The following is a 57,671-nucleotide window of genomic DNA, read 5'->3' on the forward strand; positions in this document are numbered from 1 at the left end:
TATACAAGGAAGCAATGTCTTTTGAAGAGGCTATCGATATCATCAAGCAGGAATCAGGGACTCATTTTGATCCAAAGTGTGTAGAAGTATTTGCAGAGGCAGAGGAAGAGATTAGGTTAGTACTTAGAAGATATCAAGAGGACTGACATAAGAGGGACTAAAGGGGGATTCATATGATGAACAAAAAGTTTGCTAAATATATCGGGGCATTAACGCTGGCCATGGGACTAACCATGGGCAGCTTTGTTGCTTTTGCTGATGACACCCCTGAGACTGTGGAGGTGGCACGAGATGGAGGCGGATATGCGGCATCTAAGCAAATATTTGGGGAAGGTTATACAGCACAGCTATATGATGCAAACAATGGAATGCCTACATCAGATGCCAGCTGCATTTTGGCAGATAAAGATGGCTATATTTGGATAGGAAGTTATAGCGGAATTATCAGATATGATGGAACCAATTTCGTTAGAATGGATTCTTCAAAGGGTCTAACCAGTGGCAAGATTCTTTTTGAAGATAAGTCAGGTAAAATTTGGGTTGGAACAAATGATAACGGTGTGGTTGTAATAGATGGGGAAGATACTAAACGTTACACCTATAAAGAGGGACTTCCTTCATCTTCAATTCGTGGTTTTGCAGAGGATAAAAATGGGACCATATATATAGCAACAACTGGCGGAATCTGCTACCTACAAGAGGATGGCACTCTCAATGTGATGGAGGATGAAGCCTTTAAGAATTGCTATATCAATAGAATTTACTGCACTAGACAAGGCCAGATTGTTGGAGCTACAAAAAACGGAGAGCTGTTCTTAATTAGAGATAAAAAACTGGTCGCATTTAAAGATGGAGAAAGTCTTGGAGTAGGAAAGGTTACCTCTGTCTATGCGGATGATAATGCTGAGGATTTTATATACGTAGGTAACGACCAGGGAAAAGTATATGCTGGCGATTTCAGCACAGATGGAACTATTTTTGATATTAACACAGAGCTGGATGTTTCACCTGCTCTTAATGTAAGTTGGATTTCTAGAGAATGTGAGACTATTTGGGCAATTGCTGATGACAAGGTAGGGTATTTTGATCCAAGAGGCAAGTACAGATTAGTGGAACATTTGCCAATAGACAGTTCCATTGAGATGGTGGAGTCTGACTATCAGGGCAATCTTTGGCTAGTATCCACAAGGCAGGGTGTGGCTAAGATTGTAACAAACAATTTCCAAGACATAACTGATATGGCAGGCTTTGAACCGGAGGTTGTTAACGCCACATGCTTATACAGGGATAACCTATATGTTGGCACAGACAAGGGACTTCGAATAATTGATATCAAACGAATGGAGCCAGTGGAAAATGAGCTGACTGAGTATATTGGAGATACAAGAATTCGCTGTATTTTAAGAGATTATTGGGATGACCTTTGGATTTGTTGCTATAACAATGCAAAGGGACTAGTTCATTATTCCAAAGATGGAGTCATTACAAATTTCAATGAAGAAAATGGCTTTATTAGTGATGGAGTTCGATGTGGAACTCTGGCGGCTGACGGGCGAGTTATAGTTGGCACCAACAAGGGTGTTGCAATTATGAGAATGGGTCAGCTGGAGAAGACCATAACAGAGGAAAACGGTATGGACAATATCGTTATTCTCACAGTTGAAGAGGGATTCGATGGAGAAATACTTGTGGGCACCGATGGCGGTGGCATGTATAGTGTGGTTGATGGTAAGGCAAAAAAGATAACCAGAGAAGATGGTCTTACTTCAGATGTAATTCTTAGAATAAAAAGGGATGAGAAGCGAGACATATATTGGATTATTACTTCAAATTCAATTCAATATATGAAGGATGGAGTTGTATACGAAATCAAGAATTTCCCTTACTCAAACAACTTTGATATTTATTTAGATTTAGAGGATAATGCGTGGGTTTTAGCCTCAAACGGAATATATTGCGCTAATGCAAATGACATGATTCAGAAGGAAACTTTTGAATATCAATTCTACAATAGTGACACAGGTCTTACAAGTGTCCCAACAGGAAATTCATTTAGTGAGTTGGATGCTGGAAATCTGTATATAGCAGGTCGAAGTGGCGTAAACAAAGTATACATTAATAACTTCTCCCGTCATACTGGAAGAATTAAAGTGGCAGTAAAAAGTATAGTGGTGGATGATCAGGAGATTAAACCGGATGAAAATGGTACCTATGTGATTCCTTCCACAAGTGGGCGTATTCAGATTAATGCATCCATTGTTAATTACAATCTGTCCAACCCATTGATTCATATGTATCTTGAGGGTGATGAGGATTCAGGTATTACGGCCAATCAATCAGATATGTCAGCTCTTGAGTATACAGGCCTTAAATACGGAGATTACAAGCTTCATATTCAGGTTCTAGATGAAAGCAACGGCACTTTATATCAGGATGAAGTATTTTTGATTGAGAAACAGCCGAAACTTACAGAGCTAATGGTGTTTAGGGTCCTTATAGTTGCTCTTATTGCAATAGTGGTAGGCGTATTTGTATGGAGAATCATGACTGGAACCGTTATTCGTAGACAGTACCGAGAAATTCAGGCTGCCAAGGCAGAGGTGGAGAAGGCCAACTCTGTAAAGTCACGATTCCTTGCCAATATGTCTCATGAAATTAGAACACCTATAAATACCATTATGGGTATGGATGAAATGATGATGCGTGAGGATGCTAGTGAAATACCCCAATCTTATCACAAGGCCATGATGAATTATGCTTCTGGTATTAAGTCAGCCTCAGAATCGCTTTTGAAGTTAATCGATGATGTACTTGATATGTCACGAATCGAATCTGGAAAGATACATCTTGTTGAACAGGATTACAATCTGGAAGAGGAAATTCGTAACATGATAAAAATGATACGTACAAGGTGCGATCAGAAGGGACTGCTTTTCAATATTGATGTAGATGATAGGTTGCCAAGAGGCTTGTATGGAGATATTGGGAAATTAAAACAGATTAATTTAAACCTCCTTTCTAATGCTGTAAAGTACACTAAAAAGGGAAGTGTTACCTTTAAGGTGGGACTTGAGGATTTGGATGGAGATAGCTGCATCATTAAATTTGCCGTAAAGGATACTGGAATTGGAATTAAAAAGGAGGATATTTCCAAGGTATTCGAGGCCTTTGAGCGACTGGACGAGGAAGAAAATAGTGGAATACAAGGAGCAGGTCTTGGCCTTGATATATCACGCCAGTTTACAAAGCTTATGAAAGGTGACTTGAAATGTACCAGTGTCTATGGCGAAGGCTCTGAGTTTACACTTATTGTTTATCAGAAGGTTGTGGATGCCACACCAATCGGTAGATTTGTTGAACAAAAGGAAGAATATAAGACTGGTTCTTACAAGCCACAATTTATTGCACCGGATGGAGCAGTTCTGGTGGTTGACGATAATTCCATGAATCTTGCTGTAATCAAGGGACTTTTGACATCGACTAAAATGTTTATATCCACAGCTCGCTCAGGTGAGGAATGTCTAGACAAATTAAAATCTACCAACTTCAATGTGGTGTTACTTGATCACTTTATGGAAGGCATGGATGGTGTTGAAACTATGGCTAAAATCAGGGATAGATATCCGGATTTGCCGGTGTTTGCAATCACAGCTAATACAGAAGCTGGAGGCGAGGAGTTCTACCTATCAAAGGGATTTACCGGATATTTTTCAAAGCCTATAGATGGTCAGTTGCTTGAAAAGACAATTAGAAAATATTTGCCTGATGATATCGTGGAGGATATGGTACAATAAGTCCAATTAGGCATACAAGGAGAATAATAAATGCAATTTCCAGCTTTTTTGAAAGAAAATGGAACTATAGGACTTGTGGCACCATCCTTTGGATGTTCAGATGAGCCATACAAAAGCTGTATGGATGCAGCTGTTTTACGTTTTAAAAATATGGGCTACAAGCTTGTAGAAGGACCTAACTGTAGAAAAAATGATGGTATAGGAATTAGCTCTACACCTGAAAACTGTGGCAAGGAGCTGACAGATTACTATGTGAGTTCGGACAATGACATGCTTATAGCATGTGGTGGTGGAGAGCTCATGTGTGAGACTCTAGACTATGTGGATTTTGATGCTATAAAATCAGCAAACCCTAAGTGGTATATGGGCTACTCCGACAATACCAATTTTACATTTTTATTAAATACCATTTGCGATACAGCATCCATCTATGGACCAAGTATCGGTGCCTTTGGACAGGAGAATTTGCATCAGGCCTTGGTAGATACAATTGATGTTTTTACCGGAAAAAAGCAGAGGGTCACAGGCTATGATTCCTTTGAAATTGAATCTCTAAAAGATGAGGAGCATCCTTTTGTTCCATACAATCTTACGGAGAAAAAGGAACTTAGACTTTTTATGGGCGAGTCTGAAGTCAATCGTCTTCCGGAGTTTAAGGGAATTATCACCGGCGGCTGTCTGGATTGTCTGGCTAATTTAGTTGGCACCAAATATGACAATGTTGCTGCTTTTAATGAAAAATATAAGGAAGTCATCTGGTTTGTGGAGGCCTGTGATTTGAATACAATGTCCATTCGAAGGGCTCTATGGAATCTAGATAGAGCAGGTTGGTTTAAGAATGCTGCTGGATTTATTATTGGCCGTCCTCTTGCGGCATGGAAGCAGGATCTTATGGGGCTTGACCAGTACAAGGCGGTGACGGCAATTCTTGGCAAATATGGCAAGCCTATAGTAATGGATGCTGACGTGGGACATCTGGCACCAGCTATGCCAATTATCTCTGGAGCATATGCTACTGTTACGGCTGATACCAATATAGCCATAGATTTTACTTTGAAATAAACTGTGATACCACTAGTAATAAGAATTCATTCTTATGCTGGTGGTTTTTTCTTGTAAAATTAAGGGTAAAAGGGTAAGATAAATAAGATTGGATAATTATAAATAATTTTAGGAGAGAATATGAACGAGGATTACATTTTCGAGGAGGAAGATGAGGTAAAAGTACCACCTGAACCCACATCTTCTTACGTCCCAGTAGGACCTCCAGAGACAAAGAAAGGACTGGCTGTTGCAGCTTTTGTCTTAGGTGTTATTTCATTGATATGTTTCTTATTTATGTTTAATATTCTGACTGGAATAGCGGCCATTATTCTTTCGATTGTTTATCTGGTGTTTTATAAAGGTAAGGAAGGAAAGCTACTGGCGATTATTGGGTTGATTTGCGGGATACTTAGCATAGTTTTGCTGGTGGTTTCCCTTATTCTGATTGGTGCCAATATAGACAATTTAAGCGGTGTATTATTAGAATACATGATGCTGTAAGAAGAATAATTCGATGCATTCGTTGCAGATAATATAGATATAATAATGAATTATACGTAGAGGATACGTTATAGAAAGGAATTTAGGTTTTATGTACAACAAAGTCGACGCAAGCCTGAACTTCGTAGAAAGGGAGAAACAGGTGCTGAAATTCTGGGAAGAGAATGACATCTTCCAGAAGTCAATGGATTCAAGAAAAGAGGGAGAGACATATACATTTTATGATGGCCCACCAACAGCCAATGGTAAGCCACATATTGGTCATGTTGAAACAAGAGCCATCAAGGATATGATTCCAAGATACCAGACAATGAAGGGCAAATTTGTTCCTCGTAAGGCTGGTTGGGATACACACGGTCTTCCAGTAGAGCTTGAGGTAGAAAAGCTTCTTGGTCTCAATGGCAAAGAGCAGATTGAAGAGTACGGAATGGAGCCTTTCATTAAGAAATGTAAGGAATCTGTTTGGAAATATAAGGGAATGTGGGAGGATTTCTCAGGCACAGTTGGTTTCTGGGCTGATATGGACAATCCTTACATCACATATGATGACAATTTCATCGAGTCTGAGTGGTGGGCACTTAAGACAATCTGGGACAAGAAGCTTCTTTACAAGGGATTCAAAATCGTTCCATATTGCCCACGTTGCGGTACTCCGCTTTCAGCACAGGAGGTTGCTCAGGGCTACAAGACTGTTAAGGAGCGCTCAGCAATCGCTCGTTTCAAAATCAAGGGTGAGGATGCATACTTCCTTGCTTGGACAACTACACCTTGGACACTTCCATCCAACCTTGCACTCTGTGTTAATCCAGTAGAGACATACATCAGAGTTAAGGCAGCAGATGGTTACACATACATTCTCGCGGAGGCACTTGCTGACAAGGTACTTGGCAAGCTTGCTAAGGAAGAGGGCGAGAAGGCATACGAGGTTCTTGAGACATACAAGGGTACAGACCTTGAATATAAGGAATATGAGCCACTTTTCGAGTGCGCAGGCGTTGCAGCTGAAAAGCAGCACAAGAAGGCTCACTTCGTAGTATGCGATGATTACGTTACTATGTCAGACGGTACTGGTATCGTACATATTGCTCCTGCATTTGGTGAGGACGATGCTAAGGTAGGCCGCAAATATGACCTTCCTTTCGTTCAGTTCGTAGACGGCAAGGGTGAGCTTACAGAAGAGACTCCTTACGCTGGTCAGTTTGTTAAGGATGCAGATCCTAACGTCCTTAAGGACTTGGACGCTAAGGGACAGCTTTTCGAGGCTCCTAAGTTTGAGCATGAGTATCCACACTGCTGGAGATGCGATACTCCACTTATCTACTATGCTAGAGAATCATGGTTCATCAAGATGACTGAGGTTAAGGATGACCTGATTAAAAATAACAACACTGTTAATTGGATTCCAGATTCAATCGGTAAGGGACGTTTCGGCGATTGGCTTGAGAATGTTCAGGACTGGGGTATTTCTCGTAACAGATATTGGGGAACTCCTCTTAATATCTGGGAGTGTCCAGACTGTGGTAAGCAGATCTCAATCGGTAGCCGCAAGGAGCTTGCAGAGCTTTCAGGTAGACCTGATGCAGAGTCTATTGAGCTTCACCGTCCATACATTGATGAAGTTACATGTAAATGTCCTGATTGCGGTGGCACAATGAAGCGTGTACCAGAGGTTATTGACTGCTGGTTCGATTCAGGTGCTATGCCATTTGCTCAGCATCACTATCCATTTGAAAACAAAGAGGTATTTGAGCAGCAGTTCCCTGCTAAGTTCATTTCAGAGGCTGTTGACCAGACACGTGGATGGTTCTACTCACTTATGGCTGAGTCTACACTTTTATTCAACAAGGCTCCATATGAGAACGTTATCGTTCTTGGCCACGTTCAGGATGAGAATGGACAGAAGATGTCAAAGTCTAAGGGCAATGCAGTTGACCCATTTGATGCTCTTGAGAAGATGGGCGCAGATGCAATCAGATGGTACTTCTACACATCTTCAGCACCATGGATTCCAAAGAGATTTGGTGAGAATGCAGTTATGGAAGGCCAGAGAAAGTTCCTTGGAACACTTTGGAATACATACGCTTTCTATATCTTATATGCAAATATTGATGAGTTTGATCCTACTAAGTACGAGTTTGATTTCAGCAAGCTTGCAGTTATGGATAAGTGGATTCTTTCTCGTCTTAACTCAGCAATCAAGGCTGTTGATGAGAACCTTGGTTCATACAAGATTCCAGAGGCAGCACGTGCTCTTGATGAGTTCGTAGACGAATTATCTAACTGGTATGTTCGTCGTTGCCGTGATAGATTCTGGGCAAAGGGAATGGAGCAGGACAAGATCAATGCTTACATGACTCTTTACACTTGCCTTAAGGATATTGCACTTGCATCAGCTCCAATGATTCCATTTATGACAGAGGAGATTTACCAGAATATGGTTCGCTCAGTTGATAAGACTGCTCCAGAATCAATTCACCTTTGTGATTTCCCTGCTGTTAATGAGGCATTCATTGACAAGAAGCTTGAGGATGACATGGATGAGCTTCTCAAGATTGTTGTACACGGTCGTGCATGTAGAAATACAGCTAACATCAAGAACCGTCAGCCAATCGGTCAGATGTACATCAAGGCTGAGCATGAGCTTGATGATATGTATGTAAGCATTATCGAGGATGAGCTTAATGTTAAGAAGGCTACATTTACAGAGGATGTTTCATCATTCACATCATACAGCTTCAAGCCACAGCTTCGTACAGTAGGACCTAAGTATGGCAAGTTCCTTGGTGGTATCCAGAAGGCTCTCGCTAGTCTTGATGGCAATGCAGCTTACGCAGAACTTAAGGCAAATGGGGTTATTAAATTGCCTGAGGTTGATGCATCTATCGAGCTTGCAGAGGAAGACTTACTTATCTCTATGGCTCAGACAGAGGGCTTTGTAGCAGATGGAGACAACTACGTAACAGTAGTTCTTGATACAAATCTTACACCAGAGCTTCTTGAGGAGGGATTCGTTAGAGAAATCGTTTCTAAGATTCAGACAATGCGTAAGGAAGCAGATTTCGAAGTTATGGATCGAATCACAGTTTCTTACGAATCTTCTGCTAAGATTAAAGACGTATTCGAAGCTAACAAAGATGTTATCGCTGGTGAAGTTCTCGCCGACGAAATCGTCTGTGGTGTGAGTGGAACACACACTAAAGAATGGAACATCAACGGAGAGAAGGTAACACTTAGCGTAACACGTCGCTAGCCATTGGTCTGTGGTACACACGATACTATGGCTCGCTCGTTACGCTCTCAAGCCTTAGATATTGCCTGCGTCGACTACATGTCTCCTGCGGCAACACTAAGAGCTTGATAGCTACGAGCTATCTATAGTGTATTTTGGCTCGCTCGTTACGCTACGTATAAGTAGCTCGTAATAAAGTTTACAAATAGCTGGTAGGCATCAAGCTCTGAGATCTCTCAAGCGAATCGTGTTAGATGAGCGGAGAGATACTCAGGCTTGTAGACGTAACCAGCGAGATACAATCTAGATTACGAGCGAGATTTGTAAGATGTATATTAAGCCCACTCAAGAGTGCAGAAAGTCTAAGCGTGGGCGAGGGACAGGGGGTTGAGAAATGAAGAGACAAATGCCAAGTACTAAGGAGATTGAGCGCGAGATTCAGGATCGTGTGAAGTCTATGTTTAGGAAGGACTTTGAGGAAGCCACTAAGGAGGAAATCTATAGGGCTTGCGCAGAAGTTGTCAACGACGTAGTCATTGATAACTGGCTCACCACTCAGAAGGAATTCAACAAGCAGGATCCTAAGTGCGTATATTACATGTCGATGGAGTTTCTTATTGGTAGACTTCTTGGTAACAACATGATTAATATGCGTGGCTACACAGAGGTTATGGATGCTCTCGATGCATTGGGTATAGATATCAATGAAATCGAGGATCAGGAGCCGGATCCAGCTCTTGGTAATGGTGGTTTAGGTCGATTGGCAGCATGTTTCTTGGATTCTCTTGCTACCCTTAGATACCCTGCCTATGGCTGTGGTATTAGATATCACTATGGTATGTTCAAGCAAAAGATTGAGGATGGCTATCAGAAGGAGGTTCCTGATGATTGGCTTCAGACCAGATATCCATTTGAGCTTGAGCGTCCAGAGTACGAATTTGAAGTTAAGTTCGGTGGTTGGGTGCGCTATGAAAGCCAGCCAGACGGAACTACAAAATATATACATGAGGGCTACAATTCTGTAATTGCCACACCTTACGATATGCCAGTTACTGGCTTTGATAATGGTATGGTTAATACCCTTATGATTTGGGATGCTAAGCCAAAGGAAGTATTTAGACTTGCTTCATTTGAGCGTGGCGATTATAACAAGGCGGTTGAGGACATGAATTTGGCTAGAAACCTTACTGAGGTGTTGTATCCAAATGACAATCATGTTCAGGGCAAGGAGCTTCGTTTAAAGCAGCAGTATTTCTTTGTTTCTGCTTCGTTGCAGAGAGCTCTCAACAAATATTTCCGCTATCATCATGACATTATGAAGCTTCCTGAAAAGGTAGTATTTCAGATGAATGATACCCATCCAACCCTTACGGTAGCTGAGCTTATGCGTCTTCTTATGGATGAGCATGGACTTGGCTGGGATGATGCATGGGAAGTTACAACTCACTGTGTGGCATACACCAACCACACCATCATGGCTGAGGCCCTTGAAAAATGGCCAGAGGAAATCTTTAAGGGATTGCTTCCTCGTATTTACATGATAGTTGAGGAGATTAATCGTCGTTTCTGCGAGGAGATCAGAGCGAAGTTTCCAGGTGATGAGCAGAGAATTCATCGTATGGCTATTTTAGCTGATGGACAGGTTAAGATGGCTCACATGGCTATCGCTGCCAGCTTTAGTGTCAACGGTGTTGCTGCCCTACATACAGAGATTCTTAAGAATGTTTCTCTACACGACTTCTATGAGATGTATCCAGAGAAGTTCAACAACAAAACTAATGGTATTACCCAGCGTCGTTTCTTGATGCATGGTAATTATAAATTGTCTGATTGGGTTATTTCCAAGATAGGCAGAAGTTGGATTACAGACCTTTCCAACATGGAAAAGCTTGAGAATTATCTTGATGATAAAAAGTCCCTAGATGAATTTATGGAGATAAAGCTTGAGAATAAAAAGCGTCTTGCTAAGTACATTTGGGACCACAACAAGGTAAATGTAGATCCAAATTCAATTTTTGATGTACAGGTTAAGCGATTACATGAATATAAGCGTCAGCTTCTTAATATTTTGCATGTAATGTACCTTTACAATCAAATAAAAGAGAATCCAGATATGGATTTCTATCCAACCACATTTATTTTTGGAGCTAAGGCATCTGCAGGTTACGAGAATGCTAAGCTCATAATAAAGCTTATTAATAATGTGGCTGCTGTTATCAATAACGACAAGTCCATTGATAACAAGCTAAAAGTTGTATTTATAGAAGACTATCGCGTATCTAATGCTGAGTGGATTTTTGCAGCAGCAGATGTTTCTGAGCAGATTTCTACTGCATCAAAAGAGGCATCAGGTACAGGTAATATGAAGTTCATGCTTAATGGTGCTGTCACAATTGGTACAATGGATGGTGCCAATGTTGAGATGTACAATGAGCTAGATGGAGAGAATATTTTCATCTTTGGTATGAGTTCTGATGAGGTTATCGCTCATGAGAAGAATCATGACTACAATCCAGTGGATGAGATGAACAATAATCCTCATATTCAAAAGGTTTTAGGTCAGCTTATTAATGGCTACTATAGCATTGATAATCCTGAGTTATTTAGACCAATCTACAATTCACTTTTGAATACCCAGTGTACTGAAAGAGCAGATATGTATTTCGTTCTGAAGGATTTTGCCTCATATTGTGAGGCACATGAGAAGATACAGGCGGCTTACAAGGACAGAGAGAAATGGGCAAAGATGGCACTTTCAAATGTAGCTCATGTTGGCAAGTTCTCTTCTGACAGAACAATTCAAGAATATGTGGATGATATTTGGCATCTTGATAAGCTAGAACTTAAGTAATTGGAGATAATTAATGAATCAAAGTAACAGTAACAAAGGTAAGTATGTAACTTGGGTATTTCTACCACTAATATTAGCTTTTATCATTCAACTAGCACTTGAGCTAATGGGATTGCAAGGCATAATGGTATATGTAATGGCTAGTTTTAAAGGCGGCTCATTTTCAGATTTTAACCAAGAAGTCATGGGCAGGTTTCTTGGCCATGAATATCACAACCTTTTTTTGGTTACATACTCTATAGTTGCTATCCTTGTATTTGGATACATCTATAAAAAGATGTTTAGATCAAATCAAAAATATAAACCATTTAACACATCGCTCAATCCATCCATGACAATTTGTGGAATGGCGATACTTACATTGGCATTACAGTACATTTGTGTATACGTATTATTATCACTTGTTGTAGCTTTTCCAAAGTGGTATTTAGAATATGCAGAGTTACTGAAAGAAGCAGGGCTTGATTCATCCTTAAGTATTCCTATGGCTATATATGCTGTGATCCTTGGACCTATATGTGAAGAGTTGATTTTCAGAGGAGTTACTTTATCGGCTGCGCTGAAAGCTTTTCCAGTATCTATAGCAATTATTCTTCAGGCAGTAATGTTTGGAGCTTATCATCAGAATACAATTCAGGGTTGCTATACATTTGTTTTTGGTTTGGCCTTGGGATATGTGATGTATCTTTATGATGATTTGCTTGTTACGATTTTGATTCACATGGTATACAATATTTTTGGTACATATTTATCTGAATTATTGCCTAAGGGTGGTAGTACAGCTGTTTCCTATTTTGCTTGGTTTTTAGGATCTTTAATTGTTGGCTATTTTGCAATTGTTTTATTAAGAAGAGCTTCTGCAAAGGTTAACAATGTGGATGTTTCATCCGATATATAATTTGCACGGAAGTTTATCATAGGACCAGGAAGGCCTTCGGGTTTTCCTGGTTTTTGATTTTATTCAAAAGCACCTATGATCTAGGAAAAGGGACTTTCCTTTATAAATCTTTTATTTATAGGAGGAAAGAACATGGTAATTCAAAACTCAGAGGTTTCTATGACCTCAAAAGCTAGCTTCGCTAGTGGAACCAGACTGTCTATTCAGTCAGAATCAAGACCCGTTTTCAATTTGGAGGAAGTACAGGTATTAGGAGGGGACGATGACTTTTTGTCCTCACTAAACTATGCTAAATCTGCAAAGGGAACGGTTCAGGAAGTGGGTGAATCAAACCCTGTCTTAAGTCCAGCTTCAAGTAGGAAAATTAAACTTCATACTATGGAGTATTTGCTTAGGATGCTGCTTCTTGGTGGATTGTGGAATGAGGACAGCTCATTTGCAAAAATGTTTGGAGAGGAAATGTGTGATACATCTCCTGCAGGTACATTAACAGAAATGCCTGGCCAAATGTTTGTTGAGACCACCAAGGTGTCTTATGCTTACTGGCAAAATCAAAGTGTCGAGTTCTCATCAACGGGAACAGCAATAACCGCAGATGGAAGAAAGCTGAGCTTTGACTACAGCTTTGCAATGTCAGAATCATTCGTAGAAAAATATGATGTGACACATATTCATTTGAGAGAGTATGCAGACCCACTTGTTATCAATCTTGATGACAATCCAACCTCTATTTCTCCCCAGACATTTCTATTTGATTTGGATGCTGATGGAGAACTTGATGAAATCCACAACATCAAAAAAGGTTCAGGCTTTTTGGCTCTTGATAGAAATGAGGATGGAGAAATCAATGACGGAATTGAGCTGTTTGGAGCTAGAACTGGAGATGGTTTCAGAGAATTATCGGTATTTGATGAGGATGGCAATGGCTGGATAGATGAAAATGATAGCATATTTGCCAAGCTAAAAATTTTGACCATCAACGAAAAGGGCGAAAAGGAAACCTACGGATTAAGACAATCAGATGTGGGAGCAATATTCCTGGGACGAATTGATAGTGAATTTGTACACCATGATGATGACAACCATGCCACGGCAGCAGTTAGAAAGTCAGGAATGTTTTTGCATGAAAGCGATGGACATGCAGGTGGAGTTCAACACGTAGACTTTGCCACGTAAAATTTAAAACTAAGTGACATATAGAAAATCCTTGCACGTTTAGTGCAGGGGTTTTCTTTTTTATTTAGAAAATAGCTATTGAAGATGTAGAATACCTATGGTATATTAATCGTACTAGAAGTACGATTAATAGAAAGGGGGTACAAAATGGAGGCGCAACAATGCTTTTACAGCATGAACAGTGTGATGTATGTCTATGTTGATTGTGATAAACAGGCTCAGGCAGATGATTTGATATTTCAAATAATAAAAACTGTTGGAAAGTTTGAAAGGAAATGGAGCTGCTTTGAAAAGGGCAGTGTAGTATCTAGGTTGAATCGTAGCAAAGATAGATGGATGCTCATAGAAAAAGACACCTTTGATTTATTGAAGAAAAGCTGTGAATACTCTTTAAATTCCAAAGGAAATTTTAGTCTCTTCTCAGGAGTTTACGCAAGTGTTTGGAAGGATGCCATTCTTAATGAAAAACTACCTGATGATCAGGTGATTAAGAATTTAATTGGAAAGCAAAAAAATGCGAATCTCATTTTTAAATGGAGACTAGTAAAGCCCAATGACAACGATTTGATTGATTTGGGAGGTTGTGCTAAGGGATACATTGCCCAGTACATAAAAGATAAGTTTGAAAATTTAAGTTACTTGCATAGCTTATTTTTGAATCTAGGTGGAAACATCATCACCTACTCCAGGGATGAAAGCACATCAGATATCAAGATAATAAATCCTATAACAAATCAGGATATTTTGCTGGAGAAAATTAAAAATATTTCGATTGTGACATCAGGAGATTATATCCAGAATTTTAGAAGAGATGGAAAGCTTTATCACCATATTATTGATATGAATACTGGGTATCCAGCTGATTCTCCTTTTTGTAGCGTGACGGTGATTGGCGATGATAGTTTTTTATGTGATTGTAGGGCTACTGATTTTTATGTGAGAGGTAATTCTGCTATGGAAGAATGCAATAAAAATCATATAGCTGCGATTTTTATTTTAAAAAATGGTGATGTGTTAGCAAGTGAGAGTGCTAAACAATTTATTTAATAATGATATGGAGGAGTTAGGTATGTATTTATTTGATTTACTTAGGTATAAGAAGATGGTAAAAGGGATGATTGTGGATATTCCGGATTTATACACCATAGATGATGGTATATATGATGGAGCCTGTGATGCTTTGCTGATAAAAGCAAGAGTTAGAACAATCATAGAAAATCACAGGATTAAGAGTGTAGAGCTAATTGAACATGTTAATGAACGAGGTGCTGCAGCAGAAAAAATGATTGAATGGATTAATCAGGAAAAGAAATTCAATGTAGGAATGATTGCTGGCGCGTCAAATAGTTGCAAGGTAATGCTTAAGGCTATAGAGAATTCATTAAAGAGTGCATCATAAATATTTTGGAGAAAACAATGAAAGATAAAATAACATTCAAATCAATAACTTGTTTAATTGTGTTTTTAGGTGGACTTATATATGGAGCTAGGACTTTACAGCTTATTGGTCATAGACCACCTATTATTTTCATAACTTTAGGAATCTCCATTTTAGGGCTTTTGCTTTTGCTGTTGGTGAGTCTTAGAAATGGCAACGAAAGATATTTTAAAAAGTTCGTTATGGTGGCAGTTGTTCTTTTGGCCGCCTATGGAATTACTGAGATGGTTTGCAATGAAAAGTATCAGGAGCAGGTGGCTATGATGAAGGACTGGGATGTTGATTTAGACACTGTTTCAGATGGAGTGTACACAGGCGAAAGTGATGTGGGATATATAAAGGCTGTTGTTGAGGTAGAGGTCAGGAATCATCAGTTAATTCGAGTTGATTTAATTAAGCATGTCAATGAAAGAGGAGAGCCTGCAGAAGTTATAGTTGATGATATGGTAGCTGACCAAAGGGTAGATGTTGATGGAGTAAGTGGGGCAACAAACTCCAGCAAAGTCATTAAAACTGCTGTGAAAAATGCTTTATTGCAGGGAGTTCAATAATCCATTATATTAGTAAATGGATGATAAATGGGAGTGATTAATAATGACAAAAGCAGAAAAAATGGAATTATTCCATAGGGATAATATCGCAGATACAGCAGAGAGATTATTTTCTATTAATGGAATAGAAAAGACATCTATGGATCAGATTGCAAAAGAGGCGGATTATAGTAAATCTACTATATATGTCTATTTTAAAAACAAGGAAGAGATCGTCTTATACCTTGTGTTAAAGGGCATGACTGAAATCAAAAATGGCATTTCAGAAATCATAGATAGCAAGGATAAGTCTGATGAGGATAAGTACTATCAGATATGTCAGGTTTTAGTTTCCTTGTATGACAAATCGCCTTTCATTTTTTCTCATATGATGGAGACTATCGAAATGAAAAAAGAGGAGCGCCTAAAGGTACCTCTTTTAGATGATATCTACCAGGTTGGTGAGGATATTAATGAGAAGATCGCTGAGTTTTTGAAAACGGGAGAGACAAATAATATTTTCAAGCTTGATGACAAGGCAGAAAAATTAAGCTTTATTTATTGGATGATGCTTTCTGGAGTCATCATGTTTGGAAATAAAAAGTCTCAGTATATTGAGTGTCAATTTAAGCAAAATAAAGAGGATTTTTTGAATCAGGTTTTTGATATGATGCTTGAAATAATTAAAAAATAGGCTACTTAACGCGGTGCACCGTTTTGGTGCGCCGTTTTTTTAGGTGGTGCTTGAGTTTTTATGATTGTTACGAGATACTAAAGCTAACATCTGCAGGTGATTTTTTAACGAACTTTGAGATGAAAGGAGAGACTAATGGTCGAGTTTGGCGAGCAGTTAAGAAGAGCAAGGGAAGAAAAGGGAATGACTCAGCAGACTTTGGCAGAACAACTATTTGTTAGCAGACAGTCAGTTTCCAGATGGGAATGTGGAGACCGTTATCCGGATCTTATTACTACTAAGAAATTATCAGAGATTCTTGATGTGAGCCTTGACGATCTTATGTCAGGAAAAGAGATGGCAAAAGTAGTTGAAAGAAATCCTGTAATTGAAAATAAAGTGGCAAATAATATAATGATAGCTTTATATGCAATTGTCGTACTATATTATTCTGTTGATGCTGTGCATGAGCTTTTATCTTTGTATGTGGAACCTGATAAATATATATGGAATTGGGGCATTGCAATGTCTGTATTAAAGATAGTAGTTTTTGGATATGGACTTGTTACTGCTATTAGAGGAATGTTATCACCTAAGAAGATGGGAATAGTTATAGTTGCTTTCTTAGGACTAAAGGTGTTGTATTTCTTTATAGAATTAGCTGAAGGATTTTATTTAGATGGAACCTCCATGAGTACATGGGAAATTTGGTCAGATTGTATTTTTAGCATACTTTTGATCACAGCAGTTCTTTTATTATTTATTGGAAAGAAGAATCAGATTATTTGGCCATTGGTAATTACATTTATATCCTTAGTTAAGATAATTAGAAACTTGATTGAATGTTACGATATAATCAGCTTTGCAAGACTTAATAATTCACTGCCTGAGGGTCAGCGCTGGGTCATGGTGTCAGATAACACCTATTCTTCTATTATAAGTTTGTTGCTTCCGATTGCGCTTTATGCATTGATTATTTATCAAACCTACACTCTATATAGAAAACGTAAAATCGTCATGAACTTTGATGAATCAAATAGTGTGCCTGTCCGTTGATTTAAAGGGATGGATTATTTATAATAATTTCTAGTGAATTTAGGAGTTAGGGCGGAGAATTATTATTATCATGAAATTTGGTGGGCGTAAAATTAAAGTAAAAGGCAACAGTGCACTTGCTATTGCAGCAGGTGTTGCTGTTGCTTTTATGTTTATTGCTACCATTGTCAGTGTTGTTATATATAAGAATAGAATGGAACAGGCTTCTGAGCTTTTAAGAGAGGCTGAGTACAAGCAGTACGATTCCTATGTTGTAATGATTTCTTCAGATGATGATTCTGATTTTTGGAAGCAGGTATATGAGGCCGCAAAAGAATACGGTGATGAAAATAGAGTTTATGTGGATCTCTTATCTCAGTCAGTAGATGATGATTATACTAGAGCTGAGCTGATGGAGATGGCGATAGCCTCAGGTTGTGATGGCATTTTTATAGAGGGAGACTCTGCAGAGATTCCTCAGGAGCTTTTTCAAAAGGCCAAAAAGGCAGGGATTTCTGTAATTACTTTAGAGACTGACGTGGACCCTGCAGACAGAGTCAGCTTTATTGGTGTTAACAGCTATACTATTGCTAATTTATATGCCAAATCAATCGCTCCAGATTTAGTAGAGAATTCATCGGTTATGATTATTGGCAATTCAAGTGCTGAGGATTCAAGCACCACCAGCCTAATCAACAACTTGCAGGAGGCAATCTCCAGTGAGATGCCAGGGGAGAAAATCGATTTTGATTTACGAATTATAGAGGATGAAGAGCAGTTTGCTTCAGAAGAGTACATCCAGAATCTCTTTATGAACAATGATTTAGCACCTTTTGTTATCTGTCTCGATGAGGATACAACCACCAGTTTTTATCAGGCTATGATTGACTACAACAAGGTAGGTCAGATTCATCTCTATGGCAATTATAAAACACCTACAATCCTTACTGGTATTCAGCACGGCGTTATTAAAAGCACTGTAAGTATTGATGCAGAGAGCATGGGAAGTGCTGCTACTAAGGCATTTATAGAATATAGAGATACAGGCTATGTTTCAGACTATATCAATGTGGATACACAGATTATTGATTTGTCCAACGTGGATGAGTATCTAGAGGAGGGTAGCGATGAGTAAAAAGCTTAAAGTCACCCTTTCCCTTAGAAAGAAAATGATTCTGGCATTTTGTACACCAGCCATTTTACTGTTCCTTGTAAATATGATGCTTTACTTTGGAACAGCCAGAATGATTGATTCTCTTGATGCGGTATTCGCCAGCAATACTTCTCTTAACGAGTTGAGTGATTGCCTTGATAGAGTCCAGAGTGCTACCACTGGGTATTTGGACACCAAGACATCAGACGCCTTGGAGCAGTACTATACCTACGAGCAGGATTACAATAATCTGGTTATGACTCTTTCTAATACCAATGATGACAATGAGAATCGTGTCATGGAAAAAAATATTAGAAATATGTCCCTTAACTATTTGGAGCTTACCAATCAGGCCATAGAGAGTAAGCGTGGCGGTAATGTTGAAAAATACAAGACCAACTACGATGAGGCCACAAGACTTCACGGCTATATTTCAAAGAGTATCAATAGCTTAAATAACAAGCAGTTCGTCAACAACTCTATGTCTTATGCAGCAATGATGTCAGCACTGCAGACACTTGAGCAGTTGAACTTATTTACTCTCATTATTATTGGAGTTGCTAACCTTTCATTCGTAGTACTTATTGCATCTACTATCACTGAGCCTTTGATTAAGCTTTCCAACTCTGCCAATAGAGTTTCAAAGGGAGATTTTGATATTGAATTGCTTACCGTTCATTCAAATGATGAGGTAGGTGTTGTTACTAACGCATTCAACAAGATGGTCATTTCCATTAGAGAGTACATCGTTAAGCTTCGTGAGTCCATGGAAGTAGAGCGCCGACTGAAGGAAAATGAGCTTATTATGGAGAATCATATTAAGGACGCTGAGCTGAGATATTTGCAGGCCCAGATCAACCCACATTTTCTATTTAACACTTTAAATGCCGGTGCCCAGCTTTCTATGATGGAGGGGGCAGAGAGGACTAGCAATTATCTCCAGAGGGTTGCTGATTTCTTTAGATATAATATAAAGAAGAACAAGGACATTGTTACACTTAAGGAAGAAATCGAGCTTGTAGATATTTACATTTACATTATAAATGTGCGATTTGCTGGAGAGATTCTTTTTACAAAGGATATAGATGAGAGCCTTTTAGATGTTAAAATTCCTCGAATGATTATCCAGCCTATCGTAGAAAACAGTATTAACTACGGCGTGAGAAATGTAGATTGGGCCAAGAAAATTAAGCTTTCTGTATATTCTCTAGAGGATTATATTTGTGTTAGTATAAAGGACAACGGAATAGGAATGGATTCCAAGACCATCGAGGAAATACTTGAGGGTGGATACACTAGGGATCCAAGCAAGTCTGAATCCAATGGCGTTGGCCTTGACAATTGTATTGAGCGTCTCAATATTTTCTATGAGAGAGACGATGTCCTAGATATTATTTCAGAGGGGAAAAACAAGGGTACAGAGACAATTCTCTACCTTTCCAAAACAGATTAAGGGTATTAAGTAATGTACAAAATAATGCTAGCTGACGATGAGGGAATCGTCATTGACTCACTTAAATTCATAATAGAAAAAGAATTTGGCAGTCGCTGTGAGATAAGAACAGCCAAAACCGGTAGACAGGTTATCGAGTTGGCTGAAGAATTTCAGCCAGATATTGCTTTCATGGATATTCAGATGCCAGGAATCAACGGTATCGAGGCCATGCGAGAGATTAGGAAGTTCAACAGCCATGTAGTTTTTGTTGTAATGACAGCCTACGACAAGTTTGACTATGCCAAGGAGGCTATCTCCCTGGGAGTGCTTGATTATCTCAATAAGCCAGTCAGCAAGGAAACAATAGTTGCCGTGCTGAAAAAGGCCATGAGCAATATCGATGGTGAGAGGACCAAGCGCCGCAACGATTTGCGGGTTCGTGAAAAGCTTGAGACTGTAGTTCCTATCATTGAAAATGGTCTGATTCAAGACTTGCTTTTCAAGGAATATTTCCAGGAAGATATTGATAATTACAAGACACTTCTTGGTATTGATTCACAGTATGGATATATGGCCTGCATGGTCTTCGGTAGAGAGCAGGTGGGTAACTACATGACCAGCGCCGTTGCTGTTTCCATCCAAGCACAAAAGGCCTATCGTGAGATTCACACCATAACAGAGGATTACATTAAGGGAATTATGGGTGCGGTTATGTCTAACAAAATCCCTATGCTGATTCCTTGCGAGGGTGACACTCTTTCGTACAATGAGCGAAATGAAATTGTGGAGAAGGCAAGAGCCCTTTGCCGCAAGCTATCTGATAGATTCGATATGAATTTCAGAGTGGGATTTGGCTCGGTGAAGCCGCTTGATAAGATGGCAGAGTCATACGAGGAGGCTAATTCAGTCCTTATCTCAACCACCAGCCACGTAGCACACATTGATGATATGCCTACAAAGGTTTCCTATGAGGACAACTATCCAATGGAGATGGAAAAGAGGCTTTTTGATGAAATCGAGCTAGGCAACACCAATGAATCGGCATCAGTTGCCCAGGCATTCTTCGATTGGATGGAGGAAAACTATGCTAGCGACAGCGATAGCGTTAGACTGAAATGTCTAGAGTTTGTATTATGGGCTGAGCATCTAGCCTATGAGAAGACAGGTCGTAAATACGAATTTAAAAGCAGGCAAAACTACCTATCAGAGCTTTTAAATTATCCTACCCATGAAGAGGTAAGGATGTGGTTTGTAGAGAAAATAAAGTCAGCTACCTTCTGGGTTTCAAACCGCCAGGAAGAGCAGACTATGAGTGCCATCAACAAGGCAAAACAGTACATTGACAACAATTATATGAAGGAACTCACCCTAGATGATGTATCTAGAGTAGTAAATATAAGTTCCTACTATTTTTCAAAGGTATTCAAGGAAGAAACAGGAGAAAACTTCATTGATTATCTTACAAAACTTAGAATAGAAGCAGCCAAAAAGCTGCTTAAAACTACCAATAAATCTATGAAGGAGATTTCGGCTGAGGTAGGATATTCAGACCCTAATTATTTTTCTAGAAACTTTAAGAAGTACACTGGAAAAACGCCAACAGATTATGCGAAGGGGTAATATTGGAGGGAAGTAATGAAACGGTTAAGGAGAAAATTTATTGCGGTGGCAATTATGTCCGCAATGGTTTTGTCAGGATGTGGGGAGGCCATGACAAATGACAGCAGTGAGGCTGAGGATTCAAACACACTTGAGATAGGAATGTGTTTTGACTCATTCGTAATTGAAAGATGGCAAAAGGACAGAGACGTATTTGTTGATACTGCCTCATCCCTAGGAGCCACAGTGAATGTTCAAAATGCCAATGGAGATGTATCCAAGCAGATTGAACAGATACAGTATTTTATTGACAAGGGTGTTGACTGCCTTGTAATCATTCCAATTGATGGCGGTGCACTTACCGAGGTTGTAAACAAAGCCAAGGCAAAAAACATCCCAGTTGTTTGTTACGACAGATTGATACGTGACGTTAACGCGGACCTATACATTTCATTCGACAACGAAATGGTAGGCCGAATGCTTGGAGATGCACTTGCAAAGCAGGGCTCTAAAAAAGTTGTAATGATATGTGGTCCAAATACTGACAACAATGTGCCAATGGTTGAAAGTGGCTTTAAATCAGTAATGGAAGAAAAAGGCATCGAAATATTAGATATGTACAACTGCGAAGGTTGGAAAGCAGAGCTGGGCAGTTCCTACGTCTATGAGAACATAGACCTTATCAAACAGGCCGATGGCATCATGTGTGGCAATGACGATATAGCCACTGCAGTCATCAGAGCCCTTGCAGTTAGCCAGCTAGCTGGCGTCATTCCAGTGGTAGGCCAAGACGCAGATTTGACCGCCTGCCAGCACATAGTAGAGGGCACTCAGAACATGACTGTTTACAAGCCAGTTAACAAGCTTGCAGAACAGGCTGCTGAACTATCCGTACAGCTGGCTAAGGGAAAGGCGATACAAACAACCGAATTTATCGACGACGGCACAACCACCATACCATACGTGGCCGTAGAGCCAGTTGCCGTTGACGCCGCCAACATGGATGAAGTCATCATCGAAGGAGGATTCCACAGCCGAGAGGACGTCTACCTAAACGTAGCCAAGTAGCAGGCCCTATTTGTAGTCCTTCTGCCTCCCATGCCCAGCGCCGGCCCCCAAGGCCCCCTGGTGTATCGATTACGCGAATATTTTTAGTTTTTCACGCGCAAAAATTGGCGACAGCCATGTGTCTTTCTAAGAATGAACTGTTTTCAAAAATGTAGCTTTGCTGTGTGGACACCATTTAGTATCAATGGCAGTTTTGCAAAATGATTCTAAAGAGGGTGCTATGGGCTCATGATACATTCACTAAGAAAAATTAAAAAAAGAGTTTTGTATATATTGGCGCCGTGCTCCATGCAACGTCCTGTTGCTTACGCACTCTCGCCGCCGTCCGTGGCGGCTCGTGCCAATAAATTACAAAACTCTTTTTTATTTTTCTAAGCTCATTCCAAAATCGCCCATAACACCCTCAGAACCATTTTAAAACTGCCATCAAAGTGCGCCGGGTGTCCACACATAAGCTACTTTTTTGAAAACTGTAAAGGCTTGAGAAAGACACATGAAATGTATGGCGACAATTTGCGCAGTAGAAAAACAAAATATTCATGCGTTGATACACCAGGGGGCCTTGGGGGCCGGCGCTGGGCATGGGAGCCAGTAAATAGAGGAGAGAGGGCCTGCTACTTGGTGGCCGAGAAGCCTTGGCTGTGGCGGGGTTGGCGGTGGTGGATAGCACATATTTGCAAATTGGATTAGGACTAGCACAAAAAAGTGCTAGTCCTTTTTTGGTGGTTGGATTGTTTTAGACAAAAATGTGAAGAAAGTGACAACCATTTTTAGAAGGGTTAATGGTATCTTTTTTACAGATACAAAAAACACCTAATGAAAGGGAGGTTTTCACAGAGATGAAAAAGAAATTATTAAGTGTACTTTTGACAGGTGCTATGGCAGCTTCAATGTTCGTAGGTTGCGGTACTAGCACAGAGACAACAGACAACTCTGCACCAGCTTCAACAGACACAGCTACAGAGTCGACAGACGGTGGGGCTGCAGCTGCTACTGGCAAGAAGGTTGGTGTAGCAATGCCTACAAAGGATCTCCAGAGATGGAATCAGGACGGCGAGAACATGCAGAAAGAGCTTGAGGCAGCTGGTTACGAAGTTGAACTTCAGTATGCTTCAAACGACACACAGACACAGATCTCTCAGATTGAGACAATGATCAATGACGGATGTGATGTTCTTGTTATTGCAGCTATCGAGGCTTCTTCACTTGGTGAGGCTATGGATATGGCAGCTGAGCAGAACATTCCAGTTATCGCTTATGACCGTCTTATCATGAACACAGATGCTGTTTCTTACTACGCTACATTTGATAACTACAAAGTAGGTCAGGTTCAGGGACAGTACATCATCGATACACTTGGTCTTGATGTAAACGATACTTCTAAGACATACACAATGGAAGTTACAGCTGGTGATCCAGGTGATAACAATGCTAACTTCTTCTACAGCGGTGCTATGGATCTTCTTGATGACTACATCGATGCTGGTATCATCGAAATCAAGTCAGGTCAGCAGGAATTCGCTGATGTAGCTACAGCTCAGTGGGCAACAGAGAAGGCTCAGTCAAGAATGGAGAACATCCTTTCAACATACTATGCTGATGGAACAAACCTTGACATCTGCCTCTGCTCAAACGACTCTACAGCACTTGGTGTTGAGAACGCACTTGCAGCTAACTACAAGGGTGAGTACCCAATCGTAACAGGTCAGGATTGCGATATTGAGAACACAAAGAACATGATCGCTGGTAAGCAGTCTATGTCAGTATTCAAGGATACACGTACACTTGCTTCACAGGTTGTTAAGATGGTAGGCCAGATCCTTAATGGTGAGACAGTTGATGTTAACGATAAGGAAACATACAACAATGGTAACAAGGTAGTTGAGTCATTCCTTTGCGAGCCTGTATTCGCAGATGTTAACAACTACAAGGAGCTCCTCATCGATTCTGGTTACTATACAGAGGATCAGTTACAGTAATAGTAAATATTTTTCCTAGCTACGCGACGGAAAAATGTTTACCACGAACCGCTTCCACGGCGCGAAGCGACGTATACAATAAGCGGTTCTTCCCGTCCCGTAAGATGGGAACATTAGTTGTAAACTTTATAGGGCGAGCTTAGCTCGCCCTATTTTAAAGAGAATGATTTGAAGAGAATGAAAATTCTTATTGAAACAAAAAAGGGAGGTATATCAAGTGGGAAATACAATACTTGAGATGAAGAACATCACAAAAGAGTTCCCAGGAGTAAAGGCCCTTGATAACGTTAATCTTAAAGTAGAAGAAGGCGAAATTCACGCTCTTGTAGGTGAGAATGGTGCTGGTAAGTCTACTTTGATGAATGTTTTAAGTGGTATTTATCCATTTGGTTCTTACACAGGTGACATCGTATATAACGGTGAGGTTTGTAAGTTCCAAAAGATTAAGGACTCAGAGGAAAAAGGAATCGTTATTATCCATCAGGAATTAGCATTAATTCCATATATGTCAATTGGTGAGAACATGTTCCTTGGAAATGAGCAGGGAAAGAAATCGGCAATTGATTGGAACAAGACATATTCTGAGGCAGACAAGTACTTGAAGATGGTTGGTCTTTCAGAGAGCAGCCGTGTTCTTATCAAAGATATCGGTGTTGGTAAGCAGCAGCTTGTAGAGATTGCAAAGGCTCTTGCTAAACACGCAAAACTTCTTATTCTTGATGAGCCTACATCTTCTCTTAATGAGACAGATTCAAGAGCTCTTCTTGATTTACTTCTTGAATTCAAAAAGCAGGGAATGACATCTATTATCATTTCTCATAAGCTTAATGAGGTTTCTTACGTAGCAGATAAAATCACAGTTATCCGTGATGGTTCTACAATTGAAACACTTGATAAGGCAACAGATGATATTTCTGAAGATAGAATTATCAAGGGCATGGTTGGTCGTGAGATGACAGACCGTTTCCCAAAGCGTCATGATGTTAAGATTGGCGATGTTGCTATGGAAGTTAAGAACTGGACAGTTTACCATCCACAGTTCACAGAGCGTAAGGTAGTTGATGATGTATCAATTAACGTACGTAAGGGTGAGGTAGTTGGTATCGCAGGTCTTATGGGTGCTGGACGTACTGAGCTTGCTATGAGTATTTTCGGAAAGGCTTATGGCTCTAATATTTCAGGTCAGCTTTTCCTTAATGGAGAGGAAGTTCACCTTAAGAATATTAAGGATGCTATCAAGCACAGACTTGCATATGTTACTGAGGATAGAAAGGGTAACGGACTTGTTCTTTCTAACCCAATCAGAGTTAATACTTCTCTTGCAAACCTTTCAGAGCTTTGTACTAGAAGAGTTATCGATAAGGATAAAGAGTATCAGGTTGCTGAGGAGTATAGAGGCAAGCTTAAAACAAAGTGTCCTACTGTTGATCAGAATGTAGGTAATCTTTCAGGTGGTAACCAGCAGAAGGTACTTCTTGCAAAGTGGATGTATGCTAATCCAGATGTACTTATTCTCGACGAGCCTACACGTGGTATCGATGTTGGTGCTAAGTATGAGATTTACTGCATTATCAATGACCTTGTTGCAGCTGGAAAATCAGTTATCATGATTTCTTCAGAACTTCCAGAGGTACTTGGTATGTCTGATAGAATTTATGTAATGAATGAGGGCAAGATGGTTGGTGAAATGGAAGGTGCTGAGGCATCTCAGGAGAGCATCATGTCTTGCATCTTGAAGTCATAGAAGGGAGAGAAAACATGGGTTCACTTAGTTTTGGACAAATCATAAAGAAATATTCCATGGTAATCGCCCTCGTGGTAATCATTGGAGTATTTACAATAGGAACAGGTGGAAAGATTCTTTTTCCACAGAACATTAACAACCTTCTTTCACAGAATGCATACGTATTCGTGCTTGCAACAGGTATGTTGATGTGTATCTTAACCGGTGGTAACATCGATCTTTCAGTTGGTTCGGTTGTTTGTTTCATCGGTGGTGTTGGCGCATTACTTATGAGCAAAGGCGTTAACATGGTAGTTGCTGTTATCATCATGTTACTTGTTGGTGTTGCAGTTGGTGCATGGCAGGCCTTCTGGGTAGCATATATAAATGTTCCACCATTTATCGCTACACTTGCTGGTATGTACGCCTTCAGAGGTCTTTCAAACGTAGTACTTAATGGTAAGGTTGTTGCCATTGCAAACCAGACATACTTAAATGTATTTGGTGGTGGTGCTGATTGCTACGTTCCAGATTTCCTTGGCGGTGGCGAGTTTAACACAACATGTATGATTATTGGTGTTATCGCTACAGCAATATTTGTATTAAATGAGTTCCGTTCAAGAATTTCAGCTACAAGAAAAGGCTATGAGACAACAAGCATTGGCGGTTTTGCTGCAAAAATTGTACTTATCTCAGCTGTAATCCTTTTCTTAAGCTATAAGCTTGCAGGATACAAGGGTATTCCTACATCACTTATTTGGATTGTTGTTGTTGTTCTTGCTTATCACTACTTTACAACTAGAACTACAATGGGTCGTTACCTATACGCAGTAGGTGGTAATGAGAAGGCTACACAGCTTTCTGGTATCAACACAAAGAAGGTTTACTTCTTTGCTTACACAAACATGGGATTCTTAACAGCAGTTGCTGGTATCCTTACAGTTGCTCGTTACACAAATGCACAGCCTACATACGGTATGTATTTCGAGATGGACGCAATCGGTGCTTGCTTCATCGGTGGTGCTTCAGCTTACGGCGGAACTGGTTCTGTATTTGGAGCAATCGTTGGTGCCCTTCTTATGGGTGTTATCAACCAGGGTATGTCTATCATGGGTGTAGATGCTAACTACCAGAACGTAGTAAAGGGTCTTGTACTTTTAGTTGCTGTTATCTTTGACGTAATGTCTAAGAGAGAGAATAAGTAGGAAGGGAGGAACAAAAAGTGGCAGACAAAATTTTAAATGTAATCAAGAATAATACAATGCTCATTGTACTGATCATAGTTGTTCTCTTCTTTAATATTTCAACAGGCGGCAAAATGCTCCAGCCTAGTCAGTTCAATGCTTTAATTACACAGAACGCATACGTTTATGTTCTTGCAACTGGTATGCTCATGTGTATGCTTACTGGTGGTAATATCGATCTTTCCTGCGGTTCTTTCGTATGTTTCGTAGGTGTTGTAGGTGCAAAGATTATGACAAGCCTTATGGCTGGTGGCATGGATCCACTTGTAGCAACAATCATCGGTATTCCAGCAATGCTTCTTATTGGTGTTATTTATGGATGTATTTTAGGATACGTTATCGCATACATGAACATTCCACCTTGGATTGCAACCCTTGCAGGTTTCCTTGCTCTTAGAGGTCTCGGTGTTGCATTGATGGATGGTGCTTCTAGTATCAGTAACCTTCCAGAGAACTTCTGTGTACTCTTCACAGGAAAGCTCAACGACTTCTTCGGTGGTCCAAGAATCGGTGGAGTTCAGTACAATCTCACAAGTATTGTGATTGCTGTTGCAGCAGCAGTTATATTTGTACTTTTAACTTTAAGAGAGCGTAAAAACAAGCTTGCTAAGGGATATGAGGTTTCAAGTTTCACATCATTAGTTGTTAGACTTGTACTTGTTTGCTTCGTAATCTTACTTTTCGGTTACAAGTACTCACTTGCAGGTGGCGTTCCTTATCCACTTATCTGGGTGGCTGTAATTGTACTTATCTACAATTTCATTACATCTAAGACTGATATTGGACGTTACTTCTACACAATCGGTGGAAACTCAGAGGCAACTCGTCTTTCTGGTATCGATACAAAGAGAATCATGTTCTTAGCTTACATGAACATGGCTGTACTTACAGTAATCTCTGCATTCATTACAATGGCTCGTTATAAGTCAGCTAATTCAACAGCTGGTCAGAACTACGAGATGGATGCTATCTCAGCTTGTGTAGTTGGTGGTGTTAGTGCATACGGTGGAAGCGGTACTATTTTCGGTATGATTATCGGTGCTACTCTTATCGGTGTAATCAACATTGGTATGTTCCTTATGAACATCGATGCAAACTGGCAAAAGATTGTTAAGGGTGTTGTACTTCTCGGTGCAGTAGTATTCGAAATCCTTAATAATAAGAAGAACGCTACAAAGTAATAACTAGTTTATTTTCTTCATTTTGTTCTCTTATATTTGGCCTGCAGGTTTCCTGTGGGCCTTTTTTATTTAATAGGATATTCCTAATATGAAATGAAAACGAGCTTGCTAGGATTTGGAATTTGAAAAGAACAATAATTTGACAGAAAAAGTAAAAAATAATAGTAGAAATATTCAGAAAAAGTGGGATAATATACTTAATTATCATAATAATTTCACAATAGTGGACGATAATATCATTAGAGGGTTTTCCCAATGAAAGGAGTGGATTACATGAAAGGACGTACTAAAAAGTTAATACAGACATATCTTGTACTATTACTCCTAGTGTTCACTTGGTTTGGTGGCGCTTTTAAAGTAATGGCAAAGTCGTCTCCAAGAGTTATTGTTATTGATCCTGCATTTCAGGAAGTGGCTGATGATTCCAAGGAACCTGTAGGTCCAGGTGCTTTTAGAACTAGTGATGAGGCAAGTTCAGGTAATGTTGGAGCAACAACAGGATATCCTGAGTATGAGTTGACACTTCAGGTGGCATTAAAGCTTAAGGCAGATCTTGAGAATGCAGGCTATGAAGTAATTCTCACACGTTCATCTAACGATGTAAATATCAGCAATAGCGGACGTGCTATGATAGCAAATATGTTTGAAGCTGATTTATTTATAGTGGTAAGTGCAAAGGAAGATGGAAATGGTTCATCTGGCGTTCAGGTTGTTTGCCAGTCAGAGGACAATCCTTATAATTACGGAAATTACGAAGATGGCAGACTTTTGTCAGATACAATACTTGGTTCTGTAAAGGCAGCCGGTTCTAGAGCTCGAATAGTAGAAGATGATGATATGGCAGTAATGAACTGGTGCCAAGCTCCTAGCACAGTAGTTGAAATTGGCTCCCTTGCCAATGAAGACGAAGAAGAGAAATTACTTAATGTTGATTATCAGCAGGAACTTGCTGACGGAATCGCCGCTGGCGTAGACAGCTATTTCACACAGAGGTAAATAAATATAAATATTTGAAAAGCCCCTATGTAGCTTGATAGCTACTTAGGGGCTTCTTTATAATATAAACACAAAACACATTATCGATGATTAAACCTCTAAATATATTGACTGGTTATTATAAATGAGCGATAATATATTTGCTTGTTTTGTAGGGTAAAATATAAAAATTGGAGGACTAGAAGTTTGAAAAGGATTATGCAAAGAGTGGTTGTGTCAATAGTTTTAACCACGGTATTTTTCTTATCGCAAATTATTTATAGTTATGCGGAAGAAATTGAATTAACAGAAGTTTCTGTGGATGAGGTCTCTGCTATTGATGATAATAGTACTATAAATGAGGCGGAGACATCTGTTAGCAATAATATAGATAATAGTGATGAATTTGAAGAGACTGATAATTCTGAAGAGGATTTTTCTGAAGAAAAAAACGAAGTTGAGGCTGAAGAAGATTTTCCATTAGTAGATGTGGATAATTATCTTTCTTACGGAGAAACGTGGTCTGATTCTAATGAAGAGTATACTTATGAGTTTGAAATTGATTATTCAAATATGGAAAAGGCTACTGTTTGTTTGGTAAGAACTGGTCTAGTTAATTCAGCTATAACTATTTTTGATGAAAATGGGAATAAATTATATAACGTTGAAACGAGTGCTAATTATGGTCGAAAATGGGTAAATTTGACTAATAATTCTGAAGAAGCGATAGAAAGATACACTATAAAAGTTAAGCCAGTTGATTATAGCAAAAGAAAAACCGCATCGTTTAAATTGATGATTGGAAATCAAGTTGACGCAGAAAAAATGATGAGCGGAATGGAAAATGCAGTAGAATTAGATAAATACTATGAGCCATACTTAAATTTTGTAAGAAATGAATATTTGCCAAATAATTACGAATGCTTTTATAAAGTTACAAATTCTTCATCAAGCATTCTAACTATTTTATTTAAGACTGACGATATAAGATTTAGAGTGTATGATTCAAATGGAGTTCTTTTGCAGGATTCTAATAATCCCAATCTAACAGAAAGCATTCATAGAACTGACTTTGTTGGGCACTCTTGGAAATGCGCAGAAAAAGAAGATTTAACACACGTATTTAATGGTTCAGGTCCGTATTATATAGGATTATATAATCTAAAACCATCTAATGAAAATACGTTGATTAAAGATTATTATTTAATTGCTTACGGTGATCCTATGATGTGCAGTGGGAGTACCACTGTAATGCCATGGAATACTATTAATATTAATTCACAAAGATATGTACAAACTTCATTTGATGTAACTGATAGTTCTATTCCAACAACTGCTAAGGCTACTAAAATTACTTATAGTGGAGCAGTGGGTTCAAGTATACAGTACTGGAGGGTGATGTCACCGGATGAAAGTTCATGGACATCAAGTAAGTCGTATGAACCTGGAATTAACATTTATTATTCACATGGTTCATTATTTAATTCGTCAGTACATGGTAGATGGAATGTATCTTTTTTAGCATCTAAAACATCAAGAATAAATACAATATCACCATACTATACTATTTATTATTATTATGAATATGGAGATTAAATCATGAATAATATTGAATCCATTAGTTATAGTACATCGTCAAAATATATTACTAAGACCAGTTCAGAGGAAGTAAAATCATTAGATATATATAAGAATGATTATTCAGAGGCGGAACGAAATGCTATTTTCAATGTTGATTTATATAATAATTATAATGATTGGAATATAGTAGTAAATAGAGGACCTGCTGTTATGGCAAATTCCTTGGGAGATAGAATTTTTGAGGATTCTTCAAAAATTATCCAAGAATATTTTGAGGGAGAGAAGACGGCTGAAGATGTTGAAAAATTCATGTCTGAGTGCTGTGATTTAATGATTGAATATCAAACTTACGTAACTCCCGAAAATACATTATCAGATTCGGACAAGGAAGAGATTGTTGGGGCGATTTATTCGTTGTTCTCCTTCCGGAATACAGTACAGGGGGTTGCTTATTGTTCAAAACTAGGGAATGAACTAAATAAACAATATGAATCGAATGATACCAATTATGTGTATTATGATGCAGATGTTTATTATAATTGGAAGCAATTATCCCAAAAATTAACTTCTTCGGCTAACAAGGTTGTTGATGATGTACTAGGATATGAAATCAATATTATAAAACATAGTAAAAAATATCCGGATAATGGATTTAATTTACAGTGGAATTTTGATGCTGCTTTAGGAAAACAGGTGGCGTCTTTATTAGATACGGACATAGAGCCACCTAAAGGATTTAAATTTTTATTTAAAGATATGTCAAGAGCTGATAATATGACAGATGGTTTAATGATACATTGTCCCTCGAGAATATGGAGTGGTGATTTGGTAGATGAATTAACAATTTCCTTATCACTTCCTAAGGCGGGAGATGCTGATTATTTGGGTGGTTTTATGAACCTAGAGGAACTACAAAATAAATATAATTTTAGTAATAAAGAATATGATTTCTTAAAGAATATACAAGTGTTTACTCGTTTATATGGGATTAAGAATTATGATTCATTAAGGAATACTTTAAAAGCTGTACAAAACAAGCATTTTAATTAAAAGAGAAGTCTACCAGTCATAGCTGGTAGACTTCGTGTTTTTATATTATTATATTTCTTCGCCGTTGAGCATGAATGTCTCATCTGGTTCGATAGGTACGCAGACACATTTCTTGCCGTCTACAATGGCAGTGGTTACAGAGGCAGCCTTGTCATCGGAAACCTTAACTACGATGTCAGGAAGCTTTCCCTCAGAAGTAACTCCTGTGGCTTCCTTAAGTTGCTGAGTAAGGTCTACAACGCGCTCCTTAAGGACGTTTTTCTCAAGGCGAAGCTCATTGTTTTTAAGAGCTTTTTCATCTAAAAGTTCATCTGCAAGTGGAAGAGCAGTCTCAAAATAGTTTTCAAAGTTGGCCTGAATCTTTTCGACCTTCATATCAGAAAGTCCTGAGTCAGTAAGGATGTTTGCAACATCCTGAGGCTCTAAGATGATTGGCTCATCCTCGCCAAGTCGCTCAGTTTCTACTGTAATAAAATCTGAAAGATTCTGCTGAATATCTAATTTCTTTTCGATTGTTTCTTCTGTTTCCTCGCCAAGAGCCTGATCAAGCATATTGTTGAATGCGTTCTTTTTCTGAGTAGAAGTCTTTTTAGTGCCACAGCCGATGCAGTTTTCCCAGAACTCTACGTGAGGCTCCTTTGTGTTTTTAGTGTAAGCAAGGCATGCATGTAAATCAGTAGAGCGCTCTGTGAAGCAAGGGAAAGTAAAGGCGGTATCAACAGGTCCTACAACCCAGTCTCTGATACGAGCACCGATTCTATTTTCGTCCTCGCGGTATCCAAGACCTGGCTTTGAAAGCTGTACTGGGCAGATAGCGCAGATGATATAGTCGTATACTTCCTCAGACTCATCAAGCATCAAATCATCTGTTGTCTTAACTGGAATATCATAGGTATCGTGGTAAAGAAGAATAAGGAAATTACCTACAAAATCATATGACTCGATAATTCTGTTGTAGTATTCAATGAGAAGCTTCTCATCCTGAAGACGGCTCTCGCGAAGTCTCATTAATAAATCATGTCCGCTACCTTCGATTTCCTCACTAGGGTCAAATGGAAGCTCAAGAAGATTGTTACCAACTGTTCCTGAAAGGGATTTGTTAGCAATTTCAAGATACTTGTGGAATTCTTCATCTTCAAGATTAAGAAAAGTCTCCTTGAAAGTGAGGACCATTTCCTTGTTGGCATCTACATAGCAACCTACCATTTTGTCAAAGTTACAATTATCCTTTTTAAAACGTCTTTTTATCTCGTTAATTTCTTTTTTATTCAATTTTTTCACGCTTTCTTCAAAAAAATATATTATTCTCGTATATAGGATATATGTGTCAAATTCGGCTTATGATTTGCACATATTTTAAACGATCAACTTCAATTATATGGACTTGTGAAAAGTAGTTCAAGAGTGAAATTGATTATAAAAAACAAATGGTTTATTATTGTTGTATAAAATATAATTTTTTATTTGGAGGAGCAAATAATGAACGGGGTACAAATTAAAAGAGCTAACAAGATTTTACTAATTGTTTTATTGGTATCGAGCTTCTTGCTTATTGTGGGCAATTTCTCGCAGCTACAATTTGCGGTAGATTTCGCTCCATATCGAAGCATCCTTCCTATTATAATGTGCGTAATAGGAATAGTATGTTATATTGTCTTGTATTTTTCTAATAAGGAATCTCTTAGACTTGAGAGAATTGGCACGGGCTGGTTTTTCTTAACATATACAGCTTGTCTTATGTTGGGACAGGGCAATTCACCATTCCCATTCTATATTCCAGTTTTAATGGTAATCTTAATTATGCTTGACGCACCATTTGTAAAGCTGGCAGCAATTTGGGGATTGGTTGTAAATGTTATTAGAGGTATGTCCATGTTTGCTACAGCTGCTGAACCAACAGCGGTAGCAGATGTAGTTATGATTGAGATAATCGTATCTATCTGCGCAACAGTTGGCGCCTTAAACGGAATCAAGCATTTGAAGATGCTTCTTGATGAAAATACAGGAGAGATTCAGCTTCAGGTTGAAAAGAGTGACAGGCTCATTGGCAAAACAAGAGATACTTCCAGAGTGGTTTCTGATTTAATGAAGGAAAGCCAGGATAGCATCCAGTCAGTACAGAAGGAAGTTGAGGCTATCAGCCGAGCCCTTAATGAGATTTCTCTTGGAACAACTGGTGCAGCAGAGGCTATCGAGAGCCAGTCTAGCAGAGTTGTTGATATTCAGGAACTTATAGATGGTATTTACACTCAGATTCAGGAGCTTGTAGATATTGCTAAGGAATGCATGACTGAGATTAAAGAGGGTGCAGATGCTGTAGAGTATTTGCAGACTAGCACCGAGAAATCTAAGTCTTCTAGTGAGGAGATGAAGGTAGCTGCAGGCGAGATGATGGATAGAGCCTCAGCTGTTAGAGATATTATTAGCATCATCCAGGGAATCAGTGCTCAGACTAATTTGCTTGCTCTTAATGCATCTATTGAGGCTGCTAGAGCTGGTGAGGCAGGCAAGGGCTTTGCCGTTGTTGCAGATGAAATCAGAGCATTGGCAGAGCAGACAAAGGATTCTACAGAGAATATTTCATCTATCCTTGACGAATTATCAAACGACACAGAGCTTGTATCTGAAAAGATTAACGAGACTGTTGAAATCTCAAACGAGCAGGTTGAATACATCGAGATTACAAGAGATAAGTTCTCTATTATCCACGATGGCTTCGACAAGCTTAACAGCAACGTAGACGAAGTAAATAGAAACGTCAACGAGCTTAAGGATAACAACAACAAGATAGTTGAGGAGGTTACAAACCTTTCTGCTACAACAGAAGAGATCTCTGCAAACTGCGAGAATGCTTCTAACAATAGTTCTTCAACAGTATCTGTTGTAAACAACTTTGTGGACCTTATGGACAAGATTGCAAACAAGGTTTATGAGCTGGATAAAAATAACTAGTTGGATTAGTTATAAGTGCTTGACATCAAATGCTTAAATAACTATACTTTAGTCAAATAAAGAAGGGGAACAGTCATGGCATTTACATCTATGCTTAATAATCTCAATAATAACAATAATAATTCCGTGAATAATAATCAGGGAGTTTAATTTTATTGTATTGATGAGATTTGAATGTTCCAGATAAACATGAATTAGAGAGCCTCATCAAGCTAGAGTTTGATGAGGCTTTTATTGTGTCAAGGAGGGGCCCTTTAGGGAAGATTCCTTGATACACAGAACTGCCAATTGCCAGAGGCAATTATTAATGGCAGTTCTTCATTAATCAAAAATGAGGAGAAAAACAATGAGCGTTAAAACCACAGACGTAAGAACACTTTCGAGAAATTTCAAAGATTATGGGGACAAGGAAGTTACTGTTGCTGGATGGGTTCGCAACATGCGTGATTCTAAAACATTCGGTTTCTTGGTACTTGCTGATGGTACTTTCTTCAATCCAGTGCAGGTAGTATTTAATCAGGATAATATCGACAATTTCGATGAGGTTAGACGTCTTAATGTTGGCGCCGCAGTATATGTTACTGGTATTGTTACACTTACACCAGAAGCTAAGCAGCCATTCGAGATTCAGGCTACAAAAATTGAGGTAGAGGGCAAATCAACACCTGACTATCCAATCCAGCCTAAGAGACATACAATGGAATACCTTCGTACACAGACACATCTTCGTCCACGTACAAATACATTCCAGGCAGTATTTAGAGTTCGTTCACTTTGTGCTTATGCAATCCACAAGTTCTTCCAGGAGCGTGATTTCGTATATGTTCATACTCCACTTATTACAGGTTCTGACTGTGAGGGTGCAGGTGAGATGTTCCAGGTTACTACAATGGACCTTAACAACATCCCTAAGACAGAGGATGGAGCAGTTGATTTCTCACAGGATTTCTTTGGCCATGCTACCAACCTTACAGTTTCAGGACAGTTAAATGGTGAGACTTACGCACAGGCATTTAAGAACATCTATACATTTGGTCCTACATTCCGTGCAGAGAACTCTAACACAACTCGTCATGCAGCAGAGTTCTGGATGATTGAGCCAGAGATTTCATTTGCAGATCTTGAGGATGATATGCAGCTTGCTGAGGAGATGATTAAGTTCATCATCAACTATGTATTAGAGCATGCTCCAGAGGAGATGGAGTTCTTCAACAACTTTATCGACAAGGGACTTCTTGATAGACTTCATCATGTAGCTACATCAGACTTTGGCCGCATCACATACACAGATGCAGTTGCAGAGCTTGAGAAGCACAACGACGAGTTTGATTACAAGGTATCTTGGGGCTGTGACCTTCAGACAGAGCACGAGAGATACTTAACAGAGAAAATATTTGGAAAGCCTGTATTCGTTACAGATTATCCAAAGGAAATAAAGGCATTCTACATGAAACTTAACGAGGACGGCAAGACTGTTGCAGCTATGGACTGTCTCGTACCTGGCATCGGAGAAATCATCGGCGGCTCACAGCGTGAGGATGACTACGATGTACTTCTTAAGAGAATGCAGGAGTGTGGACTTAAGGAAGAAGACTACGGATTCTACCTTGACCTTCGTAAATACGGTTCATCTCGTCATGCAGGTTTCGGACTTGGATTTGAGCGTTGCGTAATGTACCTCACAGGAATGGGGAACATCCGTGACGTAATTCCATTCCCAAGAACTGTAGGTAATTGTGATTTATAATCCGTAATCATCATCGACAGAGCATACATATCTTTCTACGACACGCTTTCGCTCTTGTCGTGCTCGTTGCCCTACATAAGATGCTGCTTTGCACCATCTAAGTAGGGACGGCACTTTAAGGTCTTTAGAAAGACATGTATGTCTGCCGTTGAGATTACTCATCTAAATATAGGAGGATACATTAGTTATGAGTAAGATATACATCCCGGATGGGTACGCTTCGGCGTTGGACCTTAAAGAGACACAGATTGCGATTAAGAAGGTAAAGGATTTCTTCCAGGCGCAGCTTACAGCAGAGCTTAACCTTCATCGTGTAACAGCTCCACTTTTTGTAGAGCCAGAATCTGGTCTTAACGACAATTTGAATGGCGTTGAGAGACCTGTTGCTTTCGGTGTTAAGGAGCAGGGCGACAAGGAAGTAGAGGTTGTTCATTCTCTTGCAAAATGGAAGAGAATGGCTCTTGGCAGATATAAATTCAATGTAGGTGAAGGTCTTTACACAGATATGAATGCTATCCGTCGAGATGAGGATACAGATAATATTCATTCGATTTATGTTGACCAATGGGATTGGGAGTGTATAATAGATAAGTCGGCTCGTAACGAGGAGACTCTTAAAAAGTATGTTAAGAGTGTCTATGCAGCACTTAGAGTCACAGAGAAATACATTGCGAATTCTTACGATTATGTTGAGTGTATTCTTCCTGAGGAGATTCACTTTATCACTACACAGGAGCTTGAGGACAGATGGCCAGAGCTTTCATCTAGTGAGCGTGAGTATGAGGCAGCCAAGGAATACGGCGCAATCTTCCTTATGAAGATTGGTGATTTACTTGCTTCAGGCAAGAAGCATGACGGTCGTGCACCTGACTATGATGATTGGCAGTTAAATGGAGATATCATTGTTTACTACCCAGTTGATGATATTTCACTTGAGCTTTCATCAATGGGTATCAGAGTAGACGAGGATAGTCTCAAGGCACAGCTTGACAAGGCTGGATGTCCTGAGAGAGCAGAGCTTCCATTCCAGAAGGCTGTACTTGAGAAGAAATTGCCATATACAATTGGCGGTGGTATTGGTCAGAGCCGTATCTGTATGTTCTTCCTTCGCAAGTGTCATATAGGAGAGGTTCAGTGTTCTTTCTGGCCAGAGAAAGATATTGCTTACGCAGGCGAAAGAGGCGTAATCATTTTATAATTTGAGTTGGCCCCGAAAGGGGCTAATTCTCTGTTTTTTATAAAAACATATTTACTTTAAAACTTTACTGTGCTAAACTATAGGAAAACAAGCACAGTAGTTTTGTGCGTCGTGGGCATACGGTGTCCACTTTTGTTATGTAATGATATTTCCGTGGTTTTCATGGAGTTTATAGTTTGTCGCAAGCATAATAATATGCAGCAATTTAGTTAGTTTTGGAAATTCTGGGTGGGTTATTTATTTTAGTTAAATAGGAGTATATGATTAATGAATAAAAAACTTGAGACAGCAGAAATGGATGAGCTTCTTCGCGCAATACTTAGTCTTGAGACAGTTGAAGAAGCATACGAGTTCTTTGAGGATTTATGTACTGTTAACGAGATGGTTGCCATGAAGCAGCGCTTTGAGGTGGCTAAGATGCTTCGTGAGGAGCGCACATATCAGGACATCGCAGATGAGACTGGTGCTAGTTCAGCTACTATCAGTCGTGTTAATCGCGCATTGAATTATGGCAATGATGGCTATGATTTAGTTCTCAACAGAATCAGTAACGATTAATTGACAATAATATGACCAGGCTTTATGCCTGGTCTTTTTTTACTTAATAGGAAATCACTTTGTTATATCTTTAGAGTTCGTATTTAGATTTCTTTTTCGTTATTTCTGCCATGTAGGCGGCGGTGATGATACCAGTTGGAAGAGCGATGACTGCCATGCCAACGAGAGCTGATATCATAGTAATCAGTCGACCCACTGTGGTAACTGGATAGATGTCACCGTAGCCGATGGTTGTAATGGAAATAGTAGCCCAGTAAAGGGCATCAAAAAAGTTGTTAAACAGATTTGGCTCAAGCTGGAAGATGAGCATTGCCGCACCAAATATGTAAATAATAATAAGGAACAAAACAGCCATAAGCTGGGACTTAACTTTTCTTATTACATTTCTGATGATAATCATTGTCTTAGAGTAGCGAACTAGTTTTAGCATTCGAAAGACTCTGAACAATCTAAGAAGAGAAATGAACCCTGATACAGGTACAAAAAGATAGATGATAGGAATAATAGATAAGAAATCAAAAATTGCCAGGGGTGTAAAAATATATGCTATATAGGCCCTGTAGTTTTGATATCCCATTTTGTAGTCGGCAGTGTAGACTCTGGCAGCGTAGTCAAAGATGAAAAGTATGCTGACAAAGATATCTATTGTCACAAGATAACTGTTCATTTCTTTTACGGTCAGTGGAAGTAGACCTACGATGATTGCTGTTGTCATAAGCCTGTCGTAGGCGCGGCTGGATATATCACCTATGCTGGATACTTCAATTACTTCGTATATGCGTCGTTTAAAATCGTACATAGTAGTCTCCTAGAAAAATCCTTTGTAAAAAGCTATCAGACCAAGAATGGCAAGAGCAGCAGTTATAATATTGCACAAGAAAACAAAGCGTCTCGCCTGCTTGGTTTTATTGCTTTGGATTACGCCGGAATCACTTATGAAATTGTCTGTGTTGTGATCTGCCATATATACCTCACTATTTACTGTTATGGGTTTATAGTAGCATTAGTGTGTGAAAATTCTTTATCTAAATAGTTAAATCTAAAAATAAACTAAATATTTGTTGACATAGGGGTGTGATGGTGCTAATATTACTTCAACACAATAAAGTATTAAACCGATGAGGGAGAAGAGTACCTCTTCATGATGTCTAAGAGAGAGCTGCGATGGTGGGATGCAGTAGGATAGTGATTTGGGAATGGACTCCTGAGGGCGTGAGGAAATAACAGTTTTGTTAGAGTATTGCACGACGTAGGACATACGTTAGTTGTCATGGATATGTTAGTATCCTGTAAGAGCATGGCATAGCCCATGAATTCAAGGTGGCACCGCGGATTAGATTATTCGTCCTTGATAGAAACTAAAGGTTTCTATCAAGGACTTTTTTTGTTTCTATTCAGAGCCAAGTAAATCTTATCTTGAAAAGCTGCTTGCAGCAATTACAAAGGAGGAGAAAAAATGATCAAAGAAGCAATCGTTAAAATCGTTAACAAGGGAGATTTAACATATGATGAAGCGTACGCTGTTATGAATGAGATTATGGATGGTGAGACAAGCCAGACTCAGAATGCAGCATTTTTATCAGCCCTTTCTACTAAGAGTGCTAAGGCTGAGACAACAGAGGAAATTGCAGGTTGTGCAGCAGCCATGAGAGAGCATGCAGTAAAGGTTAACACAGGCATGGAAGTGTTTGAAATCGTTGGAACAGGCGGAGACAATGCACACAGCTTTAATATTTCTACTACATCAGCTCTTGTAGCAGCAGCCGGCGGAATGAAGGTTGCAAAGCACGGCAACAGAGCAGCTTCATCTCTTTGCGGAACAGCTGATTGTCTTGAGGCTCTTGGGGTTAACATTGCTCAGGACCCAGACAAGTGTGTAGAGCTTCTTGATAAGGTAGGAATGTGCTTTTTCTTTGCTCAGAAATATCACACATCAATGAAGTACGTTGGTGCTATCAGAAAGGAACTTGGTTTTAGAACAGTATTTAATATTTTAGGACCACTTACCAATCCAGCTACTCCATCCATGCAGCTTTTAGGTGTTTATGATGAGTATTTAGTAGAGCCACTAGCTCAGGTACTTATTAACCTTGGCGTAAAGCGCGGCATGGTTGTATATGGTATGGATAAGCTTGATGAGATTTCAATGAGTGCTCCGACAAAGGTTTGTGAGATTAAGGACGGATGGTACAAGACATACATTATCGAGCCTGAGGATTTTGGTTTTTCAAAGTGCACAAAGGATGAGTTAAAGGGCGGTACACCAGAGGAAAATGCAAAAATCACAAGAGAGATTTTAAATGGTGCAAAGGGACCTAAGAGAGATGCAGTTCTTATGAATGCAGGTGCTTCACTTTACATCGGAGGCAAGGCAGATTCATTTAAAGAAGGAATTGAGCTTGCAGCAAGCATCATCGATTCAGGTAAGGCTCTTGAGACATTAGAGAAGTTTATTATAGTTAGCAATGAAATCAAGGAAGATTCTTCAGCTAGCGAAGCAAAGACAAGTGCAGTTTAGGAGATGTTTATGAATATACTTGATGAGCTGGCAGAATATGCAAAGGTACGAGTAAAAGAGGCCAAAGAGATTAGACCACTTGATGTAGTTAAGACCGAGGCATTATCAAAACCAAAGGGTGATTTTGAATTTGAAAAAGCCCTGAAAAAAGATGGAATGAGTTTCATATGCGAATGCAAAAAGGCATCTCCATCAAAGGGAATAATAGCCGAGGAATTTGATTATCTTACAATTGCAAAGGATTATGAGGCCGCTGGAGCTGATTGCATTTCAGTTTTGACAGAGCCAAAGTGGTTCTTAGGAAGTGATCAGTATCTACAGGAAATCACAGACGCAGTTAGCATTCCTGTTATCCGAAAGGATTTTACAGTAGATGAATACATGATTTACGAGGCTAAGCTACTTGGTGCCAAGGCAGTACTTCTCATTTGCGCAATCCTGACAGAGGAGCAGATAAGAGAGTATATTCGTATATGCGATACACTTGGAATAAGCGCTTTGGTTGAAGCTCATGATGAGGCAGAGATTCAGATAGCTGTCCACGCAGGAGCTAGAGTGATTGGAGTGAATAACAGAAATCTCAAGGATTTTTCAGTTGATACTTCAAACAGCAGACGCTTGAGACAGATGATACCTGAGGATGTAGTTTTTGTTTCAGAAAGTGGAATCAAGGACGCTAGCGATATAGAGCTTTTAAATGAAGCTAAAGTAGATGCAGTTTTAATTGGTGAGACATTGATGAAGGCCCAGGATAAGGCCGCTAAGCTAAAGGAATTAAGAGGGAATTGATATGACAGCAATTAAATTATGTGGACTTACAAGAGAAGAAGACATTAAAAAGGCAAATGAAGTAAAGCCAGAATATGTCGGATTTGTTTTCTACGAGAAAAGTAGAAGAAAAGTATCAAAGGACCAGGCTAAGAAATTTAGAGCAATGCTTAATCCTGAAATCAAAACAGTAGGTGTTTTTGTGGATGCTAATCCAGTGGAAATCGAGGATTTATTCCAGGAGAAGATCATTGATGTGGCTCAGCTTCATGGAAATGAGGATGAGGAATATATCAAGGAGCTTCAGGATAAGAGCATTCCAGTAATCAAGATGTTTAAGGGTGATTCTCCTGAAGAATTGCTTAAGGCAGAAAAATCCAGCGCGGACATGGTTATGTTTGATGCAGGCAAGGGCGAGGGCAATACTTTAAACTGGAACCTTCTTACATATGTAGAGCGACCATTTATTTTAGCTGGTGGCCTCAATCAGGAAAATGTAGCAAAGGCTATAAAGGCAACCAATCCTTATGCTGTTGATGTCAGCACAGGTATTGAAACTGATAAATTAAAAGATGGACAGAAGATGAAAGAATTCGTAAATGCGGTAAGAGAGGATGCAAAAGTGGTGAAAAGCAAGGGCAGATTTGGTATCCACGGTGGACAGTATATTCCTGAGACACTGATGAATGCAGTAAATGAGCTTGAAGAAGCATACAATCATTATAAAGATGACCCAGAGTTCAATCGTGAGCTCAAGGACTTACTTGACAATTATGCAGGCCGTCCAAGCCTTCTATATTATGCAGAAAAGATGACAAAGGATCTTGGTGGAGCCAAGATTTATCTTAAGAGAGAGGATTTAAATCACACAGGTTCTCACAAGATTAACAATGTATTAGGTCAGGCTCTTCTTGCAAAGAAGATGGGTAAGACAAGACTTATTGCAGAGACAGGTGCAGGTCAGCACGGTGTTGCAACTGCAACAGCAGCAGCTCTCCTTGGAATGGAATGTGTCATTTTCATGGGAGAGGAAGATACTAAGCGCCAGGCACTTAACGTATATAGAATGAAGCTTTTAGGTGCAGATGTAGTGCCAGTAACTAGCGGTACAGCTACACTTAAAGATGCGGTTTCAGAGTGCATGCGTGAGTGGACTACAAGAATCGATGATACACATTATTGCCTTGGCTCTGTTATGGGACCACATCCATTCCCTACAATCGTTAGAGATTTCCAGGCTGTTATTTCAAAGGAAAGCAGACAGCAGATTTTAGAGGTAGAGGGTAGACTTCCTGATGCAGTTATCGCTTGCGTTGGTGGTGGTAGCAATGCTATGGGAAGCTTCTATCACTACATCGGTGATGAGGGAGTTAAGCTCATCGGATGTGAGGCTGCAGGTAGAGGTATTGATACATTTGAGACAGCGGCAACGGTTAATACTGGTAAGGTAGGTATTTTCCATGGTATGAAGTCATATTTCTGTCAGGATAAATATGGTCAGATTGCTCCAGTTTACTCTATTTCAGCAGGTCTTGATTATCCTGGTGTTGGACCAGAGCATGCTTATCTTCATGATATTCATAGAGCAGAGTATGTGCCAGTTACAGACGTAGAGGCTGTAGAGGCTTTTGAATACATTGCAAAGACAGAAGGAATCATTGCAGCTATCGAGAGTTCTCATGCTATTGCATATGCTAGAAAGCTTGCTCCTACAATGGACAAGGACCAGATTATTATTGTTACAGTTTCAGGCCGCGGTGATAAGGACTGCGCAGCAATTGCCCGCTATAGAGGGGAGGACATCTATGAGTAAGATTACAGAAGCATTCAACAAAAAAGCATTTATCCCATTTATCACATGCGGAGATCCAGATTTAGATACAACAAAAGAAATCATAAAAGAATTGGCTGCAAATGGCGCTGATTTAATTGAGCTTGGCATACCATTTTCTGACCCAACAGCTGAGGGACCAGTAATTATGGAGGCCAATATCAGAGCTCTTAAAAACAACATTACTACAGATGATGTATTTGAAATGGTAGCGGAAGTAAGCCCTACTGTTTCTACACCACTTGTATTTATGACATATGCCAATGTGGTTTACTCTTATGGAATCGACAGATTCTTCGAGAGATGTCAGGACACAGGAATCTGCGGAATCATTTTACCTGACGTACCATTTGAGGAAAAGGCAGAGTTTGAGGATGCTGCAGCAGAGTATGGAGTAGAGTTTATCTCAATGGTTGCTCCTACTTCTGAGGACAGAATCGACAAGATTTCTGCAGATGCCAAGGGATTTATTTATATCGTTTCAAGCCTTGGAGTTACAGGTGAGCGTTCTAAAATCAATAGCAACATCAAGGCAGTAGTTGAGCGAGTTCGCAAGAATACAGATGTACCTTGTGCAGTAGGATTTGGTATTTCTACACCAGAACAGGCTGCAGAGATGGCTGATATTGCAGATGGTGCAATTGTTGGTTCTGCCATTGTGAAAGTGGTAGCTGAGTATGGCAAAGAAGCACCACAACAGGTAGGAAAGTTCGTAAAATCAATGAAAGAGGCTTATCATGTTTCCTAGTATCGAAGAAGTAGTACGACTTGCAAAGACAAAAGAATACAAAAGAATTCCAGTTGCTATAGAGATGCTTTCAGATAGCCTTACCACTATTGAGGCAGTGCGCATTTTAAGAAATGCAAGTCATCAGTGCTATCTTCTTGAAAGTGCTAGTCAGACAGAGACCTGGGGAAGATATTCATTCTTAGGATTCAATCCTAAAATGGAAATTACCTGCCAGGATGGAGTTGTCTCTATCAAGGAGAATAGTGGTAACAGCAAGACACTAATCGAAGAGAGAAAAGTGGCTCACCCAGGAGAGATTTTACGAGAGGTCATCAAGAAATATAAGTCTCCTACAATCCAGGGACTTCCTACATTTACAGGCGGTCTGGTAGGATATTTTTCTTATGATTACATCAAATATAGTGAGCCAAAGCTAGTTCTTGAGAATCATGGTGAGGATGAATTCAAGGACATGGATTTGATGCTCTTTGATGATGTAATAGCCTTTGATAATTTCAGACAGAAAATATATTTAATTACAGGTATTTCCCTTGATGGAGTTTCAGATAAGGAAAGCGATATCGCTTCTGAATACGAGGATGCGAATCATAGACTTGAGGCTCTTAAGGATATTCTCACAAAGGGAAAGAAAAAAGAATTTGAGCCTCTTAAGCTAGACTCACAAATCCAGCCAAAGTTTACAAAGGCTGAGTATGGAAATATGGTGGAGAAGGCCAAGAACTATATTAAGGAAGGTGATATTTTCCAGGTGGTTCTTTCTAATCCACTTACTGCAAAAGCAAGTGGAAGTCTATTTGATGTGTACAGACTTCTTAGAGCTAGCAATCCATCGCCATATATGTTCTATTTTTCAAGTGATGACATTGAAATAGCAGGAGCATCACCTGAGACACTTGTCAAGGTGGAGCAGCGAAAGGTAAGCACTTTCCCTCTTGCTGGTACAAGACCAAGAGGAAAAAATCAGGCTGAGGATGAGGCACTGGAGGCAGAGCTTCTTGCAGATGAAAAAGAGCGAGCAGAGCACAATATGCTTGTGGATTTAGGTCGTAACGATATTGGAAAAATCAGTCGAATTGGCTCTGTAAATGTTGAAAAGTACATGGGGATTGAGCGATATTCTCATGTAATGCATATAGGTTCAACAGTTGTTGGAGAGCTGGCCGAGGACAAGGATGTAATCGATGCGGTAGATGCCATCCTTCCAGCTGGTACACTTTCTGGTGCGCCTAAATTTAGAGCCTGTGAGATTATCGAGGAGCTGGAGCAAAGCAAGCGAGGCATCTATGGTGGAGCGCTTGGATACATTGATTTCTCAGGAAATCTAGATGTGTGTATCGCCATAAGACTTGTTTATAAGAAAAATGATAGTATATGCATTCGCTCAGGAGCTGGTATCGTATTTGATTCTGTACCAGAAAAGGAAGCTGAAGAATGCATTAACAAGGCCAAGGCTGTAGTGAAGGCTGTGGAGCAGGCCGAGGGAGGATTAGAATGATTTTATTAATTGATAACTATGATAGTTTTTCATATAACTTGTATCAATTGATAGGTGACATCGAGCCTGATGTGAGAGTTGTGAGAAATGATGAACTCAGTATACAGGACATTGAAAAGCTGAATCCTAGCCAGATTATCATTTCCCCAGGGCCAGGTCGTCCAATTGATGCTGGAATATGCGAGGAGGTAATAGCTCATTTTGCAGGCAAGATTCCTATTCTCGGTGTGTGTCTTGGCCATCAGGCTATCTGCGAGACATTTGGTGCCGAGATTACCTATGCTAAGGAGCTTAAGCATGGCAAGCAGTCTAGGGTAAAGATAGACAAGGAGTGCAAGGTATTTAGAGGTCTTCCAGATGAGATAAAGGTAGCTAGATATCATTCTCTTGCAGCAGATACTAACACACTTCCAGGCAATCTACAGGTGGTTGCATTATCTGATGACAATGATGTGATGGCTGTAAAACACAAGGATTACGAAGTATATGGATTACAGTTTCATCCAGAGTCTATTTTGACTCCAAATGGCAAGCAGATGTTAGAAAACTTCCTTATGGCATAATTAAATAGTGATGGAAGAGAATAGGATAGAGATTTAATCCTATTTTCCACGTGTCAATTATGATAAAATCTAAGATGTGGTTTTGGTAACTACATCTTATTTTTTTGACTAAGTATCTTATGGTGAGGTGGGAAATGGATAATTCAAAAAAGAGACTTAATGATATATTGCGTCAGCTGGCAGAGATAGATTATGTGCATCCTGAGGATATTCCTAATATTGATTTATACATGGATCAGGTGCTGACATTTTTGAATCAGGAGCTTGGTACTGTCCGAGAGGTTAATGAGGACAAGGCTATGACCAAGACCATGATTAACAACTACACCAAGAATCAGATTCTGCCACCACCTGAGAAAAAGAAATATTCTAGGGAGCATATGCTCAATTTGATTTTTATCTATTATTTCAAGAATTTCCTTGGGCTCAAGGATATCAAGAGTATATTAGACCCAATAAATGCCAAATATTACGGTGATAGTGAGGGCGTTGATTTCTTTGACATCTACTGCAATATGGTAGGCTACGAGCACACTGTTGCCAAGGAAGTTACAAAGGATATTATTAAAAAATATAATTTCAGCCGTGCGGTGTTTGAGGAGGAGGATGAAGAGAGCAAGGATATTTTACAGGACTTTACATTTATCTGCCTTCTTTCATTTGACGTGTTCGTAAAGAAGATGATGATAGAGCAGTATATTTCTGACCGCAGGAAAGAGGAAGAGGAGCAGGCGGATAAATCTGAGGACAGTGAAGCTAAGACAGAGGAATCACAGAAATAAATTGTTCTTTATACAAAGCATTATAAAGGTAGCATGAGATTTAATTCTATGTTACAATAATAGAACAAATTTTCGAAAATCTGCCATGGGTTCTATGGTAGATTTGCCATCTCTGGGGAGCTTACAGTGGAGATGGTTCAATACTTTTTTAGTAAGGATAATAATTAGTTATGGATTTAAGTATGTTAAATGATAGGCAACGAGAAGGTGTTGAGACTACTGAGGGCCCAGTTCTTATTTTGGCTGGCGCCGGCTCAGGAAAGACTAGGGTTTTGACACATCGAGTTGCTTATTTGATTGAGCAGGGAGTGATGCCATACAACATCATGGCCATTACTTTCACTAATAAAGCAGCCCGTGAGATGAGAGAGCGTATTGATAATATAGTAGGATTTGGTTCAGATGGTGTATGGGTAGCCACATTCCATGCTTCTTGTGTTCGCATTCTCCGTCGTTTCTGCGAGAATCTTGGACAGGGATACTCTAGCAATTTTACAATTTACGATACAGATGATTGCAAGACCCTTATGAAGGAGGTATGCAAGTATCTTCAGATTGATACTAAGCAGTTCAAGGAGCGTACTTTTTTAAATGTGATTTCCGATGCGAAGAATAAATTGATTGGGCCAGAGGAATTCACTAATCGTGCAATGGGAGATTATAATATGTCCCGTCAGGCTACAGTCTATAGAGAGTACCAGGCTAGACTTCGTCAGAATAATGCATTTGATTTTGATGATTTGATTATGAAGACAGTAGAGCTTCTCAAGCTTGATGGAGATGTGAGAGCTTACTACAATGACAAGTTCAAATACATCATGGTAGACGAGTATCAGGATACCAATGCAGCTCAGTTTGAGCTTGTGCGTTTGCTTACTGGAGCCGCTCAGAATATCTGTGTGGTTGGTGATGATGACCAGTCTATTTACAAATTCCGTGGCGCTGACATTTACAATATTCTCAACTTTGAGGAGCATTTTCCTGGGGCTCATGTAATAAAGCTTGAGCAGAATTACCGTTCTACAGGCAATATTTTGGAGGCGGCTAATTCTGTTATTGCCAACAATGAGGGACGTAAGGAAAAGGCACTTTGGACAGAGGCAGAATCCGGAGACAAGATTACATTCCAGCAGTTTGACAGTGCATACGAGGAGGCTAGCTATATAGCTGGTAATATTGGCGGTCTAGTTAGAAAAGGCGAGGCAGATTACAGAGATTGTGCTGTTTTATATCGTACTAACGCTCAGTCACGTCTTATAGAGGAAAAGATGATTTATGAGGGCATCCCTTATAAAATTGTAGGTGGCGTTAATTTCTATAGCCGTAAGGAAATCAAGGACGTACTGGCTTATTTGAAGACAGTTGATAACGGCAGTGATGATATTTCTGTTCAGCGTATTATCAATATTCCAAAGCGTGGAATTGGTGCTACAACTATTGCAAAGGTATCTGATTTTGCAAGAGAGCATGGACTTAATTTCTATGAGGCATTAGTTCACTGCGAGGATATTCCATCTATTGGGAAGGCAGCCACTAAGATTCAGGGATTTACCAGCCTCATTGAAAAGCTTCGCAAGATAGCCGCAGAGGAGTCTGTATCTGCTCTTGTGGAGGAGATTTTAGATCAGACTGATTATGTTGCTGAACTTAGAGCTGAGGGCACAGACGAGGCTAAGGCACGTATTGAAAATATCGACGAGTTGCTTACTAAGGCAGTAGCCTATGAAAAGGATACTAGAGATGATGGTGGTGAGCCTACACTTTCTGGATTCTTAGAGGACGTGGCTCTCGTTGCAGATATTGATAGCTATGAGGAGAGTGACAACTATGTTGTGCTTATGACTCTCCATGGCGCTAAGGGACTTGAGTTCCCTAGAGTATATATGGCAGGCATGGAGGATGGATTGTTCCCTGGTCAGGGGGCTATTTTCGATGGCGGCGGAGCAGATTCTGAGCTTGAAGAAGAGCGACGCCTTGCCTATGTAGGAATCACTCGTGCCAGAGAGCATCTTACTATGACAGCAGCCCGCATGAGGATGATTAGAGGCGAGACATCTTTCCACAAGATTTCTCGATTTGTAAAAGAGATTCCAGAGAGCCTTGTACAGGGCAATCTTTGGGAGCCAAAGCCTATGGATGATTATTCTAGCACTCCTATTGGTGAGTACTCGGTATATCAGAAGCCAACAGGATTTGGTAAGCCATTTGCTGCATCTACAAGCTATGGCAGCGCAGGCTCTACTGCATCCACTGGCAAGGGTAGCTACAGCGCTAGCAGATTTTCTGTTGGCAGCTCTACTACTGCAGTTGCCAATAAAAATGGCACTAAGATAGAAAAAGCTGAGCTTGACTACGGCATTGGAGATCGTGTCAGCCATATTAAATTTAAAGAAGGTACAGTAAAGGATATCATCGATGAGGGCCGCGACTACGAGGTTACGGTAGAGTTCGATGGTGCGGGCGTGAAGAAGATGTTCGCATCCTTTGCTAAATTAAAAAAGATTTAGATAGAGGTATATATGAAGCGTGGAGATATAGTTCAGGGAAAAGTAGTTAAGGTTTCTTTTCCTAACAAGGGAATAATAGAGACAGCCGAGGGAGACCGCCTTAGGGTTAAGGGAGTACTTCCAGGTCAGACTGTGTCTGTGAGAGTCAAAAAGTCATCAAAGGAAAAGGCCCAGGGCAATTTGCTTTCTGTAGATGCACCATCTCCACTTGAGATGGACGCCCCTGCATGTGTTCATTTTGGCAGATGTGGTGGGTGTACATACCAGTCTCTTTCCTATGAGAACCAGCTTAAAATAAAAGAGGACATGATACATGATCTCATGGTTCCTGTGATTGGTGAAGATGTTTGGAATGATACATACGAGGGTATCAAGGCCAGTCCAAATCAATTTGAATACAGAAATAAAATGGAATTTTCATTTGGAGATGAGGTCAAGGATGGACCTCTTACTCTTGGCATGCATAAAAAGGGCAGCTTCTATGATGTTGTGACAGTTGACGGTTGCCAGATTATCGACTCTGATATGAGACAGGTTCTCACCATCACTTTAGATTATTTTGCTAGATCTAATCAGCCATACTATCGCAAGAATACACATGAGGGATATCTGCGTCATCTTCTAGTTAGAAAAGCAGCTAAGACAGGCGAGATTCTTGTTGACTTGGTTACTAGCACTCAGATTTCATCCCTGTATGAGATTGCACTTTTAGAGGGATGGAAGCAGGAGCTTTTAGCTGCAACATGGACGGGACAGATTGCAGGTATTCTTCATACTAAAAATGATAGACAAGCAGATGTGGTTGCAGATGAGGGCACAGAGATTTTATACGGCCATACTTCTTTCAAGGAAGAGATTCTTGGACTTTCATTTACAATTACACCATTTTCATTTTTCCAAACTAATTCACTTGGTGCAGAGGTTCTCTATAGCACAGCTAGAGACTTCATTGCAGCAGGGGCAGATGGCGCAGAAGTATACGACCTCTATTCTGGCACAGGTACTATTGCGCAGGTTATTGCACCTGCAGCTAAGCACGTAACAGGTGTTGAGATAATTGCAGAGGCAGTAGAGGCTGCAAAAGAAAATGCTAAGCTTAACAACCTTGATAACTGCGATTTCATAGCAGGAGACGTACTGAAGGTTCTCGATGATATCACTGAAAAGCCAGATTACATTATCCTAGACCCACCACGAGATGGAATCCATCCAAAGGCTCTCGATAAGATTATCGACTACGGGGTAGATTCGCTCGTGTACATCTCATGCAAGCCAACAAGCCTTGCCCGCGACCTAGAGGTATTCCTCGCCCGAGGCTACAAGGTAACTCGCCTTGCATGCGTGGATATGTTCCCAGGCACTTACCATGTAGAGACAGTGGCAAAAATAGAGAGACAGTAATGGCCCTAGGGGACGGGGATAGTGGACCATTAAGAAGCGATGGGGGAGCAAACGATGCATTTTGTTGATGCCAAAGGGATACTCAATGGAAACAGTAGCCACTATGGAATGAATATATACAGGGGATGTTCCCATGGATGTATTTATTGCGATAGTAGGAGTAGATGTTATCAGTTTGACCATCCATTTGAGGACATAGAGGTAAAGCAGAATGCGCCGGAATTGTTGGAACAGGCCCTAAAATCCAAAAAGAAAAAGTGTATGATAGGAACCGGCTCTATGTCTGATCCTTATATGCATTGTGAGGAACAGCTGCAGCTTACAAGAAAGTGTCTTGAGATTATTCGTAAATACGAATTTGGTGTTACGATGATTACAAAATCAGACCGAATTCTTCGTGATATAGATCTTTTAGATGAGATTAATCGTTCTGCAAAGTGTGTGGTGCAGATGACACTCACAACCTATGATGATGAGTTGTGCAAAATAATAGAGCCTAATGTCTGCAACACAAAACGACGCATAGAAGTTTTAGAAGAAATGCAAAAGCGGGGGATTCCAACTGTAGTTTGGATTACACCAATTCTTCCTTTTATAAATGACACCGAGGAAAATATTACTTCAATTTTAAATGAGTGTGCCCGTGTAGGAGTTAAGGGAATAATTGATTTTGGAATGGGACTAACCCTTAGAGAAGGCGATAGAGAATATTACTATCAGGCTCTTGATAAGTATTTTCCTGGCTTAAAGGAGAAATATATCGAAACCTATGGGAATACCTACGAACTGCCAAGCCCTAACGCAAGAGAATTAAGAAATATACTTAAAAAGATATGTAAGGAAAATGGCATTTTATCAACTCCAGAGGAATGCTTTTCTTACATGAATGAATTGCCAGAAAAGTATTCTCAGATGAGTATATTTGATTTGTAGACTAGATGCTATTTTCTATGAATTATAAATAGGGGATTTATAAATAATTAAGAGGTATAAATATGAAAATAAAGTGCGACTATTGTGGTCAGATGATTGATGAGGGCCTTGATAGGTGTCCTAATTGTGGGGCATCGATTTCTGCTGTCAATCGTATGGCAAGTGGTGAGCCAAAGACAATCGAAGAGCTAAAGCAATGGTATGTTGCTCACAATCTTCCACCAGAGGAGACTACAAGATTTTTTATAGGCAAAGATATCAAAGAACCAAAGGCCTTTGGAATTTACAAAAATAGCAAGGGTGATTTTGTTGTATATAAAAACAAAGCGTCTGGTGAGCGAACTGTTCGCTATGAAGGTAGTGATGAGGGATATGCTGTAAATGAGCTTTATCAGAGACTTCGTGCTGAGATAGCTGACCAAAAGGAACACAGTAGAGGAAGAAGTAGATCATCTTCGGGTTATTCATGTAATCTGAACAGAAGTAGCAGAACTAGCTCAGATGTATCAATATTTCTTGTTATCTTCACTGTGGTTTTAATTATTATAATTTCTTCCGTTGTGGCTATTTTTGATAAATCGCCAAATGAGGGATATTACAGATATAAGGGGAATGATTACTACTATCAGGATAATGATTGGTATATATATGATTTGGCCACGGACTCCTGGGATTCTGTTTGGGATGAAAGTGAGCTGAATTCTACAATTAATTCAGATACTTATAGAGATTACCGTATATACGATCATGATGGTTCTCAATTTGAAGATTCTTCCTGGTATGATGCAGGAAGCGATGACGACGATAGCGATTGGGATAGTGATAGCTCTTGGGATTCTGATTGGGATGACTGGGATTCAGGAGGTACAGACTGGGATTCTGATTGGTAAATATTTAAAACTGCAAATGGTAACGGCTTTGATGCATTTATGATACATTTATAAAGTAGGATTATTGTAGAATGATAGATTCTTTGGGAGAATTGCTATGATTAACATACTTATTGTAGACGATGAAAAACCTATCGCTGACTTACTCAAAATGGGCATGACTAAGGCTGGATATAATTGTGTTTGTGCCTATGATGGAAATGATGCACTAGAGAAAATTGAAAAGCATCTATTTGATTTAATTTTACTTGATGTGATGATGCCAGGCGTTGATGGTTTTGAGCTGATGGAATATATAAGAGACATGAATATTCCTGTTGTCTTTTTGACAGCAAAATGTGCTTTGGATGACAAATTAAAGGGCCTGCGTCTAGGTGCAGAGGACTACATAGTTAAGCCTTTTGAGATGCTTGAGGTGGCTGCTAGAGTTGAGGGTATTTTGCGACGTCATGGCAAGCTTCAAGATACTATTAATATAGATTCGTTGGTAATCAATACTTCTGCCATGACAGTACAGCAAGATGGACAGGAGATTAATTTGACAAAAAAGGAATATGACCTCCTTTTAATCTTTGCCAGAAATCCTGGGATTGTTCTCTATAAGCAGACCATTTACGAGCAGGTTTGGGGTGGAGAATATCCAGAAAATACAAGAACAGTAGAGTTACATATTCAAAGACTGAAAAAGAAACTTGGGTGGACAGACAAGATCAAGCCTGTTTATACGGTAGGTTATAGATTGGTGGTGAACTGATGAACTATAGGCTGAAGCTCATTGTATCTTTTGCACTTTTGATTTCTCTTGCTTTTGGTATAGGTGGAACTTTGCTTATTTCTTCATCTTACTACTCTCTTTTAGGAGAAGAGGAAAGTGCAATTATAAATGAATATGAGACATTACAGAATAATCTTATGATGATTAATCATTTTTCTTCAGCTAGTTCTGCACAAAATATGCAGGAATTGATTGATCAAATGGTTGAAAGAAATATGGCCCATTGGCAGGCTCTTTCCATAAAATCATCAGGAGAGACTATTTTGGAAAGTGGTGACCAGTCCCTTATTTTAAACTATGTAAATAGTACAAAAGAAGGGACCTATTCTTATGTTCATATCAATGAGGGAAGCAGCCGACGATTGCTACTTTATAGCAAGATGAGTACCAAAAATGATGTATTAGACCTGCGTGCTTCATTTGATCTTTCTACATCATATAAGCAATGGAAGAGCCAATTGAGAATGTTTTGGGCTATATATGTTATGGTGGTAATTTTAGGTGTGGCAGTGGCAATACTGTTTGCAAATATTCTTACAAAACGTTTGCAGAGTTTGACAAATGCTACAAAAGAAATAGCTGGTGGAAACTTATCTATGAGAACTGGTCTTAGGACAGGCGATGAGTTTGAACAGCTATCTCGAGATTTTGATATTATGGCAGATCAGTTACAGGAGAATATTCAGCAGCTGAAAGAGGATGTTCAGCGTAAAGAAAACTTTATGGGTGCTGTTGCCCATGAGTTAAAAACTCCACTTACCTCAATTATCGGATATGCAGATTTGATGAGGCAGGGAGCCCTAGAGTCGGACGATAGATTAACCGCCGCTAATTATATTTATTCAGAAGGACAGCGTCTAGAAAAGCTTTCTCATAAGATATTAGATTTGCTTTTAATGGAAAAGGATACTTTTACATTAAGAAAAATCAGCATGAGGGCTTTTATGGAGCAGATTCTTACTACTACATATCCTCTTGCTAGAAAGAAAAACGTTAATCTTGTAGTATCAAGTGATGATGTATATATTTTTATAGAGCCAGACTTGGCCAAATCTCTTCTTTATAATCTTATTGATAATGCCATTAAAGCTACTCCTGAAAATGGTAAGGTTAAGGTTATAGCAAGAGGTATAAAAGGCGGCTGTGAGTTTGATATTTCTGATACGGGATGTGGTATGGAAAACAAGGAATTAGCAAAGATTACCGAGGCCTTCTACCGTGTAGATAAATCTCGTTCAAGAGCCCAGGGAGGAGCAGGTCTTGGACTTACACTTTGTAAGCGAATAGTTGATCTTCACAATGGAAATATGGTCTTTACCAGCAAGCCAGGAAGTGGAAGCCGTGTAGTGGTACAGCTATTTGGTAACATGAGCCAGGAGGTGGATTATGAAAAATAAAAAAACATCTCTTATAATAGTGTGTTCTCTTGTAATCATGGCATTCTTTTTTAGTCTCCCTGTTATAGTTTTAAAATCGAGTGATGCAATATCAGATGGCAAGATTTATACATCAGATATAAAAACCATCGAATTTGGGAAAAAGATTGATACGGAATCTTTAATATACCTGATTATTAATGGAATACGTATGGAAACACCAGAAAGTGAAATGAATCTGGAAGCTGATAACTTAAGGTCTACAATAAAGGACAGTCTTTCTTCATATTATGAGAATGGCTTAATTACAGAGGATTTTGATGATTATAGTATAAGAGAATATTGGAGCTATAGAGTATATAGCGATAGTGATTCTAATATTTCGGGAGCCTATTGGGTAATAGATATGCAAACCCAATCATTTCCCAAAAACTATTTGTTTTTGACAATAGATGATGAGACAGGGAAAATTCTTTTAATAACCTATGTCACTGAAGAATCAACATACGATGTGGCTGATTTGGAAACGTATCATGAAAAGCTATTTGAGACTTATTCTGATGCTGTTGGAATCAAGTTTGACGATTATTATGATGAGGGTTCAATTTACAACAGAAATACTAAGCAATACTATAAAGAAACAGCATATGGTAGATTTTGTCTGAATTTCTACTTAACAGATTATGGGTTTAATGTCACTCCGGGAATAGATACTTTCGAATGATGCAATTTTGATGCATTAACGAACAAATATAGATGCACCTCTTTATTATCATGTTAGATGAGTAAGGAGGTGCTATTTTATGTGTGGAATAGTTGGTTATACACAGAAGCAGAATAAAATGGTTCATGTATCAGTTTTAGAAAAAATGATGGATAGAATTGCCCATAGAGGACCGGATGGAAGTGGGCTTTATTATGATGCGAATATTGCAATAGGACATAGAAGATTGGCAATTATTGATGTGGATGGTGGCGAGCAGCCTATGAAAAATGAAGACCAATCCATAGTATGTGCCTTTAATGGAGAAATTTATAATTACAAAGAGTTAAGGATATATTTAATTGCTATAGGACATGAATTTAAAACAAATTGTGATACAGAGGTTTTAATTCATGGCTATGAGGAATGGGGCTATGAATTGCCTAAAAAACTCAGGGGAATGTTCTCCTTTGTTATTTGGGATGCAAAAAATAAAGAACTTTTCTGTGCACGAGATAATTTTGGAATCAAGCCATTTTACTATTATTTAAAAGATGGAAATTTCATGTTTGGAAGTGAGATAAAGAGCTTTCTTGAACATCCAGATTTTGAAAAAGAGCTAAATATGAAGCAATTAGAACGCTATTTAACTTATCAGTATTCGCCAGGAGATGAGACATTTTTTAAAAATGTTTACAAGTTGCCACCAGCCCACTATCTGGTTAGACGCGGTGAAAAAATGGAATTGGTGCAGTATTGGTATCCAGTTCGAAATGAAGATAAAGAGACTTCCATTGATGAATTCGCAAATAAGATAAGCGAGATTATGGAAGATTCTGTTAAGGCTCACAAGATAAGTGATGTAGAGGTTGGAAGTTTTCTTTCCTCTGGAGTGGATTCTACTTATTTATCTGCAATTTCTAAGGTGGACAAGACCTTTACCCTTGGATATGATGAAGAAAGATATGATGAATCATCTAAGGTTAAAAGTTTTCCAAAATCAGAGGATTACAAGAATTATTCAAGGATTCTTGGAAAAACAGAATTTTTCGATAGGGTTGGAGAGGTTCAGTATTACATGGATGAGCCGCTGGCAGATGCAGCTAGTATAGCTCTTTACTTTATAGATGAAGAGGCAGCAAAACATGTAAAAGTATGCCTTTCGGGAGAGGGGGCAGATGAGCTGTTTGGCGGATACAATGTCTATAAAGAGCCATTTATGTGGCAGGGGTATAACAAAATAAATCCTATTATAAGAAAGGGAATAGGTGCCATTGCAGAATTATTGCCTTCAATGCCAGGCAGAAATTTTGTTGTACGACATGCTAGCTCTGTAAAGGACAGATATATTGGACCTACATGTTTGTTTTCTGAAAAGGAAAAAAGAAAACTTCTTAAAAATTACATTGGAGTAGAAAAGAAAAAAGTCTCTTTATCAGTTCATTCCACAGAATCTGTTGAGGATGATATAAACTACATGCAGAAGACTGATTTAACTCAATGGTTAGTTGGAGACATTCTGTTAAAGGCAGACAAAATGAGCATGGCCCATAGTCTTGAGGTTAGAGTTCCATTTTTGGATAAGGAAGTTTTTGATGTAGCTAGTCGTTTGCCTGTTTCATATAGAGCTAATAAAGAAGCTACAAAAATTGCTTTCAGAAAATGCGCTGAAAAGGTAGTAGGTGATGAGGCGGCAAATAGAATGAAGAAGGGTTTCCCTGTACCTATTAGAGACTGGATAAAGGAGGAACCTTATCATCAGAAAA

46 protein-coding genes, 1 pseudogene and 1 other annotated feature (2 of these 48 running past the window's edge) are annotated in these 57,671 nt (G+C 39.3%); of the genes and pseudogenes, 44 read left to right on the forward strand and 3 right to left on the reverse strand.

The features are described 5' to 3' along the window. The 24 genes from F0Q01_RS12105 to F0Q01_RS12220 all read left to right on the forward strand — a co-directional run. Positions 1 to 146 carry the end of an HD domain-containing phosphohydrolase gene (locus F0Q01_RS12105; protein ID WP_090489318.1) on the forward strand. It extends 1,972 nt beyond the left edge of the window, so 146 of the gene's 2,118 nt are visible here — the last part of the coding sequence; its start codon lies beyond the left edge, outside the window; the stop codon is at positions 144 to 146. 27 nt (positions 147 to 173) lie between these two features. Further along, complete coding sequence (locus tag F0Q01_RS12110) at positions 174 to 3,794, forward strand: hybrid sensor histidine kinase/response regulator (RefSeq protein ID WP_090489316.1); 3,621 nt, start codon at positions 174 to 176, stop codon at positions 3,792 to 3,794. Positions 3,795 to 3,824: 30 nt separating this feature from the next. Then, complete coding sequence (locus F0Q01_RS12115; RefSeq protein ID WP_090489314.1) at positions 3,825 to 4,856, forward strand: S66 family peptidase; 1,032 nt, start codon at positions 3,825 to 3,827, stop codon at positions 4,854 to 4,856. Positions 4,857 to 4,976: 120 nt separating this feature from the next. After that, positions 4,977 to 5,339, forward strand: a complete 363-nt coding sequence (locus F0Q01_RS12120) for a DUF4190 domain-containing protein (protein ID WP_090489312.1) — start codon at positions 4,977 to 4,979, stop codon at positions 5,337 to 5,339. Between the two features lie 91 nt (positions 5,340 to 5,430). Further along, positions 5,431 to 8,589 carry an isoleucine--tRNA ligase gene (gene ileS, locus F0Q01_RS12125; RefSeq protein ID WP_090489310.1) on the forward strand — a complete coding sequence of 1,053 codons (3,159 nt, stop codon included), beginning with the start codon at positions 5,431 to 5,433 and terminating at the stop codon, positions 8,587 to 8,589. A 373-nt stretch (positions 8,590 to 8,962) separates the two neighbouring features. Then, positions 8,963 to 11,419, forward strand: a complete 2,457-nt coding sequence (locus F0Q01_RS12130) for a glycogen/starch/alpha-glucan phosphorylase (protein WP_090489309.1) — start codon at positions 8,963 to 8,965, stop codon at positions 11,417 to 11,419. 136 nt (positions 11,420 to 11,555) lie between these two features. Next, a complete protein-coding gene (locus F0Q01_RS12135) occupies positions 11,556 to 12,317 on the forward strand; it encodes a CPBP family intramembrane glutamic endopeptidase (protein ID WP_163927256.1) in 762 nt (253 codons plus the stop codon). A gap of 132 nt (positions 12,318 to 12,449) precedes the next feature. Next, positions 12,450 to 13,493: a hypothetical protein gene (locus F0Q01_RS12140; protein WP_090489305.1), complete on the forward strand. Its 1,044-nt coding sequence runs from the start codon at positions 12,450 to 12,452 to the stop codon at positions 13,491 to 13,493. Between the two features lie 147 nt (positions 13,494 to 13,640). Then, positions 13,641 to 14,540, forward strand: coding sequence for an FAD:protein FMN transferase (locus tag F0Q01_RS12145; protein WP_090489303.1), 900 nt, complete (start codon positions 13,641 to 13,643; stop codon positions 14,538 to 14,540). A gap of 22 nt (positions 14,541 to 14,562) precedes the next feature. Further along, positions 14,563 to 14,892, forward strand: coding sequence for a hypothetical protein (locus F0Q01_RS12150; RefSeq protein WP_090489301.1), 330 nt, complete (start codon positions 14,563 to 14,565; stop codon positions 14,890 to 14,892). A gap of 17 nt (positions 14,893 to 14,909) precedes the next feature. After that, positions 14,910 to 15,482, forward strand: a complete 573-nt coding sequence (locus tag F0Q01_RS12155; protein ID WP_090489299.1) for an FMN-binding protein — start codon at positions 14,910 to 14,912, stop codon at positions 15,480 to 15,482. A gap of 43 nt (positions 15,483 to 15,525) precedes the next feature. Further along, on the forward strand, positions 15,526 to 16,155 hold the full coding sequence (locus F0Q01_RS12160; protein WP_090489297.1) for a TetR/AcrR family transcriptional regulator: 630 nt from the start codon (positions 15,526 to 15,528) through the stop codon (positions 16,153 to 16,155). Positions 16,156 to 16,290: 135 nt separating this feature from the next. Further along, entirely contained in the window at positions 16,291 to 17,190 is a 900-nt protein-coding gene (locus F0Q01_RS12165) for a helix-turn-helix domain-containing protein (protein ID WP_090489295.1), read from the forward strand. Positions 17,191 to 17,260: 70 nt separating this feature from the next. Then, positions 17,261 to 18,304, forward strand: coding sequence for a sugar ABC transporter substrate-binding protein (locus tag F0Q01_RS12170; RefSeq protein ID WP_090489293.1), 1,044 nt, complete (start codon positions 17,261 to 17,263; stop codon positions 18,302 to 18,304). Beyond that, positions 18,297 to 19,775 carry a histidine kinase gene (locus tag F0Q01_RS12175; protein ID WP_242941881.1) on the forward strand — a complete coding sequence of 493 codons (1,479 nt, stop codon included), beginning with the start codon at positions 18,297 to 18,299 and terminating at the stop codon, positions 19,773 to 19,775. Before F0Q01_RS12170 ends, F0Q01_RS12175 begins: the two co-directional genes overlap by 8 nt. Before the next feature lie 12 nt (positions 19,776 to 19,787). After that, the gene (locus F0Q01_RS12180; RefSeq protein ID WP_090489291.1) at positions 19,788 to 21,377 is read left to right on the forward strand and encodes a response regulator; all 1,590 of its coding nucleotides are present in this window, start codon (positions 19,788 to 19,790) and stop codon (positions 21,375 to 21,377) included. Between the two features lie 15 nt (positions 21,378 to 21,392). Next, positions 21,393 to 22,424: a substrate-binding domain-containing protein gene (locus tag F0Q01_RS12185; protein ID WP_090489287.1), complete on the forward strand. Its 1,032-nt coding sequence runs from the start codon at positions 21,393 to 21,395 to the stop codon at positions 22,422 to 22,424. Positions 22,425 to 23,263: 839 nt separating this feature from the next. Further along, the gene (locus F0Q01_RS12190; protein ID WP_090152848.1) at positions 23,264 to 24,403 is read left to right on the forward strand and encodes a sugar-binding protein; all 1,140 of its coding nucleotides are present in this window, start codon (positions 23,264 to 23,266) and stop codon (positions 24,401 to 24,403) included. A 238-nt stretch (positions 24,404 to 24,641) separates the two neighbouring features. Beyond that, positions 24,642 to 26,147 carry a multiple monosaccharide ABC transporter ATP-binding protein gene (gene mmsA / locus F0Q01_RS12195; protein WP_205467991.1) on the forward strand — a complete coding sequence of 502 codons (1,506 nt, stop codon included), beginning with the start codon at positions 24,642 to 24,644 and terminating at the stop codon, positions 26,145 to 26,147. Between the two features lie 14 nt (positions 26,148 to 26,161). Next, on the forward strand, positions 26,162 to 27,331 hold the full coding sequence (gene mmsB, locus F0Q01_RS12200; protein ID WP_090489015.1) for a multiple monosaccharide ABC transporter permease: 1,170 nt from the start codon (positions 26,162 to 26,164) through the stop codon (positions 27,329 to 27,331). Positions 27,332 to 27,348: 17 nt separating this feature from the next. Then, positions 27,349 to 28,551, forward strand: a complete 1,203-nt coding sequence (locus tag F0Q01_RS12205; protein WP_242941872.1) for an ABC transporter permease subunit — start codon at positions 27,349 to 27,351, stop codon at positions 28,549 to 28,551. 273 nt (positions 28,552 to 28,824) lie between these two features. Continuing rightward, positions 28,825 to 29,547, forward strand: coding sequence for an N-acetylmuramoyl-L-alanine amidase family protein (locus tag F0Q01_RS12210; RefSeq protein ID WP_163927257.1), 723 nt, complete (start codon positions 28,825 to 28,827; stop codon positions 29,545 to 29,547). Positions 29,548 to 29,733: 186 nt separating this feature from the next. Then, entirely contained in the window at positions 29,734 to 31,122 is a 1,389-nt protein-coding gene (locus tag F0Q01_RS12215; protein ID WP_143096665.1) for a hypothetical protein, read from the forward strand. Positions 31,123 to 31,125: 3 nt separating this feature from the next. Then, positions 31,126 to 32,157 (forward strand): hypothetical protein, encoded by a 1,032-nt coding sequence (locus F0Q01_RS12220; RefSeq protein WP_090489022.1) that lies wholly within the window; start codon positions 31,126 to 31,128, stop codon positions 32,155 to 32,157. A 48-nt stretch (positions 32,158 to 32,205) separates the two neighbouring features. Here the strand turns inward: F0Q01_RS12220 and F0Q01_RS12225 are convergent, their stop codons facing one another. Then, positions 32,206 to 33,438, reverse strand: coding sequence for a DUF4317 domain-containing protein (locus F0Q01_RS12225; protein ID WP_330584335.1), 1,233 nt, complete (start codon positions 33,436 to 33,438; stop codon positions 32,206 to 32,208). A 198-nt stretch (positions 33,439 to 33,636) separates the two neighbouring features. On the opposite strand from F0Q01_RS12225, the gene F0Q01_RS12230 reads away from it, so the two are divergent. From F0Q01_RS12230 to F0Q01_RS12245, 4 genes are all read left to right on the forward strand, one after another. Further along, positions 33,637 to 35,109: a methyl-accepting chemotaxis protein gene (locus F0Q01_RS12230; protein ID WP_090489025.1), complete on the forward strand. Its 1,473-nt coding sequence runs from the start codon at positions 33,637 to 33,639 to the stop codon at positions 35,107 to 35,109. Between the two features lie 346 nt (positions 35,110 to 35,455). Further along, positions 35,456 to 36,856: an asparagine--tRNA ligase gene (gene asnS, locus F0Q01_RS12235; RefSeq protein WP_090152479.1), complete on the forward strand. Its 1,401-nt coding sequence runs from the start codon at positions 35,456 to 35,458 to the stop codon at positions 36,854 to 36,856. Positions 36,857 to 37,043: 187 nt separating this feature from the next. Beyond that, on the forward strand, positions 37,044 to 38,054 hold the full coding sequence (gene asnA, locus F0Q01_RS12240) for an aspartate--ammonia ligase (RefSeq protein WP_090152477.1): 1,011 nt from the start codon (positions 37,044 to 37,046) through the stop codon (positions 38,052 to 38,054). Positions 38,055 to 38,321: 267 nt separating this feature from the next. Then, positions 38,322 to 38,612 carry a YerC/YecD family TrpR-related protein gene (locus F0Q01_RS12245; RefSeq protein ID WP_090152473.1) on the forward strand — a complete coding sequence of 97 codons (291 nt, stop codon included), beginning with the start codon at positions 38,322 to 38,324 and terminating at the stop codon, positions 38,610 to 38,612. Between the two features lie 70 nt (positions 38,613 to 38,682). Here F0Q01_RS12245 and F0Q01_RS12250 read toward each other — a convergent pair whose 3' ends face one another. Further along, positions 38,683 to 39,411, reverse strand: a complete 729-nt coding sequence (locus F0Q01_RS12250; protein ID WP_090489027.1) for an ion transporter — start codon at positions 39,409 to 39,411, stop codon at positions 38,683 to 38,685. Positions 39,412 to 39,420: 9 nt separating this feature from the next. After that, positions 39,421 to 39,576 (reverse strand): hypothetical protein, encoded by a 156-nt coding sequence (locus F0Q01_RS12255; protein WP_163927259.1) that lies wholly within the window; start codon positions 39,574 to 39,576, stop codon positions 39,421 to 39,423. Between the two features lie 145 nt (positions 39,577 to 39,721). After that, positions 39,722 to 39,965: a binding site (T-box leader), on the forward strand. A 103-nt stretch (positions 39,966 to 40,068) separates the two neighbouring features. On the opposite strand from F0Q01_RS12255, the gene trpD reads away from it, so the two are divergent. From trpD to asnB, 16 genes and pseudogenes are all read left to right on the forward strand, one after another. Next, positions 40,069 to 41,130 carry an anthranilate phosphoribosyltransferase gene (trpD, locus tag F0Q01_RS12260; protein ID WP_090489029.1) on the forward strand — a complete coding sequence of 354 codons (1,062 nt, stop codon included), beginning with the start codon at positions 40,069 to 40,071 and terminating at the stop codon, positions 41,128 to 41,130. Between the two features lie 9 nt (positions 41,131 to 41,139). Continuing rightward, positions 41,140 to 41,919, forward strand: a complete 780-nt coding sequence (gene trpC / locus F0Q01_RS12265) for an indole-3-glycerol phosphate synthase TrpC (RefSeq protein WP_090489032.1) — start codon at positions 41,140 to 41,142, stop codon at positions 41,917 to 41,919. A 1-nt stretch (position 41,920) separates the two neighbouring features. Further along, positions 41,921 to 42,487: pseudogene (locus tag F0Q01_RS14010) on the forward strand (phosphoribosylanthranilate isomerase); the annotation flags it as partial. Continuing rightward, complete coding sequence (gene trpB, locus F0Q01_RS12270) at positions 42,482 to 43,711, forward strand: tryptophan synthase subunit beta (RefSeq protein ID WP_243150676.1); 1,230 nt, start codon at positions 42,482 to 42,484, stop codon at positions 43,709 to 43,711. The pseudogene F0Q01_RS14010 and the gene trpB, both read left to right, overlap by 6 nt. Then, the gene (gene trpA / locus F0Q01_RS12275; protein ID WP_090489036.1) at positions 43,704 to 44,477 is read left to right on the forward strand and encodes a tryptophan synthase subunit alpha; all 774 of its coding nucleotides are present in this window, start codon (positions 43,704 to 43,706) and stop codon (positions 44,475 to 44,477) included. Before trpB ends, trpA begins: the two co-directional genes overlap by 8 nt. Beyond that, complete coding sequence (gene trpE, locus F0Q01_RS12280) at positions 44,467 to 45,975, forward strand: anthranilate synthase component I (protein WP_090489038.1); 1,509 nt, start codon at positions 44,467 to 44,469, stop codon at positions 45,973 to 45,975. Before trpA ends, trpE begins: the two co-directional genes overlap by 11 nt. After that, positions 45,972 to 46,538 carry an anthranilate synthase component II gene (locus F0Q01_RS12285; protein WP_090489040.1) on the forward strand — a complete coding sequence of 189 codons (567 nt, stop codon included), beginning with the start codon at positions 45,972 to 45,974 and terminating at the stop codon, positions 46,536 to 46,538. The genes trpE and F0Q01_RS12285 overlap by 4 nt, the downstream gene beginning before the upstream one ends. Positions 46,539 to 46,672: 134 nt before the next feature. Then, complete coding sequence (locus tag F0Q01_RS12290; protein ID WP_090489042.1) at positions 46,673 to 47,320, forward strand: DUF1836 domain-containing protein; 648 nt, start codon at positions 46,673 to 46,675, stop codon at positions 47,318 to 47,320. A 170-nt stretch (positions 47,321 to 47,490) separates the two neighbouring features. Continuing rightward, complete coding sequence (locus tag F0Q01_RS12295; RefSeq protein WP_090489044.1) at positions 47,491 to 49,827, forward strand: ATP-dependent helicase; 2,337 nt, start codon at positions 47,491 to 47,493, stop codon at positions 49,825 to 49,827. A 12-nt stretch (positions 49,828 to 49,839) separates the two neighbouring features. Then, the gene (rlmD, locus tag F0Q01_RS12300) at positions 49,840 to 51,228 is read left to right on the forward strand and encodes a 23S rRNA (uracil(1939)-C(5))-methyltransferase RlmD (protein WP_090489047.1); all 1,389 of its coding nucleotides are present in this window, start codon (positions 49,840 to 49,842) and stop codon (positions 51,226 to 51,228) included. A gap of 54 nt (positions 51,229 to 51,282) precedes the next feature. Beyond that, positions 51,283 to 52,161 carry an SPL family radical SAM protein gene (locus F0Q01_RS12305; protein WP_090489049.1) on the forward strand — a complete coding sequence of 293 codons (879 nt, stop codon included), beginning with the start codon at positions 51,283 to 51,285 and terminating at the stop codon, positions 52,159 to 52,161. A gap of 62 nt (positions 52,162 to 52,223) precedes the next feature. Then, positions 52,224 to 53,051: a zinc ribbon domain-containing protein gene (locus tag F0Q01_RS12310; RefSeq protein WP_090489051.1), complete on the forward strand. Its 828-nt coding sequence runs from the start codon at positions 52,224 to 52,226 to the stop codon at positions 53,049 to 53,051. Positions 53,052 to 53,148: 97 nt separating this feature from the next. Then, the gene (locus tag F0Q01_RS12315; RefSeq protein ID WP_090489052.1) at positions 53,149 to 53,805 is read left to right on the forward strand and encodes a response regulator transcription factor; all 657 of its coding nucleotides are present in this window, start codon (positions 53,149 to 53,151) and stop codon (positions 53,803 to 53,805) included. After that, positions 53,805 to 55,223 carry a sensor histidine kinase gene (locus F0Q01_RS12320; RefSeq protein WP_090489054.1) on the forward strand — a complete coding sequence of 473 codons (1,419 nt, stop codon included), beginning with the start codon at positions 53,805 to 53,807 and terminating at the stop codon, positions 55,221 to 55,223. The genes F0Q01_RS12315 and F0Q01_RS12320 overlap by 1 nt, the downstream gene beginning before the upstream one ends. Continuing rightward, positions 55,213 to 55,926 (forward strand): hypothetical protein, encoded by a 714-nt coding sequence (locus F0Q01_RS12325; RefSeq protein WP_090489056.1) that lies wholly within the window; start codon positions 55,213 to 55,215, stop codon positions 55,924 to 55,926. The genes F0Q01_RS12320 and F0Q01_RS12325 overlap by 11 nt, the downstream gene beginning before the upstream one ends. Positions 55,927 to 56,005: 79 nt before the next feature. Beyond that, positions 56,006 to 57,671, forward strand: partial view of an asparagine synthase (glutamine-hydrolyzing) gene (gene asnB, locus F0Q01_RS12330; RefSeq protein ID WP_090489058.1) — the 5' portion only. It continues 224 nt past the right edge of the window; the window shows 1,666 of its 1,890 coding nt (coding positions 1–1,666); the start codon lies at positions 56,006 to 56,008; the stop codon falls past the right edge of the window.

The sequence above is a fragment of the Pseudobutyrivibrio xylanivorans genome, from assembly GCF_010906925.1.
Lineage (GTDB): Bacteria > Bacillota > Clostridia > Lachnospirales > Lachnospiraceae > Pseudobutyrivibrio.

Excerpts from the sequence above, each read along its gene's own strand:
- F0Q01_RS12110 (WP_090489316.1), top strand. The coding sequence starts at position 174 with ATGATGAACAAAAAGTTTGCTAAATATATCGGGGCATTAACGCTGGCC.
- F0Q01_RS12115 (WP_090489314.1), top strand. The coding sequence starts at position 3,825 with ATGCAATTTCCAGCTTTTTTGAAAGAAAATGGAACTATAGGACTTGTG.
- F0Q01_RS12120 (WP_090489312.1), top strand. The coding sequence starts at position 4,977 with ATGAACGAGGATTACATTTTCGAGGAGGAAGATGAGGTAAAAGTACCA.
- ileS (WP_090489310.1), top strand. The coding sequence starts at position 5,431 with ATGTACAACAAAGTCGACGCAAGCCTGAACTTCGTAGAAAGGGAGAAA.
- F0Q01_RS12130 (WP_090489309.1), top strand. The coding sequence starts at position 8,963 with ATGAAGAGACAAATGCCAAGTACTAAGGAGATTGAGCGCGAGATTCAG.
- F0Q01_RS12135 (WP_163927256.1), top strand. The coding sequence starts at position 11,556 with ATGGCTAGTTTTAAAGGCGGCTCATTTTCAGATTTTAACCAAGAAGTC.
- F0Q01_RS12140 (WP_090489305.1), top strand. The coding sequence starts at position 12,450 with ATGGTAATTCAAAACTCAGAGGTTTCTATGACCTCAAAAGCTAGCTTC.
- F0Q01_RS12145 (WP_090489303.1), top strand. The coding sequence starts at position 13,641 with ATGGAGGCGCAACAATGCTTTTACAGCATGAACAGTGTGATGTATGTC.
- F0Q01_RS12150 (WP_090489301.1), top strand. The coding sequence starts at position 14,563 with ATGTATTTATTTGATTTACTTAGGTATAAGAAGATGGTAAAAGGGATG.
- F0Q01_RS12155 (WP_090489299.1), top strand. The coding sequence starts at position 14,910 with ATGAAAGATAAAATAACATTCAAATCAATAACTTGTTTAATTGTGTTT.
- F0Q01_RS12160 (WP_090489297.1), top strand. The coding sequence starts at position 15,526 with ATGACAAAAGCAGAAAAAATGGAATTATTCCATAGGGATAATATCGCA.
- F0Q01_RS12165 (WP_090489295.1), top strand. The coding sequence starts at position 16,291 with ATGGTCGAGTTTGGCGAGCAGTTAAGAAGAGCAAGGGAAGAAAAGGGA.
- F0Q01_RS12170 (WP_090489293.1), top strand. The coding sequence starts at position 17,261 with ATGAAATTTGGTGGGCGTAAAATTAAAGTAAAAGGCAACAGTGCACTT.
- F0Q01_RS12175 (WP_242941881.1), top strand. The coding sequence starts at position 18,297 with ATGAGTAAAAAGCTTAAAGTCACCCTTTCCCTTAGAAAGAAAATGATT.
- F0Q01_RS12180 (WP_090489291.1), top strand. The coding sequence starts at position 19,788 with ATGTACAAAATAATGCTAGCTGACGATGAGGGAATCGTCATTGACTCA.
- F0Q01_RS12185 (WP_090489287.1), top strand. The coding sequence starts at position 21,393 with ATGAAACGGTTAAGGAGAAAATTTATTGCGGTGGCAATTATGTCCGCA.
- F0Q01_RS12190 (WP_090152848.1), top strand. The coding sequence starts at position 23,264 with ATGAAAAAGAAATTATTAAGTGTACTTTTGACAGGTGCTATGGCAGCT.
- mmsA (WP_205467991.1), top strand. The coding sequence starts at position 24,642 with ATGAAGAACATCACAAAAGAGTTCCCAGGAGTAAAGGCCCTTGATAAC.
- mmsB (WP_090489015.1), top strand. The coding sequence starts at position 26,162 with ATGGGTTCACTTAGTTTTGGACAAATCATAAAGAAATATTCCATGGTA.
- F0Q01_RS12210 (WP_163927257.1), top strand. The coding sequence starts at position 28,825 with ATGAAAGGACGTACTAAAAAGTTAATACAGACATATCTTGTACTATTA.
- F0Q01_RS12220 (WP_090489022.1), top strand. The coding sequence starts at position 31,126 with ATGAATAATATTGAATCCATTAGTTATAGTACATCGTCAAAATATATT.
- F0Q01_RS12230 (WP_090489025.1), top strand. The coding sequence starts at position 33,637 with ATGAACGGGGTACAAATTAAAAGAGCTAACAAGATTTTACTAATTGTT.
- asnS (WP_090152479.1), top strand. The coding sequence starts at position 35,456 with ATGAGCGTTAAAACCACAGACGTAAGAACACTTTCGAGAAATTTCAAA.
- asnA (WP_090152477.1), top strand. The coding sequence starts at position 37,044 with ATGAGTAAGATATACATCCCGGATGGGTACGCTTCGGCGTTGGACCTT.
- F0Q01_RS12245 (WP_090152473.1), top strand. The coding sequence starts at position 38,322 with ATGAATAAAAAACTTGAGACAGCAGAAATGGATGAGCTTCTTCGCGCA.
- F0Q01_RS12250 (WP_090489027.1), bottom strand. The coding sequence starts at position 39,411 with ATGTACGATTTTAAACGACGCATATACGAAGTAATTGAAGTATCCAGC.
- F0Q01_RS12255 (WP_163927259.1), bottom strand. The coding sequence starts at position 39,576 with ATGGCAGATCACAACACAGACAATTTCATAAGTGATTCCGGCGTAATC.
- trpD (WP_090489029.1), top strand. The coding sequence starts at position 40,069 with ATGATCAAAGAAGCAATCGTTAAAATCGTTAACAAGGGAGATTTAACA.
- trpC (WP_090489032.1), top strand. The coding sequence starts at position 41,140 with ATGAATATACTTGATGAGCTGGCAGAATATGCAAAGGTACGAGTAAAA.
- trpB (WP_243150676.1), top strand. The coding sequence starts at position 42,482 with ATGAAAGAATTCGTAAATGCGGTAAGAGAGGATGCAAAAGTGGTGAAA.
- trpA (WP_090489036.1), top strand. The coding sequence starts at position 43,704 with ATGAGTAAGATTACAGAAGCATTCAACAAAAAAGCATTTATCCCATTT.
- trpE (WP_090489038.1), top strand. The coding sequence starts at position 44,467 with ATGTTTCCTAGTATCGAAGAAGTAGTACGACTTGCAAAGACAAAAGAA.
- F0Q01_RS12285 (WP_090489040.1), top strand. The coding sequence starts at position 45,972 with ATGATTTTATTAATTGATAACTATGATAGTTTTTCATATAACTTGTAT.
- F0Q01_RS12290 (WP_090489042.1), top strand. The coding sequence starts at position 46,673 with ATGGATAATTCAAAAAAGAGACTTAATGATATATTGCGTCAGCTGGCA.
- F0Q01_RS12295 (WP_090489044.1), top strand. The coding sequence starts at position 47,491 with ATGGATTTAAGTATGTTAAATGATAGGCAACGAGAAGGTGTTGAGACT.
- rlmD (WP_090489047.1), top strand. The coding sequence starts at position 49,840 with ATGAAGCGTGGAGATATAGTTCAGGGAAAAGTAGTTAAGGTTTCTTTT.
- F0Q01_RS12305 (WP_090489049.1), top strand. The coding sequence starts at position 51,283 with ATGCATTTTGTTGATGCCAAAGGGATACTCAATGGAAACAGTAGCCAC.
- F0Q01_RS12310 (WP_090489051.1), top strand. The coding sequence starts at position 52,224 with ATGAAAATAAAGTGCGACTATTGTGGTCAGATGATTGATGAGGGCCTT.
- F0Q01_RS12315 (WP_090489052.1), top strand. The coding sequence starts at position 53,149 with ATGATTAACATACTTATTGTAGACGATGAAAAACCTATCGCTGACTTA.
- F0Q01_RS12320 (WP_090489054.1), top strand. The coding sequence starts at position 53,805 with ATGAACTATAGGCTGAAGCTCATTGTATCTTTTGCACTTTTGATTTCT.
- F0Q01_RS12325 (WP_090489056.1), top strand. The coding sequence starts at position 55,213 with ATGAAAAATAAAAAAACATCTCTTATAATAGTGTGTTCTCTTGTAATC.